This is a genomic window from Microbulbifer pacificus (genome assembly GCF_002959965.1).
Classification (GTDB): Bacteria; Pseudomonadota; Gammaproteobacteria; order Pseudomonadales; family Cellvibrionaceae; genus Microbulbifer; species Microbulbifer pacificus_A.
The window spans coordinates 1,819,722-1,865,000 of record NZ_PREV01000026.1; the positions used below are offsets into that span (position 1 = coordinate 1,819,722).

Annotated in this window: 32 protein-coding genes (1 of these 32 cut by a window edge); 12 read left to right on the top strand and 20 right to left on the bottom strand. The window is 57.9% G+C overall.

The window, feature by feature from the left end; genetic code table 11:
* Both C3938_RS08150 and C3938_RS08155 read left to right on the top strand, forming a co-directional pair.
* On the top strand, positions 1 to 231 hold the 3' portion of the coding sequence (locus C3938_RS08150) for a hypothetical protein (RefSeq protein ID WP_105102664.1). The gene continues 555 nt to the left of window position 1, outside the view; the window shows 231 of its 786 coding nt (coding positions 556-786); its start codon lies off the left edge, out of view; it ends in the stop codon at positions 229 to 231.
* A gap of 78 nt (positions 232 to 309) precedes the next feature.
* Positions 310 to 2,028, top strand: a complete 1,719-nt coding sequence (locus C3938_RS08155) for a M28 family metallopeptidase (RefSeq protein ID WP_105102665.1) — start codon at positions 310 to 312, stop codon at positions 2,026 to 2,028.
* Positions 2,029 to 2,212: 184 nt separating this feature from the next.
* On the opposite strand, the gene C3938_RS08160 is transcribed toward C3938_RS08155, so the two are convergent.
* The 9 genes from C3938_RS08160 to C3938_RS08200 all read right to left on the bottom strand — a co-directional run bounded on the left by C3938_RS08160 (position 2,213) and on the right by C3938_RS08200 (position 16,945).
* Positions 2,213 to 3,334 carry a GNAT family N-acetyltransferase/peptidase C39 family protein gene (locus tag C3938_RS08160; RefSeq protein ID WP_105102666.1) on the bottom strand — a complete coding sequence of 374 codons (1,122 nt, stop codon included), beginning with the start codon at positions 3,332 to 3,334 and terminating at the stop codon, positions 2,213 to 2,215.
* Positions 3,335 to 3,498: 164 nt separating this feature from the next.
* Positions 3,499 to 5,295 (bottom strand): polysaccharide lyase family 7 protein, encoded by a 1,797-nt coding sequence (locus C3938_RS08165; protein ID WP_233998715.1) that lies wholly within the window; start codon positions 5,293 to 5,295, stop codon positions 3,499 to 3,501.
* A gap of 277 nt (positions 5,296 to 5,572) precedes the next feature.
* The gene (locus C3938_RS08170) at positions 5,573 to 8,464 is read right to left on the bottom strand and encodes a TonB-dependent receptor (protein WP_105102668.1); all 2,892 of its coding nucleotides are present in this window, start codon (positions 8,462 to 8,464) and stop codon (positions 5,573 to 5,575) included.
* A gap of 412 nt (positions 8,465 to 8,876) precedes the next feature.
* Positions 8,877 to 9,836, bottom strand: a complete 960-nt coding sequence (locus C3938_RS08175) for a sugar kinase (RefSeq protein ID WP_199775512.1) — start codon at positions 9,834 to 9,836, stop codon at positions 8,877 to 8,879.
* Between the two features lie 86 nt (positions 9,837 to 9,922).
* Positions 9,923 to 10,672 (bottom strand): SDR family NAD(P)-dependent oxidoreductase, encoded by a 750-nt coding sequence (locus C3938_RS08180; protein WP_105102670.1) that lies wholly within the window; start codon positions 10,670 to 10,672, stop codon positions 9,923 to 9,925.
* Positions 10,673 to 10,733: 61 nt separating this feature from the next.
* Complete coding sequence (locus C3938_RS08185; RefSeq protein WP_105102671.1) at positions 10,734 to 12,032, bottom strand: MFS transporter; 1,299 nt, start codon at positions 12,030 to 12,032, stop codon at positions 10,734 to 10,736.
* A 14-nt stretch (positions 12,033 to 12,046) separates the two neighbouring features.
* On the bottom strand, positions 12,047 to 12,403 hold the full coding sequence (locus C3938_RS08190) for a cupin domain-containing protein (RefSeq protein ID WP_233998716.1): 357 nt from the start codon (positions 12,401 to 12,403) through the stop codon (positions 12,047 to 12,049).
* A gap of 3 nt (positions 12,404 to 12,406) precedes the next feature.
* On the bottom strand, positions 12,407 to 14,650 hold the full coding sequence (locus C3938_RS08195) for a heparinase II/III domain-containing protein (protein WP_199775513.1): 2,244 nt from the start codon (positions 14,648 to 14,650) through the stop codon (positions 12,407 to 12,409).
* Positions 14,651 to 14,677: 27 nt separating this feature from the next.
* On the bottom strand, positions 14,678 to 16,945 hold the full coding sequence (locus C3938_RS08200) for a polysaccharide lyase 6 family protein (protein ID WP_105102673.1): 2,268 nt from the start codon (positions 16,943 to 16,945) through the stop codon (positions 14,678 to 14,680).
* A gap of 417 nt (positions 16,946 to 17,362) precedes the next feature.
* Between C3938_RS08200 and C3938_RS08210 the strand changes: the two genes are divergently transcribed.
* Positions 17,363 to 20,452 (top strand): TonB-dependent receptor, encoded by a 3,090-nt coding sequence (locus C3938_RS08210; protein WP_233998717.1) that lies wholly within the window; start codon positions 17,363 to 17,365, stop codon positions 20,450 to 20,452.
* A 203-nt stretch (positions 20,453 to 20,655) separates the two neighbouring features.
* On the opposite strand, the gene C3938_RS08215 is transcribed toward C3938_RS08210, so the two are convergent.
* The gene (locus C3938_RS08215) at positions 20,656 to 21,432 is read right to left on the bottom strand and encodes a FadR/GntR family transcriptional regulator (protein ID WP_105102675.1); all 777 of its coding nucleotides are present in this window, start codon (positions 21,430 to 21,432) and stop codon (positions 20,656 to 20,658) included.
* Positions 21,433 to 21,763: 331 nt separating this feature from the next.
* Between C3938_RS08215 and C3938_RS08220 the strand changes: the two genes are divergently transcribed.
* Positions 21,764 to 23,233, top strand: coding sequence for a RimK family protein (locus C3938_RS08220; protein ID WP_105102676.1), 1,470 nt, complete (start codon positions 21,764 to 21,766; stop codon positions 23,231 to 23,233).
* 32 nt (positions 23,234 to 23,265) lie between these two features.
* Here C3938_RS08220 and C3938_RS08225 read toward each other — a convergent pair whose 3' ends face one another.
* Positions 23,266 to 24,147 carry a LysR family transcriptional regulator gene (locus C3938_RS08225; protein WP_105102677.1) on the bottom strand — a complete coding sequence of 294 codons (882 nt, stop codon included), beginning with the start codon at positions 24,145 to 24,147 and terminating at the stop codon, positions 23,266 to 23,268.
* Between the two features lie 124 nt (positions 24,148 to 24,271).
* Here C3938_RS08225 and C3938_RS08230 point away from each other — a divergent pair, with 124 nt between their 5' ends.
* Positions 24,272 to 25,048 (top strand): ferredoxin--NADP reductase, encoded by a 777-nt coding sequence (locus C3938_RS08230; RefSeq protein ID WP_105102678.1) that lies wholly within the window; start codon positions 24,272 to 24,274, stop codon positions 25,046 to 25,048.
* A gap of 290 nt (positions 25,049 to 25,338) precedes the next feature.
* On the opposite strand, the gene C3938_RS08235 is transcribed toward C3938_RS08230, so the two are convergent.
* From C3938_RS08235 to C3938_RS08275, 9 genes are all read right to left on the bottom strand, one after another.
* Complete coding sequence (locus C3938_RS08235; protein ID WP_105102679.1) at positions 25,339 to 27,009, bottom strand: hypothetical protein; 1,671 nt, start codon at positions 27,007 to 27,009, stop codon at positions 25,339 to 25,341.
* The gene (locus tag C3938_RS08240) at positions 27,006 to 29,276 is read right to left on the bottom strand and encodes a hypothetical protein (RefSeq protein ID WP_105102680.1); all 2,271 of its coding nucleotides are present in this window, start codon (positions 29,274 to 29,276) and stop codon (positions 27,006 to 27,008) included. Before C3938_RS08240 ends, C3938_RS08235 begins: the two co-directional genes overlap by 4 nt.
* Positions 29,269 to 30,432, bottom strand: coding sequence for a BatA domain-containing protein (locus tag C3938_RS08245; protein ID WP_105102681.1), 1,164 nt, complete (start codon positions 30,430 to 30,432; stop codon positions 29,269 to 29,271). Before C3938_RS08245 ends, C3938_RS08240 begins: the two co-directional genes overlap by 8 nt.
* Before the next feature lies 1 nt (position 30,433).
* Positions 30,434 to 31,330, bottom strand: a complete 897-nt coding sequence (locus tag C3938_RS08250; RefSeq protein WP_105102682.1) for a DUF58 domain-containing protein — start codon at positions 31,328 to 31,330, stop codon at positions 30,434 to 30,436.
* Between the two features lie 25 nt (positions 31,331 to 31,355).
* A complete protein-coding gene (locus C3938_RS08255) occupies positions 31,356 to 32,363 on the bottom strand; it encodes an AAA family ATPase (RefSeq protein ID WP_105102683.1) in 1,008 nt (335 codons plus the stop codon).
* Positions 32,364 to 32,386: 23 nt separating this feature from the next.
* On the bottom strand, positions 32,387 to 33,100 hold the full coding sequence (locus tag C3938_RS08260) for a DUF4159 domain-containing protein (RefSeq protein WP_105102684.1): 714 nt from the start codon (positions 33,098 to 33,100) through the stop codon (positions 32,387 to 32,389).
* A gap of 121 nt (positions 33,101 to 33,221) precedes the next feature.
* Positions 33,222 to 34,853: a TldD/PmbA family protein gene (locus C3938_RS08265; RefSeq protein ID WP_105102685.1), complete on the bottom strand. Its 1,632-nt coding sequence runs from the start codon at positions 34,851 to 34,853 to the stop codon at positions 33,222 to 33,224.
* Positions 34,854 to 34,895: 42 nt separating this feature from the next.
* Entirely contained in the window at positions 34,896 to 36,227 is a 1,332-nt protein-coding gene (locus tag C3938_RS08270; RefSeq protein WP_105102686.1) for a TldD/PmbA family protein, read from the bottom strand.
* Between the two features lie 66 nt (positions 36,228 to 36,293).
* Positions 36,294 to 37,925 carry a TldD/PmbA family protein gene (locus C3938_RS08275; protein WP_105102687.1) on the bottom strand — a complete coding sequence of 544 codons (1,632 nt, stop codon included), beginning with the start codon at positions 37,923 to 37,925 and terminating at the stop codon, positions 36,294 to 36,296.
* Positions 37,926 to 38,340: 415 nt separating this feature from the next.
* Here C3938_RS08275 and C3938_RS08280 point away from each other — a divergent pair, with 415 nt between their 5' ends.
* From C3938_RS08280 to C3938_RS08310, 7 genes are all read left to right on the top strand, one after another.
* Positions 38,341 to 38,796 carry a hypothetical protein gene (locus C3938_RS08280; protein ID WP_105102688.1) on the top strand — a complete coding sequence of 152 codons (456 nt, stop codon included), beginning with the start codon at positions 38,341 to 38,343 and terminating at the stop codon, positions 38,794 to 38,796.
* A gap of 62 nt (positions 38,797 to 38,858) precedes the next feature.
* Positions 38,859 to 39,527, top strand: a complete 669-nt coding sequence (locus tag C3938_RS08285; RefSeq protein ID WP_105102689.1) for a PspA/IM30 family protein — start codon at positions 38,859 to 38,861, stop codon at positions 39,525 to 39,527.
* Positions 39,527 to 40,186 (top strand): YqiJ family protein, encoded by a 660-nt coding sequence (locus C3938_RS08290; RefSeq protein ID WP_105102690.1) that lies wholly within the window; start codon positions 39,527 to 39,529, stop codon positions 40,184 to 40,186. Before C3938_RS08285 ends, C3938_RS08290 begins: the two co-directional genes overlap by 1 nt.
* A gap of 15 nt (positions 40,187 to 40,201) precedes the next feature.
* Positions 40,202 to 41,896 carry a flotillin family protein gene (locus tag C3938_RS08295; RefSeq protein ID WP_199775514.1) on the top strand — a complete coding sequence of 565 codons (1,695 nt, stop codon included), beginning with the start codon at positions 40,202 to 40,204 and terminating at the stop codon, positions 41,894 to 41,896.
* A 289-nt stretch (positions 41,897 to 42,185) separates the two neighbouring features.
* Positions 42,186 to 43,292, top strand: coding sequence for a 4-hydroxyphenylpyruvate dioxygenase (gene hppD, locus C3938_RS08300; protein ID WP_105102692.1), 1,107 nt, complete (start codon positions 42,186 to 42,188; stop codon positions 43,290 to 43,292).
* A gap of 26 nt (positions 43,293 to 43,318) precedes the next feature.
* On the top strand, positions 43,319 to 43,867 hold the full coding sequence (locus C3938_RS08305; RefSeq protein ID WP_105102693.1) for a VOC family protein: 549 nt from the start codon (positions 43,319 to 43,321) through the stop codon (positions 43,865 to 43,867).
* Positions 43,868 to 43,910: 43 nt separating this feature from the next.
* The gene (locus tag C3938_RS08310; protein ID WP_105102694.1) at positions 43,911 to 44,918 is read left to right on the top strand and encodes a fumarylacetoacetate hydrolase family protein; all 1,008 of its coding nucleotides are present in this window, start codon (positions 43,911 to 43,913) and stop codon (positions 44,916 to 44,918) included.
* Positions 44,919 to 45,279: the final 361 nt, after the last annotated feature.

Here is a 45,279-nt window from a genome sequence, read left to right on the forward strand (position 1 = left end):
GCCTGGTGCCGCCGCGCCACACCCGAACACGAAAACAACCGGAGCTGGCTGGCCGCGGACTTCCAGCGGCTGCTGAACCTGTCCTTCTACCACCTGCTTGGCGCTCACGGCGACTTCTGCGCCGACCGCGCGCACGAGCTCGCCGAACGCGCCGTTGCCGAAAGCTTCGCCTCGTCCTTTCCGCGCACTGATCGCGCCGACTTCTCCTCTGGCCGCGCGCCGCGGCCGTGACCGCCGCCCGCGTGGTAAGCTGCGCCGTCAAACCATCGAAATATAGTCGATAGACCCGTTATTCATTCAGAGTCCAGTATGAAAATAACCGCTCTCGCCGCTGGCCTGGCCGTCGCCAGCGCGTTCCTCGCCGCCTGTAACGGCGATCTGCAGCACCAGTCACTGCAGCCGCAGCCCACGTCTCAAGCCCTGGCGGCGCAGTCTGCTACACCCGCCAAAGCCGGCGCCGACAGCGCCAGAATACAAAAGGATGTGGAAGTCCTCTCCGCCGATGCCCTCGCCGGCCGCCAGACCGGCAGTGACGGCTACCAGCAGGCCGCAGACTATGTGGCCGCGCGCTTCAAGGCCCTCGGCCTCAAATCCATCACCGGTGACGACTATTTCCAGCCGGTGCCGTTTCGCGAGGCGAGTTGGGCCGGTGAGCGCGCGTCGCTCGTGCTCCACGGCAGCAGCGGCGATACGAAACTGATCCTGGGCGAAGATTTCCTGGCCGGGCCGCCCACCACGAAGGAGCAGACCGCCACCAGCGGTGAGCTGGTGTTCGTGGGTTACGGTATCGAGGCTCCGGAATTCGGTCTCGACGACTACGCCGGCCTCGACCTGAAGGGCAAGATTGCCGTCATTCTCGATGGTCGCCCGCCACAGCTGCCGAACGAAGTGGGTGCCCACTACGCCTCCGGTCGCACCAAGCGCGAGACCGCTGCGGCTCACGGCGCGGTCGGTTACATTACCCTGAATACGCCCGCGCGCGAGGCCCGTCGTCCCTTCGCGCGCTCCTCCGAGCACCTGAACGACCCGAGTTTCGACTGGCTCGGCGCTGATGGTGTGCCCGGTAACGCGGTGGCCGGTATGCACCCCGGTGTAGTGCTGGATATGCCGGCCGCGAAGAAACTTTTCGCTGGCGCGCCAAAAGATCTCGACAGCATTTTTGCCGCAATGGAAAAGGGGGAAACCCCAAAAGGTTTTGCGCTGCCCGTCCGTGCGAGTCTTGCGAGTCACTCCAGCCACAAGCAAATCCAGAGCCCGAATGTCGTGGGCCTGCTGCCGGGCAGCGATCCGAAGCTGAAAGACGAATACGTAGTGTTCTCCGCGCACCTCGATCACATCGGTGTGAACGAGGAAGGCCACGGCGAAGCGGGCGAGGGCGCACACGACCTGATCAATAACGGCGCCCAGGACAATGCCGCGGGTATTGCGGTAATGCTGGAAGTTGCGCGCCTGTTTGCGGAAGCGGGCCAAGCACCGCGCCGCTCCATGCTGTTCGTGGCGGTGACGGCGGAAGAGGAGGGCCTGCTCGGCTCCGATTATTTCGCCCAGCACCCACCGGTTGCCGGCAAGGCGATGGTGGCGAACATCAACCTGGATATGCCGATGCTGCTGTATCCATTCAAGGATGTCATTGCGTTCGGTGCGGAGCACTCGAGCCTGGGCCAGACCGCCGCGCATGCCGCGGAAAAAACCGGCCTGAAACTGAGCCCGGACCCGATGCCGGAGCAGGTGATTTTCGTGCGCAGCGACCACTACAGCTTCGTGCGTCAGGGCGTGCCGTCGATCTACCTGATCACCGGCCGCGAAGCGGTCGACCCGAAGATCAATGGTACCGAGGCCCAGGTGGAATTCCTCAAGTCCCGTTACCACCGCCCCAGCGATGAGGCGGATGATCAGATCAGCTATGTGGCAGCGAAGCAGTTTGCGGATGTGAACTTTGCGATTGCGCGGGAAGTGGCGGATTCTGAGGAGAAGCCGAGATGGAATGCCGGGGATTTCTTTGGGGATCTGTATTCGGGTTCTAACTGAGTCTACTTTTTAGCGCTTTGTTTGACCCTCGGTGGCGGCAAAGCACCGGGGAGGAATTTTCAGGACCGGGCCAGGCGCCTCCCTTAAATACTTCCCTGTACGCTGCGTCGGCGACGTCCATGTCGCCGACGCTCCTGAAAATTCCTCCCCGGCACTTTGCCTTCGCATCGCATTCTGTGCTTCGTTAGCGTTTCTTTTTTAAAACTACAGCTGTGCGCAGCTTTTCCTTGCCGAAACTCGACATCTGCGAAATCTCTTCGCGCGCAATGGGCAGATACTGACTGTCCAGCGGGTTGTCCTCATCGTCCACATCCGGGTCGTGTACATAAAAGCATTCCGCATCCATGCCCGTCAGCGTTACCCAGTGCGGTACTTTTTTTCCGTCCAGGCGATAGGTGCTGATCAGCAGCAAAACCAGCGCGCCCTGTTCCAGCCAGTGCTGGCACTGCCCCTGGGTAAAATCCTGGTCAACGATACGCAGGCCACTTTCTGCAGCCTCTTTTCTGAAATCTGCATCAACCTGTTCCATCACAAGTTTTTTTTTCGGATTGCGCACACCGTCGATGAACAGGGTGCCGCTCTGGTTCAGGTAAACCTCACAATTGAACCCGCGCTTCTGCAGCGCCAGCGCGAGACCGATGGGGTGGCAGCCGCCGTGGCCGGAAGTCATGAAGATGGTAGTGGCTTCGCGCCACAGCGCCAGTTCGTCGCTGGCGTTGGGGGTGTAGTCCGGGTCGAGTCCGGCCATGGCCATCATGGCGGCGGCGGGACCGCAGGTGAATTCGGTGCGCTGGCCGTACCAGGGCACATCGGCGGTGGTCAGGTTTTCCGGTCGGTAGCGGATGCGTTTTTGCATGCGCAGGGCGTTGCCGGAATCCTCGTAGTAATTCGCATAACTGCCAAAGGTGCGATAACCGAGCTGTTTGTACAGTGCAATGGCGGCGGTGTTGTGTTCCGCTACCTCGAGGCGCATGTACAGGCGTCCGCTGCGGCTGCTGGCGTCTTCGGCGGCGGTAAGCAGCGCTTTGCCGATACCCTTGCCACGCCCGGCGGGACCGACGGCGAGAGAGTAGAGACGGGCGAGGCGGGTGCCGCGACGCAGCAGCACCAGGCTGTAACCCAGCAAGGCTTGATTCTCTTCGGCGACGAGAAAGACCCGGTTATCGGTCTTGATCCAGTGACGGAAGGAACGACGGCTGAGGCGGTCGCCGAGAAAACTGGACTCTTCCAGTGCGCAGAGTTGGTCCAGGTCACTGGCGGCAGCGGGACGAATCCGATACCGGAGAGCAGAGAGTTGCGTATTCATCGGGAGGGATGTCCGGTCTCGGAAGCGCCGGAAAAGTTGTGTATATGAATATGATTAAAGCGCCACCGGGGTACCGGGGCAATAGCTGCCGCTAAATAAATACCCGGTGGAGAGGAGACGTCTCACCGGGTATTTATCGGCGCGGCCCGCGCAATCAGGCGAAATCAGTCTGCATAGCCGGTATGGCTGTTCTCCAATGCGTAGAAGGTCGCCTGTACATAGTCACTACCGCTGCCGGTATTGTTCTGGTTGTACACCCCGGCCTTGAAGTAGTGGTACTGGTCGCTGGTGTCATAGCCACTGTTGCTCATATTCACCATCTGAGTCACATCGGCCTTTCCCGCACGGGAAATCGTGACGGTGAGGGTGTGGCCTACCACCTTGATTTCATAGCTGAATTTTTCGTTCAGAGCGATACCGTCGGCGGGGTTGGATGCACTGCTGGAGCGGCTGCCGATCATGTCGTACCAAGTATCGCTACCACCTTTCGGTTCGTGGGCGACGTAAACGGAGCCTTTGCTGTTGCCCGGCAATTTACGGTAATACAAGCGCAGGGGTTCGTCGTCGTTGGCGTGAATCTGGCCTACGATCACACGCCCTACTTGGCTGCTGTCGCCGGTAGTGGTCACGTGATTTACTGCGAGCGTGGCGCGCAGCACACCGTCGACGCCACCTGCGGCATCGCGTGCGGAAGCGGGTGCAGAGCCGAATACCCAGTTGTTTTTGTTCACGCCCTGAGTACCGATACTGGTATCACCACGGCGCAACATCTCGCGCAATTCGGTGCGTGTGTACGAGGTATTGGTGGAAGTTTTATAGCCTGCAATCGGGCAGCGAAACACCATACCGCCGTCGGGCGCGGTATAAAAATAACTGCTGTTTTGATAACCGCTGTTCAGTTCGTCTTCCTTGATGGAGTCCGCGGTACCGCTGCCGTCATTATCGCTCGGCACACTCAGGTACCAGTCACCCAGATCAAAATTACTGGAGGGCGGTAGAGACGGATTCAGATCGCCTCCGGAGCTTGAGCTATTACCGGAGCTTCCACCGGAGCTGCTGCTGGAACTTGAACCGGAACCCGAGCCGCCACAGCCGACAACATCAACCTCGAGTATGCTGTTCCAGGCGTTGGCGCTATTGCCACTGCCGGTGATACGCACGTAACGCGCCGTAGTATCAGTCACATCGTAACTTTCGAAATCCGCGTTATTTCCGCTGGATTGGCCACTGGCAAATACGGTGGTCCAGTTACTGTTGTTGAGGGAAGTGTCAATGCTGAAGAAGCTGCTGCGCTGATCGCCCTTGTACCAGGCGATGTTCACGCCTTTCACCGTGCGGAGGGCGCCCAAATCCAGTGTTATCCACTTAACGCCAGAGGAAGACCAGCGGGACTCGTCCGCGAGGCTGCCGTCAATGGTATTGCCGGGGCCGTGCCCATCGTTGCTGCCATCATCGTTGGCGGAAACGATCGCGAGATTGCTGTTGCCCGTGCAACTACCGCCACCACCGGAGGAACTGCCGGAAGAGCTGCTCGATGAACCTCCGGAAGAGGAGCCACCACCCAGATTTTCCAGTGCAAAACTGTCGAAACGCCCCTCGGCGCCGTTGTAGGCACCGAATACGGTTACGGACTGGGCATTGCCCGAGTTGAATTCCACCTCCAGTTTTTTCCAGGCTCCGCTGTTGGTTTGTACCTGATGAGTGCCGCCAGCGACGATGGCACCCAGGATGCCTGCACCATCTACGTAAGCACTCAATCGGTAATTCGTACTGCTGGATACGGCTACCTGCTGTTCCATCTTGGCGCCACTGCCGGAAAGCTTTGCGGACTTGCTGCCGGCATAGGCAACACCGGAAATTGCAGAGGGGTCGGTATCCGCCCAGTTTTCCCAGTCGCTCTCGAAGCTGGGATTTTCAATGGATGCAGTTGCGCTGAGTACAACGGCGGAAAGAAGTGCCACGCAGCTGGACTTCATCGCTAAGTTTGGTTTTGAAACTTTCATCGAAGCCTCGTTATTGTGTTTTGTAACATCGTTGATGTGCTCTGCAGCGACGACAACCTGCGGCAGATTTCTACTGGATCAGTCGTGCCCGCCGACGATGTCATCGGGCTGCCCCCAGATCTGGTCTCGAAAAGTGCGGGCTGGCCGCGAGTCACCCAGTGAGATAGGGACTCAGGAACAAGAATGCCGGAAGTGGGCCTGCGCGGAGTTTGGCGGTCCGCACAGGCCTCGTGCCTTAGAAGTTGGCACGAACTCCAAGCACGAAGCGGCGGTCGTTTTCCATAACCTGGAAGACTGAACCATTGGTGCCGGTATTGATGGTGGGTTCTCCGGTCAGGTTGGTGACGCTGGCGATAACAGTGATGTCATCGGTGACGTCATAACTGGCAGAGAGATCTAGTTGTGCGAGATCTTCGCGGTAGTCGTTACCGAGGGTCGGATCGTCAGATCCTGCGCCCATCACGAGCTCTCCCAGTGGCAGCACGCGTTTGGTTTCCTCGGCATCCAGGAAGCGATCACGGAAGGTGTAGGCCAGACGAATTGCGAGACCTTCGTACTCGTAGTACAGCTGGGTGTTGAAGGTGTTCTTGGAAATGTCTTCCATCGGCACACCGTCCGGCGTAGAACTGTCGGCATAGGTGTAGTTGGCGCTGATACCCAGGCCAGACCAGCGACCCGGTAGGAAGTCGAAGGCCTGCTGATAACCCAACTCGATACCCTGCACCTTGCCGTCTTCACCGTTGGCAACCTGGTCAACCAGAATACCCATTTCGGAAACCGGGGTATTCGCGTTGGCAAACTGGATGCCGTCCGCCTGCCAGCGGCAGATTTTTTCGTAGTCGGATTTGTTGGTCAGTGGGACGACAATCTCCTGCAGGTTTTCACACTGGTAGCTGCGCGTCAGGAAAGAAGCTACGTCTTTGTAGAACAGGGTGGCGGACACCATATTGCTGCCCCAGTAGTGCTCGGCGGCGAGGTCGTACTGGGTTGCGCGGTAGGGTTCCAGCTCCGGGTTGCCGCGGCTGGCCGCGATGTAGGCATCGCGGAACGCATAGGCCGGGCTCAACTGTTCAAAGTCAGCACGGCGCATGACTTTGGCGGCGGCAAGACGCATCAGGGTATCTTCGGTGATATCCCAGGTGACGTTCAGGCTCGGCAGGAAGTCGTTATAGCTGGCGCCGTCGCTGACCTTCTCATAGACACCATCCACACTCTGATAGGCCGTCGCGTCAATGTCGGTGGACACGTAGCGGCCGCCCACGACCGCGCGCACATCGCCGAAGTCCAGATTGGCCTGCAGATACATCGCGGACGTGTCTTCCTGAATGGCGGAATAGCCGGCTTCGTTGAAGGCGAGGTTGTCAGCGAGGGTTCCGTCGATCTGCATATTGGTACCGGCCAGCAGCGCCTGAACGATATCGAAGGTGGCCTGCTGGTCCTGCAGAAGACGGGTATCGAAGGCCGCGAGCTTCGCCAGATCGTAAGCACCGGCGCGGCCGGTGTGCTCGAACGCATCACCGGTGAAATCGTACTCGGTAATCGCGTTCGGGAATTGCGCGGCAATATCTTCCATCCAGATGATGTCCGGATTGCCGTCGCTGTCTGTCAGGCTTTTGAATATATTGTCGATGCGGAACAGATATTGTTCCTGCTCGTAGTCGCGGCTGGTGACACGCACACCGGTCTTCAGGGCGGACACCCACTCCAGGCCGAAGGGCTGGGCGTACTCAAGGTCGAAACGCAGTGCGTCTTCCTGGTTGGCAACGTAGGTGCGGGTATCGTCGTAACGGCGGAACGCCTGGTTCTGCTGATCGGCGAACACATAGTCGTCCGCGAAATCGACAATCGGCGCACCGTTGTTGTTGTTCACGAAGGTTACCGGAACGTACCACTGGTTCTCGGCGGCGTGACCGTCGCCTTCTTTCGCGCGATCGGTACCGCGGAAGCGGAACTCGGAGAAGGGCGTGTAGCTGTCGGACTCTGCAGTGGCAAACTCACCGGATACTTTCAGTATGTCGGTGAATTCCCACTCGCCGCCGAAGGCGTGGCTGTAGGCTTCATTGTTGCGGAAGCTGGAGCCGGAAGTCAGCAGTGGCTGAACGGACTCGTAGGTGAAATTCTGCAGCTCACCATTGGGACCTTCGTAAGTCACACCGGGCGTTGCGACAGGAGTGCCGCCCACGTGCAGCAGCGAAAAAGTTTCCTGGCTACCGCTGCGCTCGGTGGTATTCAGGTCCAGGTAGAACTGACCTTTTTCAGAAGCCGGCGCCCACTGGAAGGAAAGATTGAACGCAGTGCGCTCCCGGTCTTCCGTACGCGGATTGTAGGTATGTTCGCGGGCGTAAATGTAATTGCCAGAAGGTGTGTTCTTGGCAGCATCCGCTGCATCGATGACACTATCCCCGTTGAAATCGACCGGGCCAACCATGAGCTGCACCAGTGATTCGTCGCGGCGCAGAGTGCGATCCTGATAAGACAGGGATGCCATGGCGCCGAAGGTACCGGCTTCGCCCAGTTCCCAGCTGTCGCCAAAAGAGGAACTGATAATCGGCGCCCAGTGATCCGCCTTGTCCGCATACTCGCCCTGCACGGAAATGGAAGCGCGCGGTTCGGTAAGGTCGAGTGGGCGTGCGGTTACCAGGCTGATAGTGCCGCCGAGGGCGCCTTCAATCATTTCCGGCGTCGGGGATTTGACCACTTCCACTTTGGACAGGAAGTCCGCGGGGAAATCCTGGAAATCGATCCCGCTGCGGGTGTCGCCCAACACCGAACGACCGTTTACTTCCACGCGGTTCTGTTTCAGGCCGCGGATGGAAACTTCAGAACCCACACCGAAATCGCGATTGATGGAAACGCCAGTAACGCGCTGCAGGGCTTCGGCGATGTTGTTGTCGGGGAGCTTGCCGATATCTTCGGCGACGACCGCATCCACCACGCGGGAGTCATCACGCTTGGCGTCGGCGGCGGCTTCCATACTGTGACGGATACCGGTGGTAACAACCTCTTCCATCACCGCAGAGTCCTGAGACATGGCGCTGGAAGCAAAGGCCATGGTAGATGCGGACAGCATCAACAGGCCGAGGTCTCTCATCACGTTTTGCCTAGTAAAGTTTTTATAGTTTTTCATCGAACAGGTTTCCTCTCATTAACAGAACTGATTTATGTTTTTATGAAGTTCAGTCGCTGGAGTTAAACCAATCCTGGAAAACCTGTCAATATTATAGGTATTACCAATTGGTAAGATGGATCGCGTTGTTTATGGCTAAACTATTGATTTACCGGGAAAATAAATTTTGCGCAGTTGGCGCAAATATCTACGTGAGAATAAAATAAATCCGACACTTTCAGTGTTTTTTCACACTATTGGAGATAGAAGGCAAATCTACCGGCTATGGCCATGCGAAAAATTGGTTAACCAATTTTGCGGGGAGAGCAAAAAAACGGAGGATGATAAACAGGTGATGCCACCGCCAGCTTTCGCCGGGGTGGTGAAAGCGCACTGGCTACCTGGGCGGTAGCCAGTTGAAACAGGAGTTCGCTCAGGCGGCCTGGTCAGTGCGCGGCATGGCGGACACAGGAATGACGGCGCCGCGATGCTGGATTACGGTTGCCGCCAATCTGTGGCCGCTTTTTGCCGCCACTTCCACATCCTCTCCCGCGAGCCTGCGTGCGAGATAGCCGGCGTTAAAGGAATCCCCCGCGGCTGTGGTATCCAGTGGTGTGACTTTCTCCGCGGGCACCAGCAGCGGTTCGCGATGTTTGCGCGCGATGATGCAGCCGTCCGCTCCCATCTTGAGAATGACTTCTGCCACACCCAAACCGTGCAGACGGTTGATGATACTTTCCGTATTCTCATCGCCAAACAGCGCGGCCTCATCTTCCATGGTGGGCAGTGCAATATCGGTCAGCCGATAGATCTGTTCGTAGGCCTTGCGCGTCAGCGTTTCGCTGCCCCACAGGCGCGGTCGATAATTTCCGTCGAAGATTACCTTGCCTCCCGCGAGGCGAAACTCGGCGAGAAAGTCGAAAAGACATTCGCGCCCGTAAGGCGACAGAATGGCGAGAGAAATTCCCGAGAGATATATCGCGGAAAAACTTCGCAGTTGGTCGAACAGTTGCCGTGCCGCCGCCGGATTATCCAGCAGGCGGCGGGCCGGTGAGCGATCTCGCCAGTAGTGGAAGGTGCGCTCGCCGGTCGCATCGGTTTCGATCATGTAAAGTCCGGGTGTGCCACCGGCCTCCCGCTTTACCAGATCGCAACCGATCCCTTCCGCTTGCCATTGCCGGATCATCCAGTCACTGAGGTGGTCGTCACCCAATGCCGTCACATAATCCACTGCGGTACCGAGCCGCGACATGTACAGCGCCGTATTCAGGGAGTCGCCGCCAAAAGACAGCGCCGCGGCGAGCCGCGCCTCGCTGTCGGGACTGCGGCAGTCGCTGCCCAGATTCATTTCGAGCATGCACTCGCCAATTACCGCTACGCGCTTTTGCATCATCGGACGCCTCTATACCTCAGTACACTCGTTGCCTTGAAAATCTTTTGCAGGGCTGCCGCGACGGCAAGCCACTGCAATCGCCGACATCAGGAGAAGAACAGGCCACCGTTGATGTCGATATTGGCACCGGTGATGAAGGAGGCTTCATCGGAGGCCAGGTAAGCGACGGCATCGGCCACTTCACAGGCCTTGCCTTCGCGGCGCAGCGGGGTTGCATTGGCGACGTTGGCACGCACCGCGTCTTTGGTGAACACGTCGTGGAAGGTAGTGCTGATCATGCCCGGGCACAGGGAGTTCACGCGGATATTCTGCGGGCCCAGCTCTTTGGCCATAGCGCGGGTAAAGGTCATTACCGCACCTTTGGAAGTGGCATACGCCGATGCACCGGCGCCGCCGCCATCGCGTCCGGCCTGGGAAGCGAGGTTCACGATGGCACCGCCATCCATGTGCGGAACCACGGCCTTGGTCAGCAGGAAGGTGCTGTTCAGGTTCAGGGCGATGACTTTGTTGAAGAAGTCTTCATCCATTTCCGCGAGCGTCTTGCGCTCCACCAGGCCACCGGCAACGTTCACCAGGATGTCGATCTTGGAGCCGAACGCTTCCTGGGAGGCGGCCACAACGCGCGCCACATCTTCCTGCCTGGTCATATCACCCTGCACTATGATGGCTTCACCGCCGGCCTGCTGAATCTCGTTCAGGGTTTCTTCCGCAGTCTGCACATTGCTGAAGTAATTGATGACTACTTTGGCACCCTGTGCCGCCAGTTTCAGCGATACGGCCTTGCCAATATCGCGCGCCCCGCCACTGACGATGGCTACTTTGTTATTGAGTTTCATAGTGACTCCTGCTTGTAATTCAAAAATTCGTTTTTTTAAAGGATGACCGGATAAAGGAGATTCAACTCGCCGTTTCAGCGATTTGCTTTTTTTCCTGCTTGCTGCGCACCGGTGTGATACGCCCCCCGACAAACAGGACAGAGATCAACATCAGCGGAACCAGCGAGGCACCGAGAATGAAGAAGGGTGGATAATAGGTGCCGTCATTGGTAATGATCGGAACCATCTGAATGGCGGTAATCACACTGATGACCCCGACAGCACCGCTGATGCCGGCAAGACTGGCGACACTCTTGCCCGAGAAATAATCGCTGGGCAGTGTCTGGATATTGTTGATCGCCGCCTGGAACCCGAACAGGATCACGGTGATCAGTGCCAGCGCCGCCGCGGGCGTGGATGCCACCGTGGTCGCGAGCAGAGCCGGCAACATACACACGCCGCCGAGCAATACCGCAAACTTGCGCGATTTATTCACGCTCCAGCCAGAACTCATCAGCCTGCCGGAAAGCCATCCGCCGAACAGCGCTCCGGCCGCCGCACCGCAGTATGGAATCCACGCGGACGCGCCGATGGCCTTCACGTCGAATCCGAACTTGTCATTCAGGTACAGCGGCAGCCAGGCCACGAACAGCCACCAGATCGGCTCGATAAAGAAGCGCGCAAGAATCACACTCCAGCTCTGACGGTGCGACAGCAGCTCAGGGAGGCTTGGAACGTATTCGTCTTCGCTATCACTGGTTTTCGAAATCTGTCCGGAAAGAATCAGCTCGCGCTCTTCCTGGGTAATCCATGGGTGCGAATCCGGGCCGCTTTTGTAAATGATCAGCCACGGCACCAGCCAGACGAAGCCGAGCAGTGCCACCACAACAAAGGTCGCCTGCCAGCCGAGGAAGGCGTACAGGAAGGCTACGAGCGGCGGAGCGATAATACTGCCGGCGGAGGCGCCGGCGCCGAAGATACCTTGAGCCAGCGCGCGCTCTTTGGCCGGGAACCACTCGGCATTGGCCTTGGTGGCGCCGGGCCAGTTGCCCGCTTCACCGAAGCCCAGCAGGGTGCGGAAAATACTGAAACTGGTAACGGAAGTTGCCAGTGCGTGCAGTGCAATGGAAATGGACCACACCACAATCGACAGCATAAAGCCGATGCGTGTGCCGACCGCGTCAAACACACGGCCGAATACTGCCTGACCGACCGCGTAGGCAATCAGGAATACACTCATAATGTTGGCGTAGTCGTGGCTGTCCATGCCGAGGTCGTCGGCAATGCCCGGCCACATGACCGACAGCGCGGTACGGTCGATATAGTTGATGATGGTGGCGATGGCCACCAGTGTCACAATGGTCCAGCGTAAGTTCTTCATTATTATTATCCTGCTCAGGGGTTAACGAAATCTTCCCGGTAGGGACTGAAGGTATCGATCAGCACGCCGGCCTTTTTACACACGGCCCCGTGTTCCAGATGGGGGGCTATGTAAAAGCTGTCGCCCGCGGTGAGAATTTTTTTGTTGCCGTCTACCTGCACCTCAAATTCACCGCTTTCCACGTAACTTACCTGGGTGTGCGGGTGTTTGTGCACGTAACCGATACTGCCTTCCTCAAACCAGACCCTGACTACCATCAGATTTTCGTCGTAGCCGAGGATCTGCCGTTTGATGCCGCCACCAAGATCCTCCACTTCCACTTCCTGTGAAAGAACAAATGCGTCCGTCGCCGGCATAGTTACCTCCGCCATGACTTAATCTCTGATTGCTAAAAGATTGGCGCGGCTGGTGAGCTGGTAGGTCTTGCCGCGAAATGTAAATGGTTTGCTCGAATCTGCCATTGCCGATGCATCGGTATTGATGGCGAGCAGTAATTCATCGCCGTTTTTCAACGCTATCACCACCAAATCCAGGCTATCGATGCGCTGGTGTGTAAGCCCGCGAACCTTGCTTTCCGCCTCGAGCGTGAATTCTTTGGATGGGTTGTACTCGCCGTGCGGCTCGAGAACACTGACAAAGGTATGCGCGCGAGTGCCTTCACGTCGGGCGATAAAGGCTTTTTCCGAACGCAGGTTGAACTCGGGATCATTGGCGCCGAGTTCGGTGAACAGCAGTTCTGTTTTGCCATCCGCAATGGTGGAGTGGGTGTAAAAACGGCCGTTGTCGTTGAGCCAGGTAACCTGCGCAAGGCCATTTTCCGGCTTGCCGCGGGCTTTCAGCCACAGATGCTGATAGCCGTTCTGCTTTCCGAGCGCTGAAATACGGTCAGTGAATCCGCGCAGTGTGAAGCTGGTATCCACGAGCTGTCCGTTGTAATGCAGCGGCAGGTCCAGTTGATGATTCTTTTTCGCCTGCACATCAAACAGGTCGATGGCAAAGGTCGAACCGGTCTCGGCGTCATTCACCAGTGCCATGGTGCGGGTCAGCACGACCTCCGGGTAGGCGGATTCGATACTCGCCGAGCTGATTTTCACACGGTCATCTGCGTGGAAGAACCGCAGCTGGGGATGGTTATTGTTACCGACCTTCAGGTCGCCATCGAAGTGGGATCGTTCGTCCACCACCACCGTGTTGTGCGCGATCGTCTGCTTCGCATAGGTTTCGTTTTCCGGCAGATAACGGCCGCCGTGTTTGGCTTCGACATTGAGAAAACGGGCCGCCCCATAGTCAGTCACGATTTCGGAACCGTGGTCGTAAAACTGCCAGGTAAGCTTGTCGAAATGCCCGTGACCCATACCCTGGGCTGCGGGTTTGAACAGAAGTGCCTGCTCGCTGCCACTGTTCCCGCGCATCACTACCAGTGCACCTTCATCGCCGTCCTTGCCGTCGCGGAAGGCGGCGGAAATGAACGGATACGCCTGCGCCTTGCCCGCGTCCAGGTCCTGCGCCACTTTCAGACCGTCGCCGGTCAGTACGATCTGCTGTTGCTTCTGCGCGATATCCAGCAGTTGCGGATTGGCCGACTTCCCGTAGGCAATCGCAACGCCCTGAACCAGCTCGGCGGTGTCGATACCCTTGCTTTTAATGGCGTCATTGATGGGAAAAAACAGCCCGTTATAACTGAGCTGGATGGTGGTATCGATGGCCTTCATGAGCGCGCCGTCGCGGTAGCCGAAAATATCGCGCTCGGGTTCGTTGTTGTCGATAGCTTTGGCAAAGGTTACGAACGGCATCAGCGCATAGCGCTGGTAATAGGGGCCTTCGTTGTAATAGCCATCTGGTGAAAACAGCGTGTTCAACTGTTGCAGGAAACCACCCTTACCGGACTTTTCCAGATCCAGTAGTGACTGTTCCACCAGCTCCTGCTCATCCAGAACATAACCGGTCATACCGACACCAGCGGTTAGCCAGGTGCCGTGATTGTGTACCTTGTTGAAGGTTTCCGGCGATTCGACAGAAAGAAAACGCGCAACAGGGCGCAGCACACCTTGCTCGATTTTTTCCGCTTCTGATTCCGTAAGCGCTTCGCGCACCAGGTCATAGGCCTGGATGGTATACACCAGCCACACCGCTTCGTTCAGGCTCTGCCAGAACAGTTTGCCCGGATTGTCGGCTCCAGGACGACGCTTCGGGTGCAGCGGCAGTTTGGGATAGAGCTCTGCGTACGCAAGCAGCGTATCGCGCACGCGCTCTGCATATCGGGCGTCGCCGGTGATCTGGTACAACACGCCAGCGTTGTACATCAGCTGGTAATTGTTTTTGTGCTGCTCGTGGGTATAGCCGCCGCCGGCGTCCGCGGGCACGGGCACCGCGACAGGAGCCTGCAGCGCCAGGTCTACAGACATCCGGGTACTGAGGAACGCATCGCGGAAGCGGCCGGGTGTCTGTACTGCGCCCCGCATGGCGTCAACATCACTTGCGTTGATCACCAGGTTCGGATGCACCGCGGCAAAGTTTGCTAAAGGAAGCAGTGCCATACCCAGGGCAGACATTTTCAGGGTCGCGGCAATACCGGAGCGCAGCGAGCGGTTTTTTTTAATGGTGCGTTGAACAATCATTGATTACCGGATCCGTTCGGTCGCGTTTTAGCGTACCTGGTTATTGGCCAGAACGGCCGTGTGCTCACCCTCGGCCACCAGCTCCTCGATTACCGGCGCCGGGGTCTTGTTGAACTGATTGTTGGCAATCCGGGTAACGGGCTCACCAACGGTGTGCTCGATCACTACACCGGCACTATCCGCAATGGTGTTGTGGTTGATGTCAGCGACCTGCACGCCGTGCAGTCTGATCAGCGCCTGCGCTTTGTTGCGCTTGCCGAGACCGGATTTCTCGACGGTATTGTTGCTGAAGTTGATGTGTGGGCCGAACGTACTTTCGTCGGTACCGCCGCGGTACACATTTGCCAGTGCACCCTGGACATTGCGGAATGTATTGCCGGTGATCTCGACGTACTCGGCGTTGTAGATGCCGAGGTCGTCGCGCTCTTTGTCCAGTTTGAGCAGGTCGCCGCTGATGTTCTCGAATACGTTATCGACAATCGTGATCTGATCGGCGAATGCGCGGCTGCCGGAATCGAACAGGTGGTAGGAGTGGTTGATATCCAGATTTTCCACTCTGGAATTTCTCAGACTGAAGCGATAGTTCTGCAGCATGCCCCAGGGCAGGGTGCGCACCAACGTATTGCCCGCAGCATCCGGGCTGTTCGCTCCGGAAATGATCAATCCATCGAGAGAAAGGCTGCCGCCGTCGGCAATTTCGAACATGACCGGTCGCTCGGACATCAGTGTCACTTTGCCGGATTTTTTGGCCTTGATGGTAACCGTCTTCTCAATCTGCAGTCGTTTTCGCGCGTTGTAGCTGCCATTTTCCAGCAACAGAATGTCCCCATCCCCGGCCATTTGCAGGGCATTGAAAATGGCATCTTCACCGGGGCGTACGGCAATGGTCTTGCCGCTGTTGAACGGTGTGACAGGTTCGGACTTCGGGTACCAGGATACGCCCGTCACTTCCTTGGTAGTGACCGCAAGGTTGCGGGAAACACCCGCTTCCTGTGCGGAAGCATCGACCGGATACAGAAGTCCGTTGGCAGCGCGCTGTAACTGGTTCACTTGTTTCTCAATGCCGGCTGCAATTTTGGCATCACCGAATCCGTTGGAAGCGTTATTGCGGAAAGTAATTCCGGAAATATCGTCGAAAATGGAGAAGGGCGACTTCCTGCTTTCGGCGTAAAACAGGTTGCCTGCAAACTCCGAATCCTGTGGTACCGCGCTGCGCTCCGCATCGCTACCGGCGGCCAGGTGAATGTGGTCGACATTGATAAAGCTGTTGCCTTCCACCCGGGCGTTGACCACCTGGTGGTAGCGATTGATGGGAGAGTCGGGAACACCGTTCATTACGGTGAACCCGCTCCCGAACCGATAGCCTGTGAGCCTCTCGAGATAGTTGTTGCGCACCGTCTGGTCGCGATTGATCACGCGGATCCCACCGGTGTGATCCACGCCGTTACCCAGAAACACGTTGCCTTCGATAAGGTTGCCGTTGCCGTGGCGGAGCGTGAGGGTTCCGCGGGACTCGAAGAAGGTGTTGTTGCGAATGGTGTTCTTTCCGGATTTGACGGAAATGATTTCCACCTCTCCGTCGCAGCGGTCGAAGAAATTGTTTTCGATCACGGTGAAGGAGTTGGTCAGCGAGTAGTGGCTGGTACCGATACGCAGGGTCTCGCCACCGTTGGAACCGAGAATCGGGCGCGGACCAAAGTAGTTGTGGTCGATGCGGTGGTGATTCTCCTGGCTCGCTTCGCTGTCGAGGCGAACGGCCAGAGTCACACCCACGTTGCGTTTACCGGCAAGGTGGTTGTGGTCGAAGCGGTTATTCTTGCCGTAAATGGCAACCCAGTAATCGGATTCGGTGCGCTCCGGCTTGCTGAAATCTTCAATCACGACTTCGGTCACGCGGGAGTGGTTGGCCAGGTGCTCTTTATTGCGGCGAAAGGAGACGACTTCACCACTGGGAGAAAATCCGTCTTTGAAAACAAGTCCTGAAACTTCCAGATATTCACCGGCAAGTCGCAGATTGGATTGGCCGGTAAGGATCACCTTGCCTTCATCTTCCACTGTCAACGAGATGGGATTCCCTTTCTCACCCTTCCCTTGAAACAGAATCTCAAAATCCTTCCATACCCCATTGGCTAGTACCAGGGTGTCACCGGCTTTCAACTTTTTGACGGACTTGGCGTACTCCTGCTGGTTGTTGACCAGATATTCCTCGGCAGTTGCCTGCACGCAGAAAATGGATGCCTGTCCACAGGTGAGCAGGGCGGCGGCCAGTAGCTGTTGGATTCGTGAAATTCTCATGATCACCCGGGCAATGTCCTCAGTGTTATCACTGCCGGCACCACTATTTAATCAGTTTTGAGTGTTCTGGCCGGAGCTGTTATGCGGCCAGACTAAATTGGTAAAAAATGTCTGTCAACCAATCTGGGCGACCAGTTAGGGCGAAAGCATAAATCCATACGGAAAAATGCGCGTTTTTGGTTCGTTTGCAGTTCTTGTAGTCAGGGGTCAGACCAATATTGGGTTTTTTTCTGAAAATTGGTTGACGGTGTGGTGGTATGGTGAGACTTTGATCGCACCAGTGAGCGGACAGTCGTGGCAACGCCTCGAGTCTGGTCTACAGGCTGGACAAAAAAACCGCGATGCTGATGAGAAAAAAGGCGCCAGACAGGCGTACTTTGTTAATATCCACAAGCGCAGACTTCCCCGGGGGTAACAATGCGTAATAATAATAACGACGCAAATGATGTAATGGCGATCGAGAGAAAAGGCAAAGCACGCTTTGCCGAAAACAGTTTCAAAAAATCACTGCTGGTGAGTGCTGTTGCCGCTGCCTCTTGTATGGGTGTGGCACAGGCGCAGGAAGTAGCAGGCAGTGACCAGGCTCTGGAAGAAGTGGTTGTCACCGGCACCCGCGCGACCATCCAGACCACCATTGATATCAAGCGCAATTCCACCACCATCGTTGACGGTATGTCTGCCAACGAAATCGGTGATCTGCCTGCGCTGTCCATCGGTGAAGCGCTGGAGAACGTGACTGGTGCTTCCTCCCACCGCGAAAACGGCGGTGCCACCGAAGTTTCCATCCGCGGTATGGGTCCGTACCTGAGCGCGACCACGTTTAACGGCCGTGTCGCCACCAATGGCAGCGGTGACCGTTCCGTAAACTTCTCCCAGTTCCCTTCCGAACTGATGAACAAAGTTGCGATCTACAAAACCCAGGATGCGAGCCTGATAGAAGGCGGCGTAGCCGGCCTGATCGCCCTGGAAACCCTGAAGCCGCTCGAGTACGGCAAGCAGCGCATCCAGTTCGATGCCAAGGCGAATATCAACCCGGACCAGGCCAACCTCGACGATCCCATGGCGGGTGATATCGGTTTCCGCGGTACCGCCAGCTATGTCGACCAGTTCGAGTTCGACAATGGCATGGCCTTCGGTGTGTCTCTAGGTATTGAGAAAAGTGAAATTTCCCAGCCGGAAGCGGAAATGAACTCCTCCAGCCCGAGCAGCACACCGCCCTCGCTTTACGCGTGTCTGAACGATCCGAATGTGACCAATGAGGGGTTCTATCGTTCTGCCGGAGATTGTGAGGATCAGACTGGTACCGGTGCGAAGTCTGACCAGGGCTACAACACCAGCGTAGATCCTGACACCGGAAAGGCGGTCAGTCATGGAAGCCCTTACGCGTTTGTCGGCAGCTCCAATGGTTACAAGCAGAACGACACCTCCGACAAGCGCGATGCGGTGTTCGTGGCGCTGCAGTTCCAGCCGAATGACAAAACCGATATCAACTTCGATCTGCAGCAATCCGAGCGCCTGCAGGCGGAAGAGCGTCAGATTCTGAACTTCGCCAACATGAAGCGGGTTACCCCGGGCGTTACCGCAGAATCTCTGGTGGTGACCGATACCGGTGCGGTAATGAAGTGGGCGGGCGAAACCGCTATCGAGTCCAACAGCGAACTCTACTCCCGCACCGAGGATTACCTGGGTTACGGCCTGAACGTGTCCTACGATTTCACCGACAAGCTGACAGTTTCAGCGGACTATTCTTTCTCCGAAACTACCCGGGAAGAGCTTCAGGTTGGTATTCGCACCCAGTCCGACAAATTCGATATATACGGCGAGGAAACCCCCGGAGACTACCGTCCCATGGTTTCCTGGGACAAGACATCGGGGATTCTCCAATATGAGATCACTGACTTCGATGTCAATGACCATTCGCTGTTTTCCGATGCCTACCGTATCCGTATCGACAACGACGTAGATCGTCGCAATACCACGGAGGCATTCCGCGTGGACTTCGACCTGCGTGTTGACGGCAGCTTTGTTACCGCGATAAGTGGTGGGTTGCGCTTCTCCGAGCTGGAATATCTCGATCTGGGTGGCGCGCGTGATGAGTACAGTATTTCTCGCGGCTCCGAGGCCGGCGCGGCAGCGATCAAGGAAATTAACGAGACCTGTGCCATTGCTTTCCAGGAAGATGATTTCCTGAATAGCCGTAGCGACGGGAACCTGATTACCAACGTGGATAGTAATGGCAATGTCACCGGTGGCTCTAACAGTTGGGCGACCTTTGATACCCAGTGTGTCTCCGACATGTTGCTGGCGTATCAGGGCGAGGGTTTTGCTTACCCAGAGCTGGAAAACGGCACCGCCAATGTTACTGACGTAACGGAAACCACTACCGCGGCATATGTGATGGCGGACTTCGAAAGCACACTAAAAGGTACCCCTGTACGCGGTAACTTTGGTGTGCGTGTAGTACAGACCGAAGTCGAGTCCGTGGGGTATCGCACACCCTACGAAATTGTTGAGAGCGACTCCGGCGTGCTGTCCATGAACCCCATCGCCGATGCGGATCTCGAACGTGTGACAGCTGGTGGTGATTACACGGAAGTGCTGCCAAGCCTGAATGTGATCGCCGACCTGCGCGACGATCTCATGTTGCGCGGTGCGGTGTACCGCGGCATGTCGCGTCCAGACCCGAGTGACCTAGGCTACAAGCGCACATTCAATACCAACACGTCAGAAGAAGTAACCACCATCAACGAACTTCTCAGCGGCGTGGAGGGTGATGGCAACCCGGATATGCAGCCGCTGATGTCCTGGAATTTCGACGCTGCCATCGAATGGTATCCGAACGATGACACCATGGTGGCCTTTGGTCTTTACCACAAGAACTTCCAGGGTGGTTTTGAGACCGCGCGTATCACCGAAAGCTTTATGGTGGACGGTCAGCAGTTGAATGCAGATTTCGATATTGTTCGTACCAACGAAGACACCAGCACCATGAACGGCATCGAGCTCACCGGTACCCACCGTCTCTCCTACTTGCCGGGTTACTTGAGCGGTCTGGGTGTGAAGGCGAGTTACAACTTCGCGGATTCCGACTTTGAGTTCGAAGACAGCCAGTATGGCGATTCCGTAGTGCTGGACGAGAGCGGCAATGTGGTTTCCCGGAACATCGGCATCATTGCACCGGCGAATCTCCCTGGTTTCTCCGAACATGTGTTTTCCGGTCAGCTTTACTACCAGATTGGGGATTTCGATACGAGCCTGATCTACAAGTATCGTAGTGAGTACTTCCAGCCATACACCAGCAATGGTACTCGTCTGCGCTACGTGGGTGATGTGGGCGTATGGGAAGCGAAAGCCTCTTACCGGATTACCGATAACGTGCAGGTTAGCCTTGAAGCCATCAACCTTTTTGATGCGCCGAAAGAACAGTATTTCTTCACTCGCGACAACCTGGGTGAAGTCAATAGTTACGGTCCGCGCGTTTTCCTGGGCCTGAAAGCGAGGTTCTGAGATCTCGCGGGTTTGTCAGATTGGATGTCTCTTCTCCATCCCGGCGGTACCGCCCGCCGGAAACAATTCGCCCGCTTCGTGCGGGCTTTTTTTGCCCGCTGTTTTCCAGAATGTATTTCGTCGAGGTGCGCGCAATAAAATAAAAAGGCCATCGGGCGGCCCGTGGCCGCGGGATGGCCTTTCGGGAAGTGACGGGCTATTTATCAGAGTCCGGCACTTTCTCCGAGTCGGTCGATGGAAAAGCGTTTGCGCCGCTCGGAAATTTCCCGGCGAACCACTTCAACGGCTTTGGCTTCCGAGGCGTCATGCAGGGCATTCAATGAGCGGCTGAAATGCAGGCGCATCGCGCGGCGCGCGGCGCTGGCATCGCGGGCTTCCAGGGCCTGCAAGATGGCCTTGTGCTCGGCAAGACGTTTTTGGCCGTCCTTCTTACAGACGGACTTGTGTACATGCTGGATGTCCGGTGACTGCCCCTGGATATCCCATAATTTCGCAATCGTACTCATTAGGACCCGGTTGTTGGTTGCCCGAGAAATCACCTCGTGGAACTTGCGGTCGGCGCGCTCGGAGGTGAGATTTCCCTCTTCATTCTCCCGCACCATGTCCCGGTAGGCATTGCGCAGCTCTTCGAGCTGGTCATCGGTAATCATGGTCGCCGCCAGTGCTGCCGCCTCGCCCTCGACTAACACGCGGGCCTCAGTCAGTTCGAACGGGCTGAATTCCTTGGTGTCGGTGAATGTGTTGACGGGTTCAATAACATACACACCGGAGCCGGTGCGAACGGAAACGCGTCCCATGACCTCCAGCGCAATAATGGCCTCGCGGATACTGGGGCGGCTGACGTCGAACATTTCCGACAGTTCGCGCTCAGAGGGCAGTCGTACACCCGGCGGATATTCTCCACTGTCCAGCAGCACCAGCATCTTTTCCACTACCTGCTGATAAATACGGCGGCTATTACTCAAAAATGCAGTCTTCATAATGGCGTTCTTTGGTGTAACTCCAGGCTACAGCTTGCAATTCACAACACCGGGATACTACCACAATTGGTCTTACAGGCAATCTCCACTGGTATGATGGCTGATGGTGACAGATTGTCTTGAATGTTTGGTCAGGGTGACGGTAGGCGCTGTTCAGCGGGCTGTGGCGGCTGCTGTCAGGCAACTCCAGAGGCACAGAAGCGAGGTGTAAATAGTATTAGGCAGGGGCAAGAATTTCTTCTATCTTTCGCAGGTCAGACGGGCAAACTCGGCCCTTGTCACTCCCACCGCACCAGCGTGTATTCCCTATACCGAGGCATTCTCCCCATTCATGTCCCAGGTCCTTATTGTGATCGACAAACCCGAAGATTGGGCGCCTTACTACCCCAGTGAGCGGGTCATTCCATTTGCAGACTATCTCGCGTTACCGGCCCGCCAGCAGCGGGTGCGGGTGATCAACCTGTGTGGCAGCTACGAGTATCGCAGCGAGGGGTATTACTGCTCGCTGCTGGCGGAAGCCCGCAGCCACAATGTGCTGCCGAGTGTGCGCACCCTGAATGATCTGGGGCAGCCGCAGCTGTATAAACTGCAGCTGGCGCAGGCGATGCCGTCGCTGGCAAAACTGAAACCCCCGGCCCCCGGCTCCGAATGGGTGGTGAAGTCCTATTTTGGTCGCTGCAGCGAGCCGTCCCTGCAACCGCTGGCGCGTGCGCTGTTCGACCGTTTCGCCTGCCCGGTACTGGAAATCCATCTGCACGCGGATCATCAGTGGGAAATTGTGGAGCTGAAGGTCTGCTCTCACAAAGACCTGAACGAGGCGGAAGAAACCGAATTCGCCGAGGCGCTGGACAATTTCAGCAACAAAGTCTGGCGCCAACACAAGAAGCCCAGCAACAGCCGCTATGACCTCGCCATCCTGGTCAACCCGGAAGAGAAGTTGCCGCCCTCGGACGGCCCGGCGATCAAGAAGTTCGTCAGCGCCGGGCGCGAGCTGGGATTGTCGGTGGAGCTGATCGGCCCGGGGGATTACATGCGCCTGTCGGAGTTCGACGCGCTGTTTATCCGCGAGACTACGGCCATAGACCACCATACCTACCGTTTCGCCAAAAAGGCCGAGGCCGAGGGGCTGGTCGTACTGGACGACCCGACCAGCATCATGCGCTGCACCAACAAGATCTATCTTGCGGAGCTGTTCCAGAACTACAAGGTTCCCGCGCCGCGCACCCGTATCCTGCGCCGCGGCGACGAAGAGGGGCTGCGCCAGGCGGCGGCGGAATTAGGTTTGCCGATGGTTGTGAAAATCCCCGACGGCGCCTTTTCGAAGGGCATGGTGAAGGTGAACTCCGAAGCGGAGCTCGGCAAGCTGGATGAGTTGTTTGTCGAGTCGAGCCTGTTACTGGCGCAGGAGTTTCTGTACACCGAATTCGACTGGCGCATCGGTGTGCTGGACAACAAGCCGCTGTATGCGTGCCGTTACTACATGGTGAAGAACCACTGGCAGATCTACAGCCACACCACCAAGAAAAGCATCAGTGGCGGATTCGACACCCTGCCAACCTTCGAGGTGCCGAAAGCGGTGCTGCAGGCGGCGATCAAGGCCACCAAGCCCATCGGCCGCGGTCTCTATGGCGTGGATGTGAAGGAGTCCGGTGGCAAAGGCTACGTGATCGAGGTGAACGACAACCCGTCTATCGACAGCAGTGTGGAAGACAAGTATCTGGGCAAGGAGCTGTATCGCCTGATCCTGCAGGAATTTATCCGCCGCCTGGAGGCGAAGCGGGCCGGGCAACAGGGCGAATAGGAAGTGGGGGGCTGAGCGGGCAAGAAGGTCGTTCACACCATCTGTCGACACAACTCCAGCCAGCGCTCGATTCCCGCGCTGCGGTATTTCTGCCGGTGCAGAGCGAAGTAGAATTCGCGGCGGAAATTCCGCTGTGGTACCGGCAATTCCACCAGAGCTCCGCGCTTGAAGGCGTCTGTGAGGGACACCCGCGACAGGCAGCTGATGCCGAGACCGGCTTCCACGGCGCGCTTGATCGCCTCGGTGTGTTGCAGCTCCAGACGTATATTCAGTTCCGGCAGCAGCCCGGCCATGGCGCGCTCGAAGGTCTGACGTGTGCCGGAACCGGTTTCCCGCAGAATCCAGGTGGCCGCCTTCAGGTCGTCATCGCTGAGGTCAGGGCGTCTTGCCAGAGCGTGGTCCGGCGCACAGAACACTACCAGCTCGTCGCCCCGCCAGGGGATCATTTCCAGGTCGGTGTGATTGAGCTCCCCTTCAATCAGCCCCAGATCCAGCTCGAAATTGAGTACGCCCTGGGCGATGGTCGAGGTGTTGGCCACCTCCAGCTTTACGCGGGCACCGGGTTGCTCCTCCATATAGCGGGCCATGATGCCCGCGGCCAGATAGTTGCCGATGGTAAGGGTGGCGCCGATCTTGAGGCGGCCGAGATCGCCGTGGGCCAGCAGTGTGCCTTCCAGCTCCCGCGCCCGCTCCAGCAATTCTTCCGCGCGCGGCCACAGTTGCCTTCCCAGCTCGTTGAGTCGCAGACGCTTGCCGGTACGCTCGAACAGACGCAGGTCAAACTGCTGTTCGAACTCCTTCAGTGCTGTGGATGCGGCGGATTGGGACATGTTGAGACTTTCCGCTGCACGGCTCACGTTTTCGTGGTGGGCGCAGGCGAGAAAGACCTCCAGCTGTCGCAGTGAATAACGCATGGCAAAAGAAATTTCTTAATCACAAAAACAGATAACGAATATCGAAATATCCCATTTTGCTGATAGATATGCCAGCGCTAGAATTCTCCCAGCAAAAAGGTCAGGAATAAGTGGTTCTATACTTATGTCAAATTTGAATAAGGAGACGGTGCTCGAGGTCCATCACTGGAACGACACCCTGTTCAGCTTCAAAACCAGCCGCGATCCGGCGTTCCGCTTCGAAAACGGCCACTTCACCATGATCGGCCTGGAACAGCCGAACGGCCGTCCGCTGCTGCGCGCCTACTCCATTGCCAGCGCCAACTACGAGGACGAGCTCGAGTTCTTCAGTATCAAGGTACAGGACGGCCCCCTGACCTCGCAGCTGCAGAAGATCAAGCCGGGCGACGAAATCTTTGTCGGCCGCAAGCCCACAGGCACCCTGGTGGCCGACCACCTGCTGCCGGGTAAACGTCTTTGGCTGCTGTCCACCGGCACCGGCCTTGCGCCGTTTATGAGCATCATCCGCGACCCGAGCGTCTACGAACGCTTCGACCAGGTGATTCTGACCCACGGCGTGCGCTACAAATCCGAACTGGCCTATCAGGACTACATCCAGAAAGAGCTGCCGGAACACGAGTTCTTTGGTGAGATGGTGCAGAACGGCCTGTTGTACTACCCCACCGTGACCCGCGAAGCCTACCGCAACAACGGACGCCTGACCGACCTGATGTTGTCCGGCAAGATTTTCAGTGACCTGGGCCTGCCCAAGCCGAATCTGGATGATGACCGTTTTATGTTGTGCGGCTCTCCCTCCATGCTGAAGGACCTGACCAAAATCCTCGACGACTGGGGTTTCCGGGAAACCCGCGCGGGCGTTCCACACGAGTATGTGATCGAGCGGGCATTCGTGGAAAAGTAAGCGTCATTGCCGGTGCCGCTCAGGGGTGACATTTCTCGGAGGTGAGAAAGATCATAAAACCTGAGCGGCGCAGGTCGCTCGCCGATGAACAGAACACCGGTGTCGGTACTTTGAAAATGTCCGCGCGACGGATTGCGCAAGGACAGGGAAGGATGCCCGCGTTTTCGAAGTGTCGACCCCCGTGTTCTGTGTTAATACCGAACCGGCTTTTCCAGTGAGGACAGGCGTCACGCTGGTGACGTGTTTATTTGAACCACCCTTCGGGTGGTTTTTTTCATTCTGGTATGCGCTTACCGGAGTGTGGGCCGCTCCCGCCACCAGGTGAGTGCCAACAGCGCCAGCAGTGCGAGGGTGATCCAGGTGAGCGGTAGGGGATTTTTCCCCGTTACCGGCTCGCGAGGGCCGAGTCGTGCGCGACGCATCTGTACAATGTCCCGCCGCGCCATCGCGGTCTGCCATTCGGGCCAGGCTTCTTCCGCAAATAGATACAGATCGTTGTCGCTCTCACCAATGCGGTACCACCCGGCCCGCTGTGGCCAATACTGGTGACAGCGATGTGTGCCGTAGCCGCCGGCGGCTGCCGATGGCGACGGGTTGGTACCCTCGCCGGCGGCCAAACGCAGTTGGGGTGGCTCGTGGCCAAACGCGGGACTGCAGAGTTGTAACCGGTGCGCGGCCAGCGGCAGCGGCGTTTCGGTGGTGAGCGGCGCATGCTCGCCGCGCAGAGCCAGCTGATGGTCCAGTATCTGTTTCCACAGTCGTGCAAAGTCGGAGGAATGACCGGCGGTCTGCCAGCGATAACTGTTGCTGAACAGCACAAATCCGAGGGACTGCTGTGGATCGACCCGTGCCCAGTACAGTGCCCGCGTGTCGCCGCTGCGCGTCTCGAGAATATGTCGATCCCCCGCGCCGGTCTGCGCCGGTGTGTAACCCACCAGCTGCAGCGCCGGTATTTCTTCATTCTGGGCGACAGCGGGATAGGCGGCGGCCGCGCGCTCCGTTTTTTCCAGCGGCATACCACGATTGCGCGCGTATTCGAGGAAACCCGCGGAGCTGTTGTCATCCACCAGCCACAACACGGATTTTTCCCCGCTGAGCGCAGTCAGTTGCCCGCGCTCACTGGGCGACAGTTGCGGCCACAGGCGGCTGTCGAGAATCAGCAGATCAAATGGCGTGTCTTCGCCGAGCAGAGACGTTTCCCGCAGCACCTGCGCGTTGAAGGTTTCCCGGCGCTGCAGTTCCGGCGCCAGTTGCGTAACCACCTGGGTCGGCGTGCCGGACTGGCGCAACCAGCGCCCGAGCGCGGCGGATTCAAATCCGGGGCGCGCAAGCCACAACAGTACCCGCGGGCTCTGCACTGCACGCACCGTCACCGGCAAAACCTCCTCACGCGGAGAACTCACCTGATCGCTTTCGATACGCACCCGGTAGAGCCAATTCCCGGTGAGTTTCGGCTGTGCGCGCAGAATGACGTGTGGGTTTTCCTGTGACAGCAGCGCGCTATCGGCATCGCCACCAAAAGGATTCTGCAGCGACAATCGCAGCGGCGTCTGATGGCCGGATGTGAGGCGGATTTCCAGCGTCAGCGGTTCGCCGAGCGCGATATCCCGGTTCCAGTGCAGCTGCCAGCCGGGGGCCTCCGTTGTCCCCGACGGCTGCAGGCGCACCGGAGGCAGGTCGCGTAGTGCGTCGCGAAGCAGGCCGTCGCCAGTGAGATGAAGCCTGTCGAGTGCGGCAACGGTGCCGGAATCCGGCAGCTCGTCCGCGGGAGTGGGCAGGCTGAGGGTACTTTTCAACGGCAGCAATGCCGGCGGAAAAAACAGAAACCACACCAGCAGCCAGATACCCAGCTGCGCCAGTGAGGCAAACCATTTCGCCGACGCGGAAATGTGTTGACGTGCAATGAGCCACAACGAAAGCGCAACGCCCGCGACACAGATTGGCGCGACCCAGTCTGTCACTGTGTATCTCCCTGAGTCTGCTGTAACCAGTCACCATACTCGCCCTCGCCTGGTCGTATTCGCGGCAGAGTGGGGCGCGCTTCGGGGGCGGGGATCAATCCATACAGCAGCGCCGAGAGGCGTCTGCGGCAGTCGCTGCAATCTGGCTGCTGCCGATAGCGGCGGAGGTGTTTTGCCAGTGACATCCGCAGATCAGCATCGTCGCGCAGTATTTGCCGTTGTTTTAATGACTGCTCTTCGCTTTCTGCGATGATGTCTCCCCGCTGGACTTTATCCAGCAGCGCGAGTAGTTGCATACGTTCGCTGTCGTCACCACTGCTTTCAACTTTGGGGAGTACGGGTGGCTCATATTCAGCGGATAGGCGGCGGCTCTCATCCAGAGGCGGCGTTTCAAATCCCACGCGCTGCAGGTAGATGCGCGATGCCTGCTGAACTTCCTTGATATAGCGCAACGCGGTGTGCTGATAGGGCAGGGAGGCCTGCGGTTCTATCACGGAAAGATCGCGCCATGCGCTCCACATGGCGTTGAGCGCACTGCGCAACAGTTCCTTGGTCCTCGGGTCGAACAGAGTGGCGTGGTCCGAGCTGTCGTGCTGATGACCTGCGGCGGCAACGACGCCAGAGGCATCGCCGAACTGGGAGGAGGCATCACCGAATTGGGAAGAGCCGTCACCGAATTGGCGAGAACCGTTGCCGGATTCGTGGGAATGGCCCCCCGCAGTCTCGTCATGATCGTGTCCGTGTTCACTCTCGTCGCCGTGGCCCGATGCATTTTGCTGGTGGTTGCCTTCGTCATGACCGGCTTCCTCCAGCGCGGAATCCTCTTCACCAAGAAAACGACCATAGCGCATACGCAGAAGGTTCTGTTCATAGGCCAGCGATGCTGAGCGCTTGCGGAATTCTTCTGCACTGATCTGCTGCGCGTCCTCCAGCAGTGCTTCGGTGTCGATGATCAGCTGGCGCTGGCTGCGGAAATACTCCGGCAGTACCTTGATGGCCATGCCTTCCGTGTCGCTGAGCCCGAATATTTCTTCCTGCGGCCAGCGCAGAATGTAGTGCTGGCTTTTCTGCACGTTGGCCTCGGGCGCGCGATTGTCGCGTGCTTCCAGATACCAGTAGAGTTCATCGCCCGGCTCAATGGCGTAGCGCTGTACCGGAATGGAAAACCGGAACTGCTTTTGATGGTCGGTGTCGCCCTGCGCGTGCAGTTTTATACGCTCGTTGCGAAAGCGCACATTTTCCCCGCTGCCGCTGGCGAGCGTCAGCAGCAGATCGGTGTCCACTACGGTAAAGTCATCGCGTACGCGTACGCTGACCTGCAACAGCGGTGACTGCGCGTCTTCCTCCAGGCTGACGACGGTGACACTGTCCAGCGGCCGCTCAAACACAAACTCGGGTGCGCGGTCGGCGGTGATATCAATATTGTGTATTGGTGGCAGCAGCGTCTGTTGCATACCCGGCGTTGGCGTAATGGCCAACTGGTAGAAGTCCGATGTCTGGAGGACGCGACGCAACTGCCAGTGTCTGCTCGGTAGTGGTTCGGCAGCGGTGAATGCAAATGTCTGCTCGGCGGCGAGCATGTGCAGCGCGTGAGCGGGTGCATCCAGCGTGATATACCACTGAATGTGCGACTGTTCCGGGGCCTTTATCTGCAGTGTCTGCGTCGATGTGGCGAGCCCTGTGTAGGAAGGCGGTTCCACGAGGGTTTCCGCCGCGACAATCGCCGGTGCGGACGCCCGTACTTCGCCGCTCCTGGTTGCCGAATTTTCGCTGTCGGGTATCACGACATCCGAATGCTGCAAATTCACCAGCGTGGAAACCAGTAAACCCAGGCAGGCACCGGTGGCGGCCAGCAGTGGGCTGCGCAGATATGGCGGGTGAAATGCATTCAATTCACCCTGGGCGAGCAGGGTCCGCAGGGCGCGGGCTGTACGCCGCCGCTGCAACAATAACACCGGTGACAGTTGATTCGCGTCGGACAACAGCAATTGACTGCTGTCCTGCAGATGGGAATAGCGGGCATCCAGTCTGGCGCAGAGTTGCGCCTTCGACAGGCGCCACTGCCGGTCCGCGATGAGTGCCAGAAAAACAAACACGAAAATCATCGCAGGCAGCCACGGTGGCAGCGGCCAGAAAAACATGCCGACTGTGGTGATGCTGATGGCGGTGAGCGTGAGCAGGGCATAGGGCAGCAGGCCGCGGCGGCGCCATTGCGACGCGGTGTCGCGCAACAGCAAATCGACGTTACTATCAGTCTGGTCAGACATCGGCTTTACCATCAACCTGCGAAGCGGTGACTGCGGGTGCGTTTCGCCGCGACAGCGCGATTGTCCGTTCCGCCAACAGCAACAGTGCGAACAACAACAGCAGAGAAGGCTGCATTGGCTGGCGAAACTGTCCGCTCACCTCCTCATCCGTCACCGCGATACCGGCATCGGCGAACCAGTGACCGCGAGCGCGATACTGTCGCTGCCAGTCCTGTGCGCTCCACTGCTGCCACAACCGCTGCGGCAGCGCCCGGTGGTGATAAAACGTTTCCCTGTGCCAGTCGTCGCGATAGCGCAGCCAGTTGCCGCGCCCAACGCTCGCGACTTCGAGACCCGGCTCGATCTCCGCAAAATCCAGATCGCGGCTGTCGCGTCCCCGGGCATCGGTGATCAGCATGCCGCCGCCGCGTATAAACGCCAGCACCGGTGGTGGAAGCTCGCCGGGCGTGTCGTAAATCAGCCAATCTATTTTGCGTGGGTCTATTTCAGATTGCCGTGACAAATACTGTGGCTCCGGAAGTGCCAACTGCCGCAGTGCCGGTTTCAGCCACGGCGGCGCACTGCCGATGACCGCCATCCTCGGTGGGGCAATACCGGTCTCGCCGGCGTCGATGTGGTGCCACTGCCAGAGAGGACTGATTTTCAGTGTCTGGTAGCTCGCGGGAAACGGCATCTGCTGCAACAGAATGTGTGCCCGGCGGAATTCGCCCGCATATGCCAGTTGCGTCAGGGTCTGCCCCACATCGACTGCCGCCGGACGGGGTGTGGATATGTCGGTGGGCGCCGACTGCAACCAGTACACATCCGCAATGGCCGGATGTGCGGCAAGGAAGTCTTGCAGCGCGGTATCGGATACGGCGGGATCCACCAGCAGTATCTGAGCGGATGGCTGCGCCGGCCGCTGGTACAGCGGTGATGTCAGCAGCAATGCGAGCAGTGCCAACAGCAGCATGCGCAGCAGCAGGAGTCGGCGGTCGCGCAGGAACAGACGTTGCCATTGCCGCTGACGTTTCTGTTGCAACCACTGTACCGCCGCAAAGGTAATTTCCCGGGGAGCGCTGCGGCGCATCAGATGAATTAACAGTGGAATTGCCAGTGCCCCCAACAACCATAACCAGATGGGGGATTGCAGAATCAGAGCCTCGGCAAATGACATCTCAGCCGAGCCTCTGGTGTGCGGCGACGAAGGCACGCAGCGATTTTTCTATCGGCGTTTCTACGGTAGCCGTGGTGAGCGGGCAGGCGCGGGCGGCGAAACGCGCGGCCAGTGCTTGCTGAGTCTGCATGAATGCGCGCAGGTAACTCTCTCTCTGCTGCTTTGCGCCGAGTTCGATGATACCGCACGTTTCAGGATCGAGAATTTTCAGGTGGCCGTCAAATGGAAATGTCTGCTCGGCATCCACCAGAATCTGCAGCGGCAGGCAGGGCCGCCCGGCGGCGTGCAGGCGCGCGGCGAAGTCATTCAGGTCGCCGATTTCGCGGTGCTCAAAAAAATCGCTGACCAGCAAAACCTGACAGGGCTGCCGGAAGTGTCTCCATATCGACTCGAGCCCACTCTCACTCGGCCAGCGGCCCGCCGCGGTGAGCCGCTCCAGTTCCAGCGCGATGCGGCGGTGGTGGGCTTCACCGTGCCCCTCCGGTACAAATTTGTTGCCGGCGTCGTTCAGTGCCAGCAGGGAGAAACGGTCGCCCTGTCGGTGCAGCAGCCAGCACAGAGTGGCGATCCAGCACCTGGCATATTGCAGCTTGCTAAGCTGTGGAACCAGAAAGCTCAGCTGTGCCATCGATGCGCTGGTGTCGAGCACGATACACAGGTGCATCTGGCTCTCCTGCTCAGCCTCGCGTACGAAATAGCGGTCCGAGCGCGCGAACAGTTTCCAGTCGATATGGCGGATGGGGTCGCCCGGTTCGTAGCTGCGGTACTGCTGGAATTCAATACCGGCACCGCGGCGCTGGCTGTGCTGGATACCCAGCAGCATACCCTCGGCGATATGTCGCGACAGCCACGCGAGATCGCGGGTGCTGGCAAGTGTCTGCGGGTCGGTGAGTTGCACGGTGCGTTTCCCCTCGTATTCCCCGTCAATCCCGACCGGGTTCCGCTACCGCGTTTTGTAACTCTTCAAGAACCTGTTGCATGGTCACGCCGTCCGCCTGGGCGTGGAAGCTCAGCAGAATACGGTGGCGCAGCACTGGCAGCAGCAGCGCGTGAATGTCCGCGCGAGTAACCGCAAGACGTCGATACAGAAAGGCGCGTGCCTTGGCCGCGAGAATCAGCGCTTGGCCGGCGCGGGGGCCGGCGCCCCACTGGAGCCATTTGCCGAGTTGGTTTTTGTCATGCTGCGGGCGTGTGGCGCGCACAAGCTGTGCCACATAGCGATACAGATCGTCGCTGACAGAGACTTCCCGCACCAGCTGTTGCATGGCCTGTAACTGCTCTGCGTCCAGACAGGATTCCGGCTTCTCATGCACTGCACCGGTCGTAGTGCGCAGGATTTCCACTTCCTCCTGCTCTTGCGGATAGTCGATATGGATGTTCAGCAGAAAACGGTCCAGCTGTGCCTCTGGCAGCGGATAGGTTCCCGCCTGCTCGATGGGGTTCTGGGTGGCGAGTACGAAATAGGGTTGGGGCAGAGCCATGGTTTCGCCGGCCACGGTCACGGCATATTCCTGCATGGATTCGAGTAGAGCCGCCTGGGTTTTCGGCGGTGTGCGATTGATTTCGTCCGCCAGCAGGATGTTGGTGAAAATCGGGCCGGGCTGGAACTTGAAGAAGCGTTTGCCGGTGCTGTGATCCTGTTCAAGAATCTCACTGCCGAGAATATCACCCGGCATCAGGTCCGGTGTGAACTGAACGCGCTTGAAGGTAAGGCTCGAGGCATCCGCCAGGGTTTTTACCAGCAGGGTTTTGCCGAGCCCCGGCACACCTTCCAGCAACACATGGCCGCGGGCCAACAGGCACACCAGCATCTGCTCCACCACGTCCTGCTGCCCGACAATCACCTTGCCGATTTCCCCGCGCAGCCGATCCAGCGCGCGGTGTTGCTCTTCGATCATATGTTCAATCTTGTCTGCTGTGATGTTGTGCATAGCGGCCTGTATATCGGGGTAAATCAGGTGGTGAGCGCGTAAATGACGATATTGACGGCGAACTTCGTGTTGTCGATGGCGAGCCAGCGTTTGTTGCGGTAGTCGTAATCCCACTCGCAACCGAAGTCCTTGTTGCTGTAGAGCACGGCGATGCGCCCATTGACCACAATGGCTTTGAGATAATCGTGCACCAGATCATCCCCCCAGCCGTTCAACTCGAAGCTGGTAACCGGTAATTCCTCAAACCGGAAAAAGCAGCGGTACAGATCGTGGTCGTCCGGCAGTTTCTGCAAACAGTCGTCGCCGAACAGTTTTGCCATCTGCGCCTCGAACGATTTGGCAAACAGGCCATCGATATCGTGGTTGCAGTCGTCGACAAACACGAAACCGCCGCGGTTCACATAATCGCGAAAATTCTTTGCCTCTGCTGCGGTAAATTCCACCAGCTTGTGGCCGGCCAGATAACAGAAGGGCGCGAGCACCATGGCGGGATCCGCGAGTGGCACAATGCGCTCGTTGGGATCGACTTTCAGGCTGGTGTACTCGATCAGCGAATTCAACACATTGGACGGCATGCGCTGGTCCACATCCCAGTCGCCGGATTCGTACATCAAGCGGGTGAAATAGAAATCGTAATCCTGCTCACCAGCGCTTTGCGCGCACAATCTGCCAGGCAATGCGACACTGCCACCGGCCAGCAACAGGTGCTGCAGAAATTGTTTGCGGGTGAGGGACACGATTACTGCTCTGAAACTCGTACCAAAATCATGAATATCTGCTTGTAGGAGCCTGCTTGCAGGCGAACAGTCCCAAGTGTCGGTCGTTCGCTTGCAAGCAAGCTTCTGGGAAGTGAAAACTTTACCCGAGCTTGCGCTTGGTGTTGATCACATTCACACCATCAAAACGCGTGGTGGCGCTGCCGTGAGACACGGCACTCACCTGGCTTGGCTGGCCCTTGCCGTCGAAGAAGGAACCCCCCAGGCGGTAATCGCGCTTGTCGCAGATCTGCGAACAGGAATTCCAGAACTCCTGGGTATTCGACTGATAGGCGACGTCTTCCAGCATGCCGGTGATCTTGCCGTTTTCGATTTCATAAAACAGCTGGCCGCCAAACTGGAAGTTGTAGCGCTGCTGGTCGATGGAGAAGGAACCGTCGCCGACAATATAGATGCCTTTTTCCACATCCTTGATCATGTCGTCGAGGCTCAGCTCTTCCTTGCCCGGCAGCAGTGAGACGTTCGCCATGCGCTGGAACTGCACGCTGGACCAGCTATCCGCGTAGCAGCAACCGTGGGATTCTTTCTGCCCCAGCATGTGCACCTGGTCGCGGATCGCCTGGTAGTTGGTGAGTACACCGTCTTTTACCAGATCCCAGCTGCCGGTCTGAACACCTTCGTCGTCATAGCCAACGGCGCCCAGGGAACCCGGCTGCACCTTGTCCGCAAACAGGTTGACCTTGTCGCTGCCGTATTTGAATTTGCCGCTTTTCCACTTGTCGATGGTGGCGAAGGACGTGCCGGCGTAGTTGGCCTCGTAGCCGAGCACACGGTCAAGTTCCAGCGGGTGGCCGACGGATTCGTGGATGGTGAGCCACAGATGTGAGGGATCGAGCACCAGGTCGTATTTGCCGGGGGTGACGGATTTCGCGGTGAGCTTCTCCTGGGCCTGCTGGGCGGCGAGGCGCGCATCTTCCACCATATCGTAGGAGTCACCGTACAGCACGGTCTGTGACTGCACCTTGTGCTCGGCGCGGCCGTCCAGATATTCAAAGCCGCGACCTACCGGCATGCCCAGGCCATCGCGTGTGCGGAAGCCGCCGTCTTTCTTGTCTACCGCGGTCACGGTGAAGGGCGACCACAGTCGGTGTACATCCTGGTCGATATAGGAGCCGTCGGTAGACGCAAAATATTTTTGCTCATTCACCAGAAACAGCATGGAATTGATAAAACTGGCACCGGCATCCAGGGCGGCTTTGTTCACTTCCATCAGCAGGTCGACTTTTTCCGCCAGTGGAATTTCCATCGCGTTTTTCTGGATCGGGGTTTTCCAGTTGACTTCGCCGTGGCCTTTTACCGGCGCCAATTGCACCGGTTCCTGCTGATACCTGGCGTTGGCCTTGGCGGTAGCCACCGCCTGCGCAGTGGCGCGGGCAATGCCATCGCTGGTCATATCGTTGGTGGCGGCAAAGCCCCAGGTACCGTTGGCGATGACCCGCACGCCCATACCGATGGACTCGGTGTTCACCACATTCTGTACCTTCATTTCGCGAGTGACCACATACTGGTTCAGGTAGCGCCCAATGCGCACGTCCGCGTAGGAAGCGCCGAGCTTGGTGGCGGTATTCAAGGCGACATCGGCGAGTTCTTTCTTCACCGCGATGTCCATTCCGCTCTGGGTCAGCTTGCTTTCGGCAATGACATTGCCGGACAGGGGCAGCATGGAGACACCGAGACCGGCGCCGCTCAACTGCAGAAATTTTCTACGATGCATTTTTTATTCCCTATTATTTGATTCTCTGTTTTCTGCAGTGAATTAAACGGCGTCTGACAGGCTGCTGAAGGTGAAGTCGCGCACTTTCAGTGCGGGAATCATTGCCGGGCCACCCCACATGTTCACACGTTCGGGACGCCCCATGTCTTCAATGTTGTTGAGCATGATCACCGGACTTTCATTAAAGCGGAAATTCTTGATCGGATATTTGATCTTGCCGTTCTCGATATAGAAGGTGCCGTCGCGGGTCAGTCCGGTCAGCAGCAGGGACTGCGGGTCGACCATGCGGATATACCAGGTGCGGGTTACCAGCACGCCGCGGCGGGTATTCTTGATCAGCTCCTCGGTGGACTTGTCGCCGCCCACCATGATCAGGTTATTCGGCGACGGGATTGCGGTGGCCTTGGACTGTGTTGCCCAGTAGCGGCTGCACGGCAGGTTTTGAACCACGCCGCCTTTTACCCAGTCGATACGCGCGAGCGCCATGTGATCGTCGTCGGACCAGGGTTGTACCGGAACCTCCGCGTTCGCGGGGTCGGAGTACAGGTGCACGCGTTTGTCGAACATTTTCTCGCCGATGCGGTTGCCGCCGCCCTTCTTGCTAAGGAAGCTGCGACCTTCATCGGCACTGCGCGCGTCGAAGTTGCCCATCATGTAGGCCACGAGCCCGGATACGGCGCTCGGCTCCAGAATCACGGTGTATTTGCCTGGCTCCAGTGCGCGCGCCTCCTGCGACAGCACCGCCTTGTCGATGGCGATACCGGAACTGGAAGCGGTATTCATTTTGCCGAAATCGGTCACGTCAGATTGTGCCCAGCCTGAGCCCAGGCCGTTTTCCGTGCGCATGGTGACGGTGAAATTGGCGGTGGTGGCGGCGTGATAGCCGAACAGGCCGTTGGTATTGGCGATCGCCGCGAAGGAGCGCGCATCTTCCAGATAGCCCGCGGCCACTACATTTTTCTTCTTCGCGGCCATGATGGAATCGGCGGCGGCCTTGGCGCGCTGATCCGGAGTGATGTCTGCCGTGGCCTTGGAAAAACCATCGACCACGGTGTATTTCTGTTCTTCGAGCAGGGGCATGGCTTCCGGGTTGTCCGGCGAGAGCCGGGCCAGCTCTTCCGCTCGGCGCATGACTTTTTCCAACGCGGCATCACTGAATTCGTTGATGGTGGCAATACCGGATTTTTTGCCGAAACGGGCTTCTACGGCGAGTTCGATATCGTTGACGATGCCGCTGGTGGAGACGCTGTTGCGGGCATAGCGGATGTTGCCGGTCTCGGCGCCGCTCAGCTGTGCGCTCGCGCCTTCCGCCTTGCTGTATTTCAGCACCTTGTCGAGAATCTGCTTGGCTTCACTTCTGGATAAAATGGCCATTTTTATCTGCTCCAAAAATTTATTGTTGTTGCTGGAATGCCTGCCCGGCTCCTACCGGGCAGGGCATCAGCTGATCTTGCGCTTGGTGTTGATTACATTGATCTTGTCGAAGCGGGTCGTGGCACAACCGTGAGAGACCGCACTCACCTGGCTCGGTTGTCCCTTGCCATCAAAGAAGGTGCCGCCCAGCCGGTAATCACTGCTGTCGCAGATAGCCGTACACGAATTCCAGAACTCCTGGGTATTCGACTGATAGGCGACATCTTCCACCTGGCCGACGATTTCACCGTTTTTGATTTCGTAGAACAGCTGGCCGCCGAACTGGAAGTTGTAGCGTTGCTGGTCGATGGAATAAGAACCGCGGCCGAGTATGTAGATACCTTTCTCCACGTCCTTGATCATCTCTTTTGCAGAGTACTGTTCTTCACCCGGTGCCAGGGATACGTTCGGCATGCGCTGGAACTGCACGCTGGACCAGCTGTCGGCGTAACAACAGCCGTGGGATTCCTTCTGGTCGATCATGTGCACCTGGTCGCGGGTAGCCTGATAGTTCACCAGTACGCCGTCTTTCACCAGATCCCAGCGTTTGCCTGGCACTCCCTCATCGTCGTAGCCGACGGCACCGAGGGAGCCCTCCTGGATCTTGTCTGCAAACAGGTTGACCTTGTCGCTACCGTAGTTGAATTTGCCACTGCGCCATTTATCCAGGGTTGCAAAGGATGTGCCGGCGTAGTTGGCCTCGTAGCCGAGCACGCGGTCGAGCTCCAATGGGTGTCCGACGGACTCGTGGATGGTGAGCATCAGGTGTGAGGGCTCCAGCACCAGGTCGTATTTACCTGGCTCGATGGATTTGGCGGTGAGCTTGGCCCTGGCCTGTTGTGCGGCGAGTATCGCGTCCTCCGCCATATCGTAGGAGTTCTTGTACAGGGTGGTCTCGCCGTGAATCTTGTCCTCCTCGCGGCCGTCGAGGTATTCGTAGCCGCGCCCGACAGGATCACTGAGACCGTTGCGGGTTTTGAACGCACCGCTGTCCTTGTCCACCACGGTGACCTGCATTGGCGCCCACAGCCGGTGGATATCCTGGTCGATATAGGAGCCATCAGAGGAGGCAAAATACTTCTGCTCGTTCACCAGATAGAGGGAGGAATTGATGAAACTGGCTCCTGCCTTCAGCGCGCCGTTGTTGACCTCCATCAGGAACTCGACCTTTTCGCTGATCGGTACCTCGATCGCATTCTTTTGGATTGGCGTTCGCCAGGAAACCTCGCCGACCCCTTTCACTGGCGCCAGCTGCACCGGTTCCGTCTGATATTTCGAGTTGGCCCTCGCCACCGCCACCGCCTGGCGCGCCGCCCGGGCGATACCGTCCGCGGTCAGGTCATTGGTGGCAGCGAAACCCCATGTGCCCCCGGCGATCACACGAATGCCGGCACCAAAGGACTCGGTGTTGACGATATTCTCGACGTTGGCTTCGCGAGTGAGTACGAACTGGTTGAGGTAGCGGCCGATGCGTACATCGGTATAGCTGGCGCCCGCCTTGCGGGCGGTGTTGAGAGCGACATCGGCGAGGGTCTTTTTGTGGCCGACGTCCATGGCATTCTCCACCAGCTGCGCGGCGGAGACCGGTGTGCCCGCCACCGGCAACAGGATGCCGCCGGTGCCGACACCGGCAAGCCTGAGGAAATTTCTTCTCTTCATTGTCCTCCCCGGGTCACCCGATACCAGGACTCCCGGTTCGCGGGTTATGGTCGGGTGCAGAATTATTGTCGTGCCCGCTGGATCGCAGCGGATGAACCCGTGAGGAAATCGCGCTGCCGCACTTTTGTAAAGCGGCAAGTCGTTGAACGGAGGCCTGGCGGAGCTGAGTGGTTCGAAGGAGGGCGCGGTGTGTTACGACGGCGTGTACCCCGGTAGTCGCACCGGGAACGGTCACGGGTCCAAGGGATTCCCGCTCGCATCTGCGCAATATTTGCGCGCTTTTCGACCGGCGAAAATATTCATACGTGACTTTCGGGCGCGTTGAGGCGGCTGTTTATCTCGATGTAAGCGCTTGTAATTGACGTGTCATGGATAACGTGTGTACTTTTGTATACACCGCAAGTCAGGGAATGCCATGCTTAACAAATCACAGTCCATATCGGCGCGCCTTTCCGCAGATGATTACGCCTATCTCATGTCGATAGACCGCAATGGCGCCGTTACCCAGAGTGAAAAGGTGCGCGAGCTGATAGCGATGGCGCGGGAGTCCGTGGGGGTGGAGAGTTTTGCCCGCGCGTATCTCGCCGCTGGCGAAACCATGTTGCCGGTGAAGGCCAGATATGCCGACGAGAACCGGCGCAGCCTGCTGGTGGAGGCGCTGCTGGAACTGGTTGCCGAGGGGGCCGCCGCGATTCAGGTGTGTGCCGACGAAGAAACCATCGGTCCCGCACTCGAACAAAAAACGCTGCCAGCCGCAGAGGCCTTCATGGAAAAGATATTGCTGGTTGCATTGCAGGATGAGCCCCGGGTGATTGATCCCAAGGCGGCGGAAATCATCCGGCAGCGATTGACGGATTTACTCAAACGCTGACGTCTACGTGTATCCATCTGTTCAAAACCATTTCGCACACAATCACTAGAGGAAGGAAAAATATGAAAGAAGGACTGATCAAACGCATCTCCCGTATCATTTCCGCTTCCGCCAATGCGCTGGTGGACTCGGTAGAAAACGCCACACCGCAACTGGTGATGGAGCAGGCCATTCGCGAAATCGACGATGCCATCGCCGATGTGCGCGACCAGCTCGGTAAAGCGGAAGCGGCAAAATATCTCACCAGTAAAACGCTGAACGACGAAAACCGTCGTCACGCCACCCTCGGTGAACAGATTGAGGTTGCGGTGCAGCAGGGGCGCGATGATCTGGCGGAGGCGGCGATTGCCAAGCAGATGGACATCGAGGCACAGATTCCGGTACTGGAAAAAGCCCTCGCGGAAAACGACCGGGAAATCGGCGAGTTGAGTTCCTACATTGGCGCGCTGCAGGGCAAGAAGCGCGAGATGCGCGAGCAGCTGCGCGAGTTCATCAAGGCCAGCGAACATGTAGCCAACGGGACTACCGCCGAGCAGACCGGCAGCAACCGTGCGACGGCCAGCAAGGTGGAGCAGGCTTCCGGGGCATTCAACCGCGTACTGGAGAATGCTGGTGTGCCCACAACCGAGTCCAGCGCGGATGCCAGCAAACTGGCCGAACTGGAGGAGCTGGCGCGTAATAATCGCATCAAGGAGCGTCTGGCGAAAATCAAAACCCAGACGGAGGCCTGATGGGTTTCTTTCTGCAAGACGGCAATCAGCTATTCACCGGGGCGCTGGTGCTGATGTTGATGATTGCCGTGCTCGAAGGGGTGATGACGCTGATCGGCGTCGGTATTTCCGACCTGCTCGACAACCTGTTGCCAGAGGTGGATGTCGATCTGGATGCGCCGGACACCGAAGCGGGTGGTGTACTCACCAAGTTGCTCGGCTGGCTACGCTTTGGCGAAGTACCGGCATTGATTCTGCTGGTGGCATTTCTGGTCGGTTTTGGGGTGACCGGGCTGCTGATCCAGATGTTTGTGGAATCTCTGTTTGGCACGCTGCTGCCGGGCTGGCTGTTGGCGATGCCGGTATTGCTGCTCGCGCTACCACAGGTGCGTTTTGTCGGTAATCTGCTGCGCAAGTTTGCCGTGGGTGATGAAACCGAGGCGGTGAGCCGGCAGGCATTTATCGGTCGGGTAGCGGTCATCACCATAGGGCAAGCCGCCGCGGGCTCTCCGGCGGAGGCACGTTTCAGCGACCAGTTCGGCACCACGCACTACGTCATGGTCGAGCCGGACGAGGGCGAAATATTTTCACAGGGAGATAAGGTGTTGCTGGTGGAAGAGCTCGGAGCCAGGTTCCGTGTCACCCGCCCAACCAGCCAGCATCTGATACAAAACAATTAAATTGGAGAACGCTAAGTGATACAGAATCTTTCCAACATAGCGATTATGGCGGGAGCCGTTCTTGTAGGCCTGATCGTGATCGGCACCATCTTTGCGCGCCTGTATACCCGCGCGTCCAAGGAGCGCTCCTTTGTCCGTACCGGTATGGGCGGGCAGAAGGTGATCATGAACGGTGGCGCGCTGGTGCTGCCGGTACTGCATGAAATCATCCCGGTAAACATGAACACTCTGCGCCTCGCGGTATCCCGCAAGGAGCACCAGGCGCTGATTACCAAGGATCGTATGCGTGTGGATGTGCTCGCGGAATTCTACCTGCGGGTGAAACCGGACAACGATGCCATCGCCAATGCGGCACAGACCCTTGGTCTGCGCACCCTGGATCCGGATGCGCTGAAAGATATGATCGAGGGCAAGTTTGTCGACGCCCTGCGCTCGGTGGCGGCGGAGATGCAGATGGCGGAACTGCACGAGCAGCGCAGCCAGTTTGTACAGAAGGTACAGCAGGTGGTTTCCGAGGATCTGCTGAAAAATGGTCTCGAGCTGGAATCGGTTTCACTGACCGGTCTCGACCAGACCCACAAGGAATTTTTCAACCAGGACAATGTGTTCGACGCGGAAGGTCTTGCCAGCATGACGCGCTCAATCGAGGCGCGCCGCAAGGAAGTGAACGATGTTGAGCAGGAGACGCGCGTCCAGATCGAAACCAAAAACCTGGAGGCCGAGCGCCAGCGTCTGGAAATCGAAAAAGAGAAGCGCTACGCGCTTCTTGAGCAACAGCGTGAAATAGAAAACCGCGAGGCGGCGCAAAAGGCCGATATGGCCAAAGAACTCGCGGCGCAGGAAAAGGCTGCGCGCCAGGCGGAAATTGAAGCCCAGCGCGAGGTGGATCAGTCCCGCATTGCCGCTGAGCAGGCCACCCGCCTGCTGGAAATTGAAAAGGAAAAACGCCTGCAGGAGCAGGAGATCGAGCGCGAACGGATTCTGGAAGAACAGCGTATTTCCAAGCAGAAATCCCTGGAAATGGCCGAACAGGAGCGCGCCATTGCGGTCGCCGAGAAATCCAAGGAGCAGTCTGTTGCCGATCAGCAGGCAAACGTCGCCCGCGCCGAAGCCGTGAAGGCGGAAGAACAGGTGCGTACCGCCAAGGATGTGGAAGTGGCCGAGCGCGACAAGCGCATCGAGATCATCGAAGCACAGAAAGAGGCCGAGCGTCAGGCCACTGCCATCAAGGTAGCGGCGGAAGCGGAGAAAGCCGCGGCGGAAGACAAAGCCGAGGCCCTGCGCCTGCAGGCATCCGCTGAGGCCGAGGCGGTACGTATCAAGGTTGAAGCGGACCGTGAGAAATATGCGGTGGATGCGGAGGGTCAGCGTCTGATGAACGAGGCCATGAACAGCCTCAGCGAAGCGCAGATTGCACTCAAGCGTATTCTCAGCCTGCACGATGCGCTGCCGAATATCATCCGCGAGAGCGTGCGCCCGATGGAGAAGATCGAAGGCATGAAGATCATTTCCGTCGAGGGCCTGAATGGTATCGACGGCCGCGCCAGCGGTGGCATCCTAGACAGCGATGGTGAGTCCAAGGGGCAGAGTCTGCCGGAAGCGCTGGTGGGCAGCGCTCTCAAGCATCGCGCCATGGCACCGCTGGTAGATTCCCTGCTGAAAGAGGCCGGTGTGGGCGACTTCAGCAAAATGACTGAACCCCAAGTCTGATTCTCTTTCACTGACTGTTCGCGACATGGCCGGGCCACTCTGGTGGCTCGGTTTTTTTATTGCCACTAATCCCGACCCTGTCTACATCGCCGGTACCGTCAGCCGGTATCCGGTCACCAATATTCTCTGCGGCATCCTGTTCCCGGTCCTATTACTTGTTAGCCCCTGCGCTCGGACCTTGACATTGGTTACACGCGAAACTAAATTCGTTGCACCTGAAACCAAGAAGACCTCCGCCGCCACAAGCCGCGTTGCAGGTCACCATAAAATTCCTTGATAGGAGGATCACATGGCCGATTTGTTTGAAAACCCCATGGGCCTGGACGGCTTCGAATTCGTCGAGTTCACCGCGCCGGAGAAGGGCATTCTGGAAACCGTTTTCGCGGCCATGGGCTTCACCAAAGTGGCTCGCCACCGCACCAAAGATGTGGAACTGTGGCGCCAGGGCGACATCAACTTCATCACCAACTACGAGCCGGGCAGTCACGCCGACTACTATGCTCGTGAGCACGGCCCCTCTGCCTGTGGCCTCGCATTCCGGGTCAAAGATGCGACCCTGGCGTATAACGAAGCGATCAAGAAAGGCGCTCAGCCGGTAAAAGTGGAGACCGGCCCGATGGAGCTGCGCCTGCCCGCGATCAAGGGTATCGGTGGCGCGACCCTGTATCTGATTGACCGTTATAAAGAAGGCGAAACCATTTACGACATCGACTTCCACTGGCTGGAAGGCGTCGACAAGCACCCGGAAGGCTGTGGTTTCCACACCCTGGACCACCTGACCCACAATGTCTATCGCGGTCGCATGGACTATTGGGCCAATTACTATCAGGACCTGTTCAACTTCCGCGAAATCCGCTACTTCGACATCAAGGGTGAATACACCGGCCTGCTGTCCAAGGCCATGACCGCGCCGGACGGCAAAATCCGCATCCCGCTGAACGAAGAAGCGGCTGGCGGTGGCGGCCAGATTGAAGAGTTCCTGATGAAGTACAACGGGGAAGGCATTCAGCACATCGCGTTTGCCTGCGACGATCTGGTCTCCTGCTGGGATCGCCTGAAGGCTCAGGGCATGCAGTTTATGACTCCGCCTCCGGAGACCTACTACGAGATGCTGGAAGAGCGCCTGCCGGGCCACGGCGAGCCCATCGCGGAGCTGAAAGCCCGCGGCATTCTGCTGGATGGCACCACCGAGGGTGGCCAGCCGCGCTTGCTGCTGCAGATCTTCTCCGCCAATATGCTGGGGCCGGTGTTCTTCGAGTTCATTCAGCGCAAGGAAGATGAAGGCTTTGGCGAGGGTAACTTCAAGGCACTGTTCGAATCCATCGAGCGCGACCAGCTGCAGCGCGGCGTTATTGGTGGAAAGGACGGCGGCAAGGGCAAAGAAGACGCGGCCTAAAACAGCCGCGTATCGGGAGGCCATACATGGCAATCAAACGTATTCATCACGTGGCTTATCGCTGCCGTGATGCCAGGGAGACCGTGGAGTTTTACCGCGATCTCCTGGGCATGGACTTTCAGCTTGCTATCGCCGAAGACAAGGTGCCCTCCACCGGGGCGCCTGATCCCTATATGCACGTGTTCCTCGATGCGGGGCAGGGCAATGTACTGGCGTTCTTTGAGCTGCCGAACTCCCCGGATATGGGGCGCGACGAAAATACCCCGAAGTGGGTGCAGCACATTGCGCTGGAAGTGGAGAGCATGGACGAGCTGCTGGCGATGAAGCAGAAGTTGGAAGACGCGGGAATTGATGTGCTCGGCCCCACCGATCACACCATTTTCAAGTCCATCTATTTCTTCGATCCCAACGGCCACCGTATCGAACTTGCCGCCAACACCGCCAAGCCCGGTATGCACAAGGAGCTGAAGCGGGTGGCGGAAGATATGCTGGAGGAATGGTCCCGTACCAAGAAGGCACCGCGTCACGCGGCCTGGATGCACGGCGAAACAGATTTCAAACCTCTGGATCCTTAATCCTAAAGAATCCAAATCCTAACGAACCTGAGAGGAAGGCACAGTGAAGTTAGCCAGCCTTAAACACGGGCGCGACGGCAAGCTCGTCGTTGTCAGTGATGACCTGACCCGCATGGTGGCAGCCGGCGATATCGCGGCCACCCTGCAATACGCCCTGGATAATTGGGCGGAACTCGCCCCGCAGCTGGAAGACCTGCAGCGGAAGCTGAACAGCGGTGAAATCAAAGGTGAAGCCTTCGATCAGACCGCCTGCCACTCCCCGCTGCCGCGCGCCTACCACTGGGCAGACGGCAGTGCCTACGTTAACCACGTCGAACTGGTGCGCAAGGCCCGCGGAGCGGAAATGCCGGAGAGCTTCTGGACCGACCCGCTGATGTACCAGGGCGGCTCGGATACCTTCCTGGCGCCACGCGAGCCGGTGAAGATGCCGCAGTCCGAAGGCTTCGGTATCGACTTCGAGGCGGAAATCGCGGTCATCACCGACGATGTGCCCATGGGGGTTTCCCCTGAGGATGCGCTGAAGCACATTCGCCTGGTGATGCTGGTAAACGATGTTTCCCTGCGCGGTCTGATCCCGAATGAACTGGCAAAAGGCTTTGGCTTCTATCAATCCAAGCCGTCCAGTGCATTTTCGCCGGTTTGTGTCACGCCGGAGCAGCTGGGCAACCACTGGCGGGAGGGTAAGCTTCACCTGCCGCTGGTATCCGAACTGAATGGTGAAAAATTTGGTGAACCGAATGCCGGTGTGGACATGACCTTCCACTTTGGTCAGTTGATTGCCCACGCTGCAAAGACCCGACCGCTGGGCGCGGGTACGATCATCGGTTCCGGTACCGTATCGAACAAACTCGACGGCGGTCCCGGAAAGCCGGTGAAAGAGGGTGGTGTGGGTTACAGCTGCATCGCCGAGATCCGTATGATCGAAACCATCGAAAATGGCAAGCCGAGCACCGCGTTCATGCAGTTCGGTGACAGGATTGCGATAGAAATGCTGGACGACCAAGGTCGTTCCATCTTCGGACGCATCGAGCAGATCGTAGAGCAGGGCTGATCGGGTTTCCTGGTTGCCCAGTTTCGCAAGCGGCCCGTCAGGGCCGCTTCTCGTTTGCCCCTCTTCTCCCCGGGCATTTTTTGGTTTCTGTGCGCCGAATAACAGGTGGTGAGCTGGCTTGGAAAATCATTCCGGTTGAATACGTTGGCCTGTCGATTCTGTGCTCCATTTTTCGGATAAAAAAATCAAGCAAAATTATTTCGTGAAAACGCTTGCGCGCTCCTGCTGGTCTCCGTATAGTTCGCGCCCTCGCCGCTGACGAGGCAACTCAAAGCGCGGCGTTAAGGCGAAGTAAGCTGTTGATCTTCAAAGGGTTTTCCCGGAAAAAGAATTTCAGAAAGCGCTTGCCAAGGTCGAAGAG

What these genes read in the sequence shown, in the direction of transcription:
- C3938_RS08270 (WP_105102686.1), bottom strand. Translation starts at nt 36,227, where the DNA reads ATGGCCATTTTATCCAGAAGTGAAGCCAAGCAGATTCTCGACAAGGTG.
- C3938_RS08220 (WP_105102676.1), top strand. Translation starts at nt 21,764, where the DNA reads ATGTCCCAGGTCCTTATTGTGATCGACAAACCCGAAGATTGGGCGCCT.
- C3938_RS08215 (WP_105102675.1), bottom strand. Translation starts at nt 21,432, where the DNA reads ATGAAGACTGCATTTTTGAGTAATAGCCGCCGTATTTATCAGCAGGTA.
- C3938_RS08200 (WP_105102673.1), bottom strand. Translation starts at nt 16,945, where the DNA reads ATGAGAATTTCACGAATCCAACAGCTACTGGCCGCCGCCCTGCTCACC.
- C3938_RS08155 (WP_105102665.1), top strand. Translation starts at nt 310, where the DNA reads ATGAAAATAACCGCTCTCGCCGCTGGCCTGGCCGTCGCCAGCGCGTTC.
- C3938_RS08210 (WP_233998717.1), top strand. Translation starts at nt 17,363, where the DNA reads ATGCGTAATAATAATAACGACGCAAATGATGTAATGGCGATCGAGAGA.
- C3938_RS08265 (WP_105102685.1), bottom strand. Translation starts at nt 34,853, where the DNA reads ATGCATCGTAGAAAATTTCTGCAGTTGAGCGGCGCCGGTCTCGGTGTC.
- C3938_RS08305 (WP_105102693.1), top strand. Translation starts at nt 43,319, where the DNA reads ATGGCAATCAAACGTATTCATCACGTGGCTTATCGCTGCCGTGATGCC.
- C3938_RS08255 (WP_105102683.1), bottom strand. Translation starts at nt 32,363, where the DNA reads ATGCACAACATCACAGCAGACAAGATTGAACATATGATCGAAGAGCAA.
- C3938_RS08240 (WP_105102680.1), bottom strand. Translation starts at nt 29,276, where the DNA reads ATGTCTGACCAGACTGATAGTAACGTCGATTTGCTGTTGCGCGACACC.
- C3938_RS08170 (WP_105102668.1), bottom strand. Translation starts at nt 8,464, where the DNA reads ATGAAAAACTATAAAAACTTTACTAGGCAAAACGTGATGAGAGACCTC.
- C3938_RS08275 (WP_105102687.1), bottom strand. Translation starts at nt 37,925, where the DNA reads ATGAAGAGAAGAAATTTCCTCAGGCTTGCCGGTGTCGGCACCGGCGGC.
- C3938_RS08280 (WP_105102688.1), top strand. Translation starts at nt 38,341, where the DNA reads ATGCTTAACAAATCACAGTCCATATCGGCGCGCCTTTCCGCAGATGAT.
- C3938_RS08290 (WP_105102690.1), top strand. Translation starts at nt 39,527, where the DNA reads ATGGGTTTCTTTCTGCAAGACGGCAATCAGCTATTCACCGGGGCGCTG.
- C3938_RS08190 (WP_233998716.1), bottom strand. Translation starts at nt 12,403, where the DNA reads ATGGCGGAGGTAACTATGCCGGCGACGGACGCATTTGTTCTTTCACAG.
- C3938_RS08245 (WP_105102681.1), bottom strand. Translation starts at nt 30,432, where the DNA reads ATGTCATTTGCCGAGGCTCTGATTCTGCAATCCCCCATCTGGTTATGG.
- C3938_RS08195 (WP_199775513.1), bottom strand. Translation starts at nt 14,650, where the DNA reads ATGATTGTTCAACGCACCATTAAAAAAAACCGCTCGCTGCGCTCCGGT.
- hppD (WP_105102692.1), top strand. Translation starts at nt 42,186, where the DNA reads ATGGCCGATTTGTTTGAAAACCCCATGGGCCTGGACGGCTTCGAATTC.
- C3938_RS08225 (WP_105102677.1), bottom strand. Translation starts at nt 24,147, where the DNA reads ATGCGTTATTCACTGCGACAGCTGGAGGTCTTTCTCGCCTGCGCCCAC.
- C3938_RS08175 (WP_199775512.1), bottom strand. Translation starts at nt 9,836, where the DNA reads ATGATGCAAAAGCGCGTAGCGGTAATTGGCGAGTGCATGCTCGAAATG.
- C3938_RS08285 (WP_105102689.1), top strand. Translation starts at nt 38,859, where the DNA reads ATGAAAGAAGGACTGATCAAACGCATCTCCCGTATCATTTCCGCTTCC.
- C3938_RS08230 (WP_105102678.1), top strand. Translation starts at nt 24,272, where the DNA reads ATGTCAAATTTGAATAAGGAGACGGTGCTCGAGGTCCATCACTGGAAC.
- C3938_RS08160 (WP_105102666.1), bottom strand. Translation starts at nt 3,334, where the DNA reads ATGAATACGCAACTCTCTGCTCTCCGGTATCGGATTCGTCCCGCTGCC.
- C3938_RS08185 (WP_105102671.1), bottom strand. Translation starts at nt 12,032, where the DNA reads ATGAAGAACTTACGCTGGACCATTGTGACACTGGTGGCCATCGCCACC.
- C3938_RS08180 (WP_105102670.1), bottom strand. Translation starts at nt 10,672, where the DNA reads ATGAAACTCAATAACAAAGTAGCCATCGTCAGTGGCGGGGCGCGCGAT.